This is a genomic window from Novosphingobium cyanobacteriorum, from assembly GCF_029436685.1.
Classification (GTDB): Bacteria; Pseudomonadota; Alphaproteobacteria; order Sphingomonadales; family Sphingomonadaceae; genus Novosphingobium; species Novosphingobium cyanobacteriorum.
Genome location: NZ_JAROCY010000001.1, coordinates 114,052 through 171,199, shown reverse-complemented (window position 1 = coordinate 171,199; position 57,148 = coordinate 114,052). Strand labels below are relative to the sequence as shown.

Sequence of the window (57,148 nt, the reverse complement as noted above, 5' to 3'; positions counted from 1 at the left end):
CATCGTTCTTCCAAATACGTGGCAATATCCGCGTGATTCACGCATAGCATAGACGGAGACCCGCGCAAAATGCGCGGACCTTGCAGACCCGCTGTGGTATTGTGCCGATCAGGCGGACAGTGATCGAACCGCCAAGCAGGAGAGTGGCGATGAGCGGACCGACCGGCACGAATGACCTGTTCGAAAACCCCCTTGGGCTAGACGGGTTCGAATTCATCGAATTCTCCGCGCTGGAAGCCGGCACGCTGGAGCCGGTCTTCGCGCGGATGGGCTTCACCCACATCGCCAACCACCGGTCCAAGGCGGTGCAGCTGTGGCGCCAGGGCGGGATCAACCTGATCGCCAATTATGAACCGCGCAGCCCCGCCGCCTATTTCGCCGCCGAACACGGCCCATCGGCCTGCGGCATGGGCTGGCGCGTGCGCAACGCGGCCCACGCCTATGCCGCAGCGATCGAGCGCGGCGCGGAACCGGTCGAGGTCACCACCGGCCCGATGGAACTGCGCCTGCCGGCCATTCGCGGCATCGGCGGCTCGATCATCTACCTGATCGACCGCTATGAAGGCGCGCCGCAGGGCGACCTTTCGATCTATGACATCGATTTCGAATATCTGCCCGGCGTGGACCGCCGCCCGGTGGGCGCCGGCTTCCACACCATCGATCACCTTACCCACAACGTCTATGGCGGGCGCATGGCGCACTGGGCGGCGTTCTATGAACGCGTCTTCGGCTTTCGCGAGATCCGTTATTTCGACATCAAGGGCGAATACACCGGCCTGACCAGCCGCGCGATGACCGCGCCAGACGGAAAGATCCGCATTCCTCTGAACGAGGAGGCGAAAGCGGGCGGCGGACAGATCGAGGAATTCCTGCGCGCCTACAATGGCGAGGGGATCCAGCACATCGCCTTTGCCTGTGACGACCTGATCGCCGGGTGGGACACGCTGAAGGCCAGCGGCACTCCTTTCATGTCCGCCCCGCCCGCCACCTATTACGAAATGCTCGACGAGCGGCTGCCCGGCCATGGCGAACCGGTGGACGAGCTGCAGCGGCGCGGCATCCTGCTCGACGGATCGACCCAGGAGGGCGACCCGCGCCTGCTGCTGCAGATCTTCTCGGAAACGCAGATCGGCCCGGTGTTCTTCGAATTCATCCAGCGCAAGAAGGACGAAGGCTTCGGCGAAGGGAACTTCACCGCGCTGTTCCAGTCGATGGAGCGCGACCAGATGCGCCGCGGCGTGCTGAAGGTTGAGGAGAACGCGCAATGACCGCCACGCCCGAACTCAAGCGCATCCACCACGTGGCCTATCGCTGCCGTGACGCGAAGGAGACGGTGGAATGGTACGCCCGCGTGCTCGGCATGCGCTACACCACCGCCTTTGCCGAGGACAAGGTGCCCTCCACCGGGGAGGACGATCCCTATATGCACGTGTTCCTCGATTGCGGCGGGGGCAATGTGCTGGCCTTCTTCGAACTGCCCGGCCAGCCGGAAATGGGCCGCGACCCGAACACCCCGGCATGGGTGCAGCATATCGCCTTCGAAGTGGCCGACGAAGCCGCGCTGATGACGGCCAAGGCGCATCTGCAATCACAGGGCATCGAGGTGCTGGGGCCGACGTATCACGGCATCTTCCGCTCGATCTATTTCTTCGATCCCAACGGCCATCGGCTTGAACTGGCCTGCAACATCGGCACGCCGGAACAGCACGCCGAACTCGCCGATCTCGCGCCCACCATGCTGGAAGAATGGAGCCGCACCAAGCGCGCGCCGCAGCACGCGGCATGGCTGCACCAGGATCCGGACAAGCAGGCATGATGGCCGAGATGATGCTGGACCACACCCACGATCCCGCCGCACACTGTTGGGTACCGGGCGCAGACGCGCACCCCGATTTCCCTGTGCAGAACCTGCCGCTGGGCGTCTATTCCATTGGTGGGGGCAGCCCCCGCATCGGCGTGGCCATCGGTGACATGGTCCTGGATGCGCAAGGCTTGCCCGATCTGCCGGGAGATGTGCAGGATGCGCTGCGGCAGCCCACGCTGAACCGCCTGTTCGCCCTGCCCCCGGCGGAACGCACACGGTTGCGCCATGCGCTGTTCGCCTATCTCACCGGCGAGCCGGCAAAGCATGCGCCGCTCCACGCCGTGGCGGATTGCACGCTGCATCTGCCCTTCACCGTGGGCGATTACACCGATTTCTATGTTGGCATCCACCACGCCACCAACATCGGCGCGCTGTTCCGGCCGGACAATCCGTTGCTGCCGAACTATCGCCATGTGCCCATTGGTTACCACGGCCGGGCCAGTTCGGTGCGCGTCTCCGGCACGCCGGTGGTCCGCCCCAATGGCCAGACCAAGGCGCCCGACGCCGCTGCGCCCGGCTTCGGCCCCTGCCGACGGCTGGACTACGAACTGGAGCTTGGCGTGTGGATCGCGGGCGACAATGAGCTGGGCCAGCCTGTGCCCATCGCGCAGGCGTGGGACCGCATCGGCGGCCTGTGCGTGCTGAACGATTGGTCCGCGCGCGACATACAGGCGTGGGAATACCAGCCGCTCGGCCCTTTCCTCGCCAAGAACTTCTGCACCTCGGTCTCGCCCTGGGTGGTCACGGCCGAAGCGCTGGCCCCATTCCGCACAGCCCCGCGCCTGCGTTCGGCCACGGACCCGAAACTCCTGCCCTATCTGGCCAACGAAGCCGATGCGGCCTTTGGCGCGCTCTCGCTGCAGACGGAAGTCGCCCTGCAAAGTGCCGCCATGCGCGCGGCGAACCTGCCACCCGTCGTGCTCAGCCGTGGTGACAGTGCCGATGCCATGTACTGGACGCTTGCGCAGCTCGTCACCCACCACGCCAGCAACGGCTGCGATCTCCGCGCCGGAGACCTGCTTGGCACCGGCACGCTTTCAGGTCCGGCGCGCGAAAGCTTTGGCAGCCTGATGGAGCTGAGCGAAGGTGGCAAGCGACCGGTGCCACTGCCCGGCGGCGAAGAACGCACCTTTCTGGAAGATGGAGACACACTGACCATCACCGTCCGCGCTGAACGCGAGGGCGCCCGGACCATCGGTCTCGGCACCTGCACCGGCACCATCGCTCCGGCGCGTTGATTGCCGCACGCCTTAGACACGTGCCCGTGAGGAAGAAGCCCATGATCGAACTCTACGGATACTGGCGTTCAGGCACGTCATACCGCACGCGCATTGCCCTCAACCTCAAGGGGCTGGACTACCGCCAGCACCCGCTGGACCTGCGCAAGGGCGAGCACAAATCGCCAGACTTCATCCGCCTCCAGCCGCAGGGCCTTGTCCCCGCGCTTGCGGTGGAAGGCCAAGTGCTGTTCCAATCGCCTGCCATCATCGAATGGCTGGAAGAACGCTATCCCGATCCGCCACTTCTCCCGACAGATGCCGGGGATCGGGCACAGGTGCGCGCGATGGCGGCGATTGTCGGCTGCGATATCCACCCGCTTAACAACCTGCGCGTGCTGAAGGCGCTGCGCCGCGATTTCGCTGCAGACCAGGCCGCCATAGATGCGTGGGCTGCCAGGTGGATCGCCGAGGGTTTCGCCGCGCTGGAACCGCTCGTTGCCCGGCACGGTGCGGGCTTCGCCTGGGGTGACCGGCCGGGGCTCGTCGATGTCTATCTGGTGCCGCAGGCCTATTCCGCCGAACGCTTTGGGGTCACGCTCGATTCCTGGCCAGCCATTTCCCGCGCCGTGGCTTCAGCCCGCGCGCACCCTGCGTTCGCGGCGGCCGATCCCGCACGGCAGCCCGACGCAGACTGACGCTACGCGCCACCGCCCGACCCGGCCTTTCTGGTCGCGCCCGCTTCGCCCGCAAGTGCGGTCAGCAGGTCTTCCTGCCGGAACGGCTTGCGCAGGGTTACCGCATCGGGCCCCACGGCGCGGCCAATCGCTTCGGTATCGGCATAGCCGCTGGCGAACACGATCGGCAGCGCCGGCTGCACCTTGCGCATCCGTTCAGCCACCTCGGCACCGTTCATACCCGGCATGGCATAATCCAGCAGCACCACATCGGGCGTCATGCCGTCCATCACCATCAGCGCCTCGGCGCCCGATGCGGCCCAGCGCACAACGTGGCCTTCGTCCTCCAGCATGTTCACCACCATCTCGCGATGGTGCTCGTCATCGTCCACCACCAGCACGGTCATAGTCCGGGCGGGAGCATCGGGGGCTTGTGGCGGCTGCGCCTCGTCCATCCGCTCGTTCTCGCGCGTGCAGGGCAGCAGGACGCGCACCACTGTGCCTGCGCCCGGCCTGCTTTCGATCCGCACGCTACCGCCACCGCGCCGTGCGCTGGCATAGATCTGAGCAAGGCCCAGGCCGGTGCCCTTGCCCAACGGCTTGGTGGTGAAGAAAGGTTCCATCGCCCGGCGCAGCGTTTCCTCGTCCATCCCTACGCCAGTATCGCGGACCACGATCTCCACGTAGTCACCCGGCGCCAGTTCCGCATCATCGCCAATCGTGCAAAGCCGGGTGCCGATGGTCAACATGCCGCCATCGGGCATGGCATCGCGCGCATTGATGGCCAGGTTCAGCACCATCATTTCCACCTGCGTGGGGTCAGACAGCACGGCCACAGGATTGGGATTGAGCGCCAGGTACAGCTCGATCATGGGGCCCAGGGTGCGCTTCAGCAGTTCGGCCAGCCGTTCGATCACGTCGCAGACCACAACGGGTCGCAAGTGGATGGCCTGGGCGCGGGAGAACGACAGCAGTTGCCCGGTCAACTGGCCGCCGCGCTCGGCCGCCTGCAATCCCGCCTTCACGAAGTGGCGCACACGTTCAGGGTCTTCGGCCTTGCGCCCGATCAGTTCGAATGCGCCGGTCACCGCGCCCAGCAGGTTGTTGAAATCATGCGCCAGCCCGGCCGCGAGCTGTCCCACCGCTTCCATCTTCTGGCTTTGCAGCAGGGCGTCCTGCGTGGCGCGCAGTTCGGCGGTGCGCGAGTGCACCCGTGATTCCAGCTCGGCATTAAGTTCGCGCAACTGCCGCTCGGCAAGGTCGCGCTCGATCACCAGTCGGGTGCGTTCGGCCAATTCCTCAAGGAAAGCGACATCTTCGGCATGCCAGGTACGCGGATCCCGGTCATTCAGGTAGATGATCGAACGCAACTGCCCCTCGCGGACGAAGGGCACGACCAGGATTGCACGGGTGTCGACATGCCGCGCAGTTTCGCGGGTCAGATCCTCGTCGCTCAGATCAGCGGCAAGCAGATCATTCACCACCACGGTATGACCTTCGCGCAGCCGCTGCACGATCTTCTCGCCAAACGCGCTCGCAGGATACCGTCCAAGCAGCGGTGGCACCGTGCCATCCGTCCAGCAGATGTCATAATCGAAGACGCTCGCCTGTTCGTCCAGCTGGCCATAGCCGGTGCGCACCACGTTGAAGTGTTCGCCCATAAGACGCGCCACCTGCTCCAGCGCTTCCGGATGCCGCGCATCGCGCAGCACGTCGGCGATGCGCAGACGCAGCGCCACGCGAGATTCCCGCCGCGCCGATGCCCGGAACATCGCGTCAATCCGGGCCGCGCCAAGCGTGAGCGCAAGGATTATCAGCGTGATCAGGCCGACCGCCACCGCAAGGTAGGTCTGGCGGATGGCTGGCGAAGACCCCTGCGCCATCACCTCTGCATCCAGCTGGAACTCGGCTGCACGCATTCCGGAAAAATGCATTCCGGCAATCGCTGCGCCCATGACGATCGCAGCAGCCACCTGACGACCGGTTCCGCTGACCCGGCCGGATAGATGCAGCGCCAAGGTTGCCGCAGCGATCGCGATCACCACCGAAGCGGCGACCCATTGCGGCGCATAATGAATATGGGCAGGCATACGCATCGCCGCCATGCCGATGTAATGCATCGCGACGATCCCCAGGCCCATCAACAAGCCGGCGATGGCCAGCCGCGAAAAGCTGCTGCGCGCTTGGTCGAGCAAGGCGAGCCCGGCACCCGTAAACCCGACAGCCACTGCCAGGGAAAGCAGGGTGAGCACAGGATCATAACCGGTCGCCATGCCGGGCATGCGCAGCGCAAGCATGGCAACGAAGTGCATGGCCCAGATGCTTGTGCCGAGTGCCACCGCCGCTGCGGCCGTCCAGAACTCGCGCGCGCCCGCGGCCGAGCCGGGTATATGGCGCGAAAGCCTCAGTCCGGTGAACGATCCGAACACCGCGACAAGGATCGATACAGCGACAAGGAAGGGGTTGTATTCGGCGCCCCCGGCCATTCTTCGTTGCTCCCCCGCCCGGGGACTTGCGGGCCTTGCCCCACAAACGCCCCACCCCCTTGCAGGTTCCCGCACATTTTCTGAAATAGCGACGGTGCGGCCTCCGGCCACGTTCAGGCTATTCCAAAAGCATGGTGGCGGATTGACGGCAAAGGCATGGTTGCAGGACTTGCCAAGCGCGACGCCGGGTCTACAGTGATCACAGATTGCAATGGTATGGATTGGCGATGACCCGACTGCTGCTGCTTGAAGGCAATACCGCACCACGCCGCGCCCGGGCGCGCGAACTGGGCGTGCGGAGTTCGAGTGAAATCTATGCGCAGGCGATAGCGGCGCATTACCCCGACATCGAGCTCGACGTACTGAACGGCGCAGACGAAGGCGAGACCATGCCCGAAGGCCGCAGCTGGGCCGACTATGCGGGGCTGGTGATCACCGGATCGGCGCTGCACGCCTATGACGCGGAATTCGCGGTCACCAACCAGATTGCGCTGGTGGCGCAGGCGGCGGATGCAGGGCTGCCAATCTTCGGATCGTGCTGGGGCCTGCAGATCGCCGCGGTGGCAGCGGGTGGTGAGGTTTCATACAATCCGCGCGGTCGCGAAGTGGGCTTTGCGCGAAAGGTGCTGGTGAACGATGCGGGGCGCGGACACCCGATGTTCGCGGGCAAACCGCCGGTGTTCGACGCGCCCTGCATCCACTATGACGAGGTGACGCGACTGCCCGAGGGGGCCACTCTCCTGGCGTCGAATGCCCACAGCACCGTGCAGGCAGCTGTGATCCCGCTGGGGCGCAGCGAGGTGTGGGCGGTGCAGTACCATCCCGAATTCGACCTCGGGCACCTCGCCACGCTCTATACGCTTTATGCCGAAGACATGGTCGCACAGGGCTTCTTTGCCGACATGGCGGATCTGGCTGCCTTCCGCGACAAAATGGCGGCGCTGGGCCAGGATCCCGGCAACGCCGGGCTGGCGTGGCAGCTGGGCGTGGACGCGGACATCACCGACGATGCGGCGCGGCGGGCCGAGATTCTGGCATGGATCGAGCACAAGGTGCTGGGTAATCAGGCAACGAGCACCGAGACGGCGTCATCAATTGCCTTGTGAAGAGATCGGCCGCCAACCCGGAGGGATGGCGGCCGATCTCTTGATCAAACGGTGCCTGAAGGTCAGATGCCGGGAAAATCGACTTCGGTGCCGGCTACGTTGTTGATCAGATTGGTAAAGAAGTTCTCCGCCACAGTGGCGACGATCTCCACGATTTGTGCTTCTGAGAAACCGGCAGCGCGCACCGCGTCGATCTCTGCCTGGGCAACCTTGCCGCGGGCCTCGGCCACGGTACGGGCGAAGTGCGCCGCGGCTGCGGCCCTGGCATCGGCGGAGCTGCCCTTGCGGGCCAGGTCGATCTCCTCACGGCTCAACTTGGCGAAGTTGAAGCCGGTGAAGGTGTGCGCGGCGTCGCAGTACTCGCAGCCATTCACCGCCGCCACCGCAAGCGCGATACGTTCGCGCGTCTTTGCGTCGAGCGCCTTGCCAAGGACCTGGCTGAGGGCAGAATGTGCGTCCAGCGCGGAAGGGCTGTTGGACAGGACGCGGAAGAAATTGGGCACGCGGCCCAGCTTTGCCGCAATAGCTGAAAGCGTTGTCTGAGAGGCTTCGGGAGCGTCTTCGGGTGCGGGCGTGGCGATGCGGGACATTGTCAGTTCCTTTCAAGACATGGGACGGGCTGGAGGGAGAACCCGGTCGGTTCATGCGCCGACCGGGATGGGGTTCTCGACCAGGCTCTGGTTGAAAGCTTCGAACAGTGCATGTTCCCCGGCGCCGGGGTTGTCGCGCATCGGGCGGATGGCATCGACGATCACTTCGGGCGCATCGGTTGCCAGCGCCACGAGCGTCTGTTCGATGAAGTCTGGCAGCGGCATCGCGCGCGGATCACCGCTCTTGTAGATCAGGTCGGTATCGACCCATGGCGGCGCGATCTCCTGTACCCGCACGCTGGTGTCACGCAGTTGGAACCGCTGTGACAGCGCATAGGAGTGCAGCGCCGCCTTGGTTGCCGAGTAGATCGCATTGGTGGCGATCGGCACATAGGCGAGCACGCTGCTGGTATAGAGCACGGTGGCTGCCGGGCGGGTCTTGAGGTGTTCGATCAGCGCGGCCGTGACGCGGATCGGCCCCAGCAGGTTGGTGGCGATCAGGTCCTGCGCCAGTGCATCGTCGACAGGACCGGATACGTCGTCAAAAGGCATGAACCCCGCGTTGTTGAACACGACGTTGAGGTCAGAGTGACGTTCGATCAGTTCGCGGGCGGCGGCCTGAATGCTTTCAAGGCTGGTCACGTCCAGCGTGATCGAGTCCATGCCTGGATTGGCTGCGGTCACTTCCTGAAGCAGCGCGGTGCGGCGGCCGGAGATGATGACCTTGTTGCCGAGCCTGTGCAGCGCTTCGGCCAGGCCACGGCCGATGCCGCTGGTGCCGCCGGTGATGAAGATGGTGTTGCCGGAAAGTTTCATGGGATTGGTCCTTCGATCTGGTGAGGTTGAGGATGGAGGGATCAGGCTGCGGCGTGGAACCGCGGGGCGGAACGGGTGGCGGAAAGCTGAGGCCCCAGCGCCGCGCGGGCGGCCTCGAAGGCGTTCCACAGTGCGATGTCGCGCAAAGCGGGGATCGTGCTGGTTTCACCTTGGTCAAGCCCGGCGAGCGCGGAATCGACCATATCTTCGGCGTCCATCACGATCTCGGTCGGCAGGTGTTCCACCGGCAGGCCGCCCAGCGCCCAGAAGTCGGTACGGGTGGCTCCCGGCAGGACCGCCTGGGCGCGGATGCCCTTGTCGGCCAGTTCGTGGTTGAGCGAGGTGGTGAAAGCCTGGACGAAGGCCTTGGTGCCGCCGTAGACGCCATTGAGCAGTTCCGGCGCCACGGCGACGATCGAGGCGATGTTGATCACCGTGCCCCCGCCGCGCGCCACAAACGCGGGCACGGCGGCATAAGTAAGCCGCATCAGCGCGGTGACGTTCAGCTGCACCATCGCGTCCATCCGCTCCACGTCGCTTTCGAGCAGGGTGGTGTGGGTCCCGATACCGGCGTTGTTGACCAGCGCGGTGATGCTGGCGTCTTCGCGCAGTACCTTTTCGACACGCGCCAGATCGGCGGCGTTGCCCAGATCTGCGGCGAAAGCTTCAACGGCGCGGCCAGTCTTGTTCGAGATCTGCGCGGCCAGCGCCTGAAGCTTGTCCTTGTTGCGGGCGACGAGGATCAGGTCATAGCCGCGGGCGGCGAGACGATCGGCGTAGATCGCGCCGATGCCGGTCGATGCACCGGTGATCAGAGCGGTGCCGAGGGAGACGTTGTTGGTGGTCATGGTCGTAGTCCTTGTGCTGCTGAGAGCATCAATCGCTCTCGACACGGCCTTTATGGACGGGCTGGACCTTGGCCGAAATGACGTATAAAATACGTTTTAAGGACATGCTCGATCGGAGGTTGCCTTGCCCCACGTTTCCATGGTTCTCACCCCGGGCTTCCAGTTCCTTGCGCTGGGCGTCCAGGCTGCTTTCGAGCTGGCCAACGTGGTGCAAGGTGAGGCGTACTACACGCTATCGATCACCTCACCCCAAGGAGGAGAGGTACAGTCTTCAAGCGGCTTTTCAGTGCCGACCCAGCCCCTGGCAGAGGTCGGACAGGTCGATACGCTGCTCCTCCTCGCCGGGCTGGAGCCTCCGCCGGTACAGGACGCTGCAACACTGGAGCACCTGCGCGAGATGGCGAAGAGCGCGCGGCGCGTTGCGGGACTGTGCACCGGCGCGTTCCTGCTGGGGCAGGCGGGTCTGCTCGACGGGCGCCGGGCGACCACGCACTGGGCCTATGCGCGCCAGATGCGCGACGCGTTTCCCAATGTGCAGGTGGAGGAAGACCGCATCTTCATCAACGAAGGCCCGGTGTGGACGTCAGCCGGCCTGACCGCAGGGCTCGACCTCGCAGTGGCGCTGGTAGAGAAGGACCTGGGGCGCGAGGTTGCGGGCTCAGTGGCGCGGCGGCTGGTCATGCACCATCGGCGCGCAGGCGGGCAGACCCAGCATTCCGAACTGCTCGAACTTGCCCCCAGCAGCGATCGTATCCAGAAGGCGCTGATCCATGCCCGGGCCAATCTGGCGCACCCATTGACCGTGGAGGAGCTGGCCGAAGTCGCCGCTCTTTCCCCGCGCCAGTTCAGCCGTGCGTTTCGCGCCGAAACCGGGCAGACGCCCGCGAAAGCGGTGGAACAGATCCGCTTGGAAGCGGCGCGGCTGATGATCGAGGAAACGCGGCACGGACTGGACCAGGTGGCCCGCGAAACCGGCTTCGTGGATCTTCGGCGGATGCGCGAGGCGTTCATGCGCCAATATGGCCAGCCCCCGCAGACGATCCGTCGACTGGCGCGGGCAGCGTAGTTCAGCCCCGCCGCTTTACCTGGCAGCGATTCCGTCGGGCAGGTAGGCGAAGCGGGCGGGCACCTTCAGGCGGATTTCGGTGCCGAAGCCTTCGGCGCTTTCAATGCGCAGCTTGCCTTTCATCGCCCGTGCGCGCTCGTATATGCCGAGCAGGCCGTAGTGACCCGGCCGGCCCTTTGGCGAAACGAAGTCCGGACTGATCCCCACGCCATTGTCGCGCACGAAGACGGTAAACCTGAGCGGACCGAAGACCACGCCGACATCCACCCGTGTCGCGCCCGAATGGCACGCGGCATTGTTCAGCGCCTCGCAAATGACCGCGAGAACTTCATCAACCAGTTCTGGCAGTAGGCGGTGGGGTCGGCCACGGACCACCAGGGGGCCGATCAGCCCGGCAGGATAGATCTCGTCGGCTGTCAGTCGTTGCACTTCCCGCACGAAGTCGCGCTCGTCCGCACGCCGCAGGCCGCTCACGCGTTCACGGCCCTCCACCAGCATTTCCTCCGCCCGGTCCAGCGCTGGGACCAGGACCGCCTGCGCCCGCGGATCGTCGGCAAAGCGATCGGCCACGGACTGAAAGCGCATGATCAGGCCCTGCACGCCCTGGATCATGGTATCGTGCAGTTCGCGGGCGATCCGCTCCCGCTCATGCGTGCGGGCAAGCATCCGCTGCTGGATCTGGCCGCTCACCTGGCTAAGACGCAGGCTGAATCCGGCATAAAGCAGGCCCAGAAGCACCAGCGCCGCCGTGACGCGAAACCACCATGTCTGGTGGAATGCGCGTGCGATCTGAAAACGAAGTCGCGCGGGCCTGGCGCTCCATGCGCCATCCTCGTTCGCAGCGAGCACTTCGAACGTGTAGTCGCCCGGACCGAGATCGGAAAACACCGCGCGCCTGACATTCCTGACCGTGGTCCAGCCGCCGTCCGCGCCGTTCAGCCGAAAGCGGAAAGTCACGCGCTGCGGCACGGAGAGGCTCGGCGCGGTGAAGCCGATTTCCACGCGCGTTGTCCCCGCGGGCAGTTGCAGGCCGTCTGCCGCGTTCAGGGTGCGCGCCCCTGCCTGGATCGTCCTGACCTGCACGGACGGCGGCATGCGATTGACCGAGAGCGAACCCGGATCGATCGAGAGGACGTTGCGGCGTGTGGCGAACCAGACCCGTCCATCGCCACCGACGACGATCTGGTCGCCCCCGCCCTTCTGGACGAAGCTGTTGAGGCCGTCTCGAAAATCGAAAAGGCGAGTGGGAACGGGCGCCCCCGGATGCGCAAGGGCCCGGGCAAGATCGGCGGTGCGCAGGCGGACAACCCCTTCGTCCCCCACGGCCCAGGTATAGCCGGAAGGCCCTTCGGCAAGGCCGTTGAGCGACGCCGCCCACGGGTAGCGCGCCTTGTCCAGCAGCGGCCGGCCGGGCAGGAACGGGGCGGCCAGGCCGGCCGCTCCGCTGACCAGCACGGTCCCCTGCCCCATCAGCATGCCTTCGATGCCTTCGCTCGGCGCGGAACGTTCGTCGATACCCACGAAAGGCACAGGTCCGGAAGGGACGCCGTTGCGAAAATGGATGACCGGGCGACCATCCGGCAGGATGGCGACATTGCCGGGCACCCCGATGCCGGGCCCCAGCCCCGGCCAGGTGGTCCATCGGCCGTTGGCAAACACGAACAGCCCCTTGTCCAGTGCCGGCAGCCAAAGCCGCCCCATCGCGTCTTCGGCACAGGCCTGCGCCGTGAACGGCGTAGGCTTGGGCGATGCAGCCCGTTGCCCTCTCGCCAGCCTGATGACCTGGTTGCCGGTGACGACCCAGACGCCGCCGGACGCGCTGCGGCACAGGGCGTCCACAGGGCTGTCGGTGCGCAAGGCCAGCAAGGGCTCCGCGCCACCGGCAATGCGATAGACGCCGCTCGCTTCGGCGGCAAAGACGGTGCCGTCGGCAGCAAGTGCAAGGCGGTAGGAGCTGGATGAATTGACAGGAATGCCCGGCGGGGCGGTGATGGGAACCCGGCGCAGCATGTTGAGCCCCAGCTCCGTGCCGACCCAGACGTTCCCCTCGCGATCGCGGAAGATGGCGCGGGTCTGGTCGGACAGCAGGCCGAGTGTCATGTCGAGCCGCGCCACGCGGATTTTGCGCGGGTTTCCCAGCGGATTGATCACCCGCACCACGCCGTCGCTCCAGGTCGCCTCCCACAGGTCGCCGTGGCGATCGAAAAGGGTGCGGGTGCCGCCCGCCGGTTCAGGGTGCCGGTGAAGCGGGCCGCGCATGATCGCGCCCGAACCTGCCACTGCGACCCGCCGTATACCCAGCCTGTCCGACAGCCAGATGCCGCCATCCGGATCTTCGGCAAGGCTCGATCGCGGCGGCACGGCCAGCCCGGTCGGTTCGAACCTTTCCGCGCCCGGCCTGCGCCGGTAGATCGCGTGTTCGAGCACGACCCACAGCGTACCATCACGCGCGACCAGCAGGTTCCACACCGGCTGGTCCGGCAGGCCGGAAGCCGCATCGAATTCCTGCCACCGTCCGCCGGAGTATCGCGCCAACGATCGCACGCTGCGCCCGCCGCGCGCCACCCAGATGGCACCGTCGCGATCCTCGGCAATGTCGTTCACTTCGCGCGAAGGGTTGGGCATGGCTGATGGGCGAAGCGCCCCCTCGCGGTAGACCAGCAGCCCCTGCCCCCGCGCCAGTCCGACCCAGACTTTGCCGCTGCGCGCAGCCAATACCTGTGCCACCACCAGCCGCCGCCTGCTCTCCACCTTTTCGAACGTAACCCCATCGAAGCGGAACAGGCCGTCCACGCCACCGATCCACAGCATGCCGTCGGCCGATTGGGTGATTGAGTTGATCCGGCTGGGCGCCCCCTCTTCCAGCGACCAGTGGGTTATGCGGAAGCCCCGCAGGGCATCCGCCGCTGGTCGATCCGATGCAGCCCGAGCGTTGAACTGGACCAGCAGCAGCAATCCCGCGGCCAACGCGCCGGCTATGCGCGATCGCCACCGCCGCGTCGGAACATCAGAGTTCAATGATGCCCCGCCGCGCCGCAGTGGTCACCGCATGCGTGCGGTCGCTGACGTTGAGCTTTGAGAAAATGCTCTTGATGTTGGACTTGACCGTTTCCTCGGCCACGCCAAGCCGCCATGCCACCTGCTTGTTGGAATGGCCCCCGGCGATCATCTGCAGGATCTCGACTTCGCGCGCATTCAGCGAATCCTGGATGGCGTGCAGTGCGATTTCCTGCGCCACATCGGGGTGAAGGTGGCGCTGCCCCCGGTGGACGGTGCGGATCGCGCTCAACAGTTCGCGGCGAAGGCTGCTCTTGAGCAGGAAACCGGCCGCCCCCGCGCGCATTGCTTCCAGCGCCTTGGCATCCCCCGAATAGGTGGTGAGCACGATGATCCGCGCTTCGGGCGCCTCTGCCCGGATGGCACCTATGGCCTCCACCCCGCCCATCTCCGGCATGCGCAGGTCCATCAGCACGATGTCAGGCCGCAAATCACGATAGAGCCGCACCGCTTCCAGCCCGGTGGCCGCTTCGCCGGCGATGACCATGTCGTCCTGCAGCGCGATCACCGACCCCACCCCTTCGCGCAGGATGGGGTGATCATCGGCGATGAGAATGCGGATCGGATCGGCCGTGGCGGCAGGCATGCAGGGATTCCGGGCTGTGCCGCCTGCAAACGCCCATCACCTGCAGCCGACCCGTTCCGATTATCACGCCGCGACGGGGCTTGGTAGCCACTCAAAAGCGGGGCCGATATCCCCCCGAGCGGGTGTTCCGCCCGGCTCGTCAGGGGCGCACTCTTGGTCCGGTTCGAAAGGGAACACCATGACCGACCGATCGCTTCCCGCCGGCCTCGGGCTGGACCGCCGCCATTTCATCGCCGCCGCCTCCCTCACCGGAGCCGCAATCGCCACCGTTCCCGGCAGCGCCCTTGGCGCGGCCGCCGCGCCATCAGGAGACCACGCCATGGGCACCGTAACCACCAAGGACGGCACGCAGATCTTCTTCAAGGACTGGGGTCCGAAGGATGCCCAACCCATCGTGTTCCATCACGGTTGGCCGCTGACGGCAGACGACTGGGACAACCAGATGATGTTCTTCCTTCAGCACGGCTTTCGCGTGATCGCGCATGACCGGCGCGGGCATGGCCGCTCCACCCAGACCGACACCGGCAACGAGATGGATACCTACGCGGCGGACGTCGCTTCGCTGGCCGACCATCTCGACCTGCGCAATGCTGTTCACATCGGGCATTCCACGGGCGGTGGGGAAGTTGCGCACTATGTTGCCCGGGCACGCCCCGGTCGAGTGGCAAAGGCAGTGCTGATCGGCGCGGTTCCACCGATCATGCTGAAGACTGCGGCCAATCCCGGCGGTCTGCCGATGGAAGTCTTCGACGGTTTTCGCGCAGCGCTGGTCGCCAATCGTGCGCAGTTCTTCCGCGATGTGCCTTCCGGGCCGTTCTACGGCTTCAACCGGCCCGGCGCCAAGGTCAGCCAGGGGTTGATCGACAACTGGTGGCGACAGGGCATGATGGGCGGCGCCAAGGCCCATTATGATTGCATCAAGGCCTTTTCAGAGACCGACTTCACCGACGATCTGCAGAAAATCGACGTTCCGGTGCTGATCATGCACGGCGAGGACGACCAGATCGTGCCCATCGCGGACTCCGCGCTGCTTGCCATCAAGCTTGTGAAGAAGGGCACACTAAAGACCTATCCAGGCCTGCCGCACGGCATGGCCTCCACCCACGCCGACGTGATCAACGCCGATCTCCTCGCGTTCATCAAGGGCTGATCCAATGACCTACACCAGCCGCATCGACCTGTCCGAACACGTCCGCAAGAATGCGAGCACGCTGCTGCAGGCGCGCCTGTCCGACGCGCTGGACCTTGAGGCGCAGGCCAAGCAGGCCCATTGGAACGTGAAGGGCCCGCACTTCCTGCAACTGCATCAGCTGTTCGACAGCGTGCATGACGAGATCGAGCAGTTCGTGGACCTGCTGGCCGAACGCATCACCACGCTCGGCCATGTGGCCGACGGACGGGTAACCACCACCGCCGCAGCCTCCTCGCTCTATGGCTATCCACTGGAAGCCAGCGGGGGGGAGGCGCACCTGAAAGCGCTGGCCGGCAGCCTGGGCGAATTCGGCAAGCTTGTCCGCACCGCCATCGGCGAGGCCGAGGAAATCGGCGATGCCGACACCGCCGACCTCTTTACCCAGATCTCGCGCGAGACCGACAAGCAGCTTTGGTTCGTCGAAGCCCACCTGCAGTCCCACTGATCCACACGCTCAAATCACGGAGCCAGTCCGATGTCCTTCCGCTCACAGAAACTGATCAACGCCGACGACACGCTGTTCATTTTCATTGACCATCAGCCGCAGATGGCGTTTGGCGTGACCACGATCGATCGCCAGACCTTGAAGAACAACACCGTGGCGCTGGCCAAGGCGGCCAAGCTGTTCAACGTGCCGATCATCCTTACCGCGGTGGAAACAGAGTCCTTCTCCGGCTACATCTGGCCCGAACTGCTGGACGTGGTGCAGCAGAAGCCGATCGAGCGCACCTCGATGAACTCGTGGGATTCCGACGAGCTGGTTGCCCAGGTGAAGGCCAGCGGTAAGAAGAAGCTGGTCATCGCCGCGCTGTGGACCGAGGCCTGCCTGCTCTATCCCACGCTCTGTGCGATCGAGGAAGGGTTCGAGATCTACATCGTCACCGATGCCTCGGGCGGCACTTCGCAGGAAGCGCATGACGCAGCCGTGCGGCGCATGGAACAGGCCGGCGCGCATTCACTCACCACGATCAACGCCCTGCTTGAACTGCAACGCGATTGGGCCCACCGCGATACCTACAACGGCGTGATGGACATCGTGCGCGAACACTTCGGCGCCTATGGCATGGGCGTGGATTACGCCTACACCATGGTTCACAAGGCGCTGCAGCGCGGCTCCTTCCCCCATGAAGCGCCCCATCCCGAAGGTCATTGATCTCCCGCGCCCCCTCTCCCAGCGGGAGCCTCCTGCCCATGAAGCCCTATCTTGCCAGCCTCGGTGTCGGCCTGCTGGTCGGCGCCATCTACAGCCTCCTCGGAACGCGATCGCCCGCCCCCCCGACGATCGCACTGCTGGGCCTGCTCGGCATGCTGCTGGGCGAACAGGCTGTTCCGCTGGCGAAGCAGGTGCTTCATGGGCGGGAGGTGGCGGCCTTCTGGAAAGGCAACTGCGCCGAGCGGGTCACCGGCCTGCCGGCAAAACCGGATGACACGCCCGGACCCGACGGCCCCCAATGAGCGCGACGCGACGCGAGACGCTTGCCGGCGCCATAGCCGCTTCGGCCCTGTCGCTCCTTCCCGGTCTGGGCCTTGCCCGCAGCAATGGAAAGCCTGCCCCCATGTCCAACGACCTGATCATCGTGAACGCCCTTGTCACCACGCTTGATCGGGAAAACCCCCGGGCAGAGGCGGTGGCCATTCGCGACGGGCACTTCCTGGCTGTCGGGTCCGAGGCTGAGGTGCGCGCCGCCGCTCCCGAAGCCACCGTGATCGACGGCCACGGGCGAAGGCTTATCCCCGGCCTTATCGACAGCCATATGCACATCATCCGGGGCGGGCTGAATTTCAACATGGAGCTGCGCTGGGACGGGGTGCCGACCCTGGCCGATGCGATGGCCATGCTGAAGGCGCAGGTTGACCGGACCCCGGCGCCGCAATGGGTGCGCGTGGTGGGCGGCTTCACCGAGCACCAGTTCGCCGAAAAGCGCCTGCCCACGTTGGCGGAACTGAATGCCGTGGCGCCCGATACGCCGGTGTTCATCCTTCACCTGTATGACCGCGCGCTGCTCAATGCCGCGGCGCTGCGCGTGGTGGGCTATGGCAAGGATACGCCGGACCCGCCGGGTGGGGAGATCGTGCGCGATGCGGCCGGCAATCCCACCGGCCTGCTGCTGGCCCAGCCCAACGCGACGATCCTCTATTCCACGCTGGCCAAGGGGCCGAAGCTGCCCGAGGACTACCAGATCAATTCGACCCGCCACTTCATGCGCGAGGTCAATTCGTTGGGCGTGACCAGCGTGATCGATGCCGGGGGCGGTTTCCAGAACTATCCCGACGACTACCGCGTGATCGAAAAACTGCACGCCGAAGGCCAGCTCACGGTCCGCATCGCCTACAACCTGTTCACGCAGAAGCCGAAGGAGGAACTCGCCGACTTCGCCGGGTGGGTGAAGCAGGTTTCACCCGGCCAGGGCGACGACAGCTATCGCCACAACGGCGCGGGCGAGATGCTGGTCTATACCGCGGCGGACTTCGAGGATTTCCGGGTTGCGCGGCCAGACATGCCGCCATCGATGGAGGGGGACCTCGAACCGGTGATCCGCCTGCTGGCGGAGAACCGCTGGCCCTGGCGATTGCACGCCACCTATGACGAGACCATCGGCAGGGCGCTTGACGTCTATGAAAAGGTCAATCGCGATGTCCCGCTGGCGGGCATCAACTGGTTCTTCGACCATGCCGAAACGATCAGCGAGCGTAACATCGACCGCATCGCCGCGCTGGGCGGTGGGATCGCGGTGCAGCACCGCATGGCCTACCAGGGTGAATACTTCGTTGAACGCTATGGCCGCCGCGCGGCTGAGCGAACCCCGCCGATCGCGCGGATGATCGCCGCCGGCCTGCCCGTTGGCGCGGGCACGGACGCGACGCGCGTGGCGAGCTACAACCCTTGGGTCTCGCTGTCATGGCTCTTAACCGGGCGAACCGTGGGCGGCCTCTCGCTCTATCCCGGCGCCAACCGGGTCAGCCGGGAAAAGGCGCTGGCGATGTGGACGCACGAGAACACGTGGTTCTCCAGCGAGGTCGGCAAAAAGGGGCAGGTCAAGGCAGGCCAATTGGCCGATTGTGCGCTGCTTTCGGCGGATTACTTCGCCGTGCCCGAACTCGACATTCCGCACATCCGCTCGGTCCTGACCCTGCTGGGCGGCAAGGTGGTTCATGGCGAAGGAGATTTCGCCACACTCGCCCCGGCCCTGCCTGCCCCCATGCCGGACTGGTCCCCCGTGCGTACGTTCGGCGGTTATCACCGCCAGCCGGAAACGGCAGCAAAGATGGCCGGCGCCTGCGGATGCGGCACCGCCTGCACGGTGCACGGGCACGATCATGCGGCGGCGCTGGGTGCCAGCGTTCCGGCTGCCGACGTCCAGAGCTTCTGGGGCGCGCTTGGCTGCGGCTGCTGGGCGGTGTGATGGCGATGCGCGATGGCGAACCCAGGCTGATCCATGCGATCCTCGATTGGCCACCGACATGGTTTGTCGCACGGCTGCTGCTGGTAGGCGCCTATCTGATCGGCGGCATCGCCAAGCTGACGGACTGGGGCTGCGCGGTCGCCGAACAGGCACACTTCGGCATGAACCCGCCTGCGCTTTGGGCCGGCCTGACCATCGCGGTCGAGGTCATCGGGCCGCTGCTGATCCTTGTCGGCCGGTTCGTGTGGCTGGGCGCAGGCATGCTCGGGGTCTTCACCCTGCTCGCGGCCTTCGTCGCGAACGCGTTCTGGACCATGCAGGGACAGGACCGGTTCATGGCCACCAATGCCTTCTTCGAACATGTCGGGCTGGTCGGCGGCTTCATTCTCGCGGCGCTGGTTGCCGAGCATGCCAGGCGCGAAGGGCGGATGTAGCGTATGGAAAGCAAGCCAGCGGTCCCGCTCAAGACCCCTGCCCCGCTGTTCCGGCTCCTGCTGTTGCTGTCCGCCACCACCGGCATGCTTGATGCCGCCAGCATCCTGTGCCTGGGCAAGGTGTTTACTGCGAACATGACCGGCAACGTGGTCTTCCTCGCCTTCTCTGCAGCAGGCGCTCCGGGCTTCTCTCCGCTGCCTTATCTCACGGCGCTGGGCGCATTCATCGTCGGCGCGACCATTGCCGGGCGGATCTGGCGAATGCCCGGGTCGCACATGCTGCGCCACTGGCTGATCGTGGCGGCGGTGATCGAAACAGTCCTGCTGCTGCTGGCCGGGATCACCGCGATCGGGTTGCAGGGCTATGGCTCAGCGTTCGACTGGCGGTCATGTTCGATCCTGGCACTGACTTCGGGCGCGATGGGATTTCGCAACGCGATCGTCCGGCAATTGAAGGTGCCTGACCTTACGACCACGGTACTCACGCTCACAATCACCGGGCTCGCCTCGGATTCCCCGTTGGCGGCAGGCTCAGCCCCAAACCTTCCGGCGCGATTGGGCGCCGTGGGGATGATTTTCGGTGGTGCAGTTATCGGCGCCTTGCTTGTACTGCACACTGGCTTGGCCACCACACTGCTGGTCACGGCAGGACTGGTCCTTTGCGGCACGCTGGTATTCGCGCGTCATCCGCAGATGGCTGAGATGCAGCGATGAGGCGGGTCTGCGCCGCACTTGCCTCCATCGGGCTTGCGCTGGCGCTGCGGACACCTGCTTTCGCCCAGCAGGTTGCCCGCACAAACCTGCGCTATGATGAGGACTGGTCCCGGAGCACGCCGGTCGAAGGCATCAACTCGCTCAAGAACGTGATCCTGAATGGCTCGGGCACGGTCCGCGCCACCTTTGGCTTGGAATTGCGGGCCCGATACGAAGGCTTCGACAACACAGATTGGGCGCAGAAACCGGACGACGGCTACCTGTGGCTGCGCGCCATGCCCTATGCCGACATCCACGCCGGGCCGGTGCGCGCATTTGTTCAGCCGATTGCCGGCTATGCGCGCGGGGTGGCCGGCGGGCCTGGCCCGGCAGACAGGACCGGGCTGGACCTGATGCAGGGCTTTGCCGAATTGCGCGTGCCGCTGCGCGGATCGACCCTGATGACGCTGCGTGGCGGGCGTCAACTGATTGCCCTGGGATCGGAACGGCTGGTCGGCCTGCGTTATGGCCCCAACATTCCACAGGCATTCGATGGCGCCCGCGTCCTCGCCGAAACGGGCCGCTTCCATCTTGATCTGTTCGCGTTGCGGCCCGTGCAGGTCGGTCCGGGCAATTTCGATGACACCCCATCCGATGTGCGGCGGCTTTCCGGTGCCTACCTCACCACCCGGCTGGGTGGCGGCGCCAGCGCAGACCTTTACTGGCTGCATTATCGCAATGATCGGGCCACTTTCGGCGGCGTGACCGGTGCGGAACGGCGCGAAACCTATGGCCTGCGCCTGTTCGGCAAGCGTGGCCGCCTGGCGTGGAACTGGGAGACGATGATCCAGCGTGGCCAGTTTGCCGGCTCGGCCATTCGCGCGTGGTCACAGGCGACCGAGACCTCGCTGTCCTTTCCAGAGCTGCGATACAGGCCAAGGCTGCGACTGCGCGCCAATATCGCCAGTGGCGATGCGCGGCGCGGCGATGGCAGGCTCGGCACCTTCAACGCCATGTTTCCAAAGGGCAAGTACTTCGGCGAACTGTCCCCGATCGGCCCCCGCAACATCGTCAACCTGCATCCCAGTTTGGATCTCGATCTTGGCCACAAGGTCAGTCTCGACATTTCCGGCATCGCGTTCTGGCGCCAGACGACCGGCGATGGCATCTATGATGTTCCAGGCCAGCTGATCCGCGCGCCCGGAAGCAGCAGGGCCCATCACATCGGCAAGCAAGTGGAAATGGTGGTGGGCTGGCAGGCCACGCCCGTCCTGTCCTGCGCTGCATCGCTCTCGCTTTTCGTGCCGGGCGCATTCCTGCGCGAGACCGGGCCTTCCCGACCGATCAGGATGGCCGGCCTGGAAACGATGCTGAAATTCTGACCGGGCCCGCCTTCAAGGTCGTGGCCCAGGCCATAAACTCATGAAGGGCACCATCGAGGTTTGAGGCAAGTCGGCCAGGTGCAAGGAAGGAGGGCGCTGGAACATGTCGATATTTCACGCCCGACTGACGCGGCAGATGGCCGTTTTGATCAAATCCCGAAGGGACGTCAGAATGGCTTCCATCTCGGGCCGAAACGCCCTTGCAGGGTCGACCAGCCCCTGCGGCAGACCTTTCGGCCCGATATGTTCGCCATTCTGACGCCTCGATGGTGCCCTTTATGAGTTTGCGGCCTAGAACTTCGCGCCGAAACCGGCGGTGACCTGCGGCCCCGGATAATAAACCGAGAAGGCCGCGTTTGAGTATCCCAGCGTGGTCCGGATCGGGGCGTTGGTGGCGTTGAGCATGGTCAACGTCAGTCTGAAGCGATCCTGCCAGCCGGGAATGCGATAGATCAGCGACAGGTCCAGCTGGCCGCGCGGATCGGCGTACTGTGCCAAATCGAGCCCGTTGAGCGGTCCGTTCACAGCCACGGTGCGCCCCACCCTGTCATAGCGCGCACTGGCGGATACCGCACCGCGTTCATAGAACAGTTCGACCGCCCCGGACCAACGCGGCACGCCGGGCGCCACAAGCCCGGATTGCGAACTTTGTGCAAAGTGGCTCGCCGAAACGGTAATCCCTGCGCCCTTGGCCAGATGGTCGAGCGGCTGGGTCCACAGCATGTCTATCCCGCGCAGGGACAGGCTTTGCAGGTTTATCGGGCGGGTCAGCGAGATGGGCAGGTCCGCCACCGGAATGCCCGTCTGGAAGGATCGGTCGTTCAGCACGTTCTGCTGGGTGGAGGACAGCGCGCCAAACGGGATGCCCAGCGATGCAAAGCGCACGCGCGTCGATTGCACCACCGTGAAGCCATCGATGCTGCGTGAAAGGGCGGACAGGCTGAACAGGCCGACACCGCCCGTATACCATTCGATGCCAGCGTCGAAGTTGGTCGATGTGTAGGGCCGAAGCTGCGGGTTGCCCGCGGCCGCAATCTGGGCGGAGGAATCGGTGAACACCGTGCTTGGCAGCAGTAGCGCCGGATCGGGCCGGCTGAGAGTGCGGGCGAACGCTAGCCGCAGGTTCACGCGGTCGTTCATCCTCGCCACCACATTGCCCGATGGCAGCCAGTTGGCATAGCTGCGGCGCGAACCGATCGTCACCACCTCACCATTAAGCAGCGCGACACCCACGACATCCTGCCGCGTATCCACGCGGCGCAGTCCGATGTTCGCCCGCACGTCGCGCCCAAGCAGCCGGACGGAGCCGCTCGCCTGCACATAGGCCGCCAGCACCCGCTCGCCGATGTCGCCCGGCGGGTTGCCGCCAACCTGCGTGGTTGCCAGCGGCGCCGCATCCGAGAACGCCTGATACCCCGTATCGCGCTTCAGGGCGGCAAAGTCGGGAGCAATGAACTGCGTGTAGCCAACGCCGCCGGAGGACAGGTGCCCGAAATCGACGATCGGCGCGCGGGACAGATAGCCGGCAATTGCCGAATTCGGCACGCTGCCTTCAATGCCGGTGCAACCCGCGCCACAGACGGCAAGCTGGTAGGCGGCGCTGTTGTCGTACGATCGGATCTGACGCCGGCCGAGATCATAGGCGGCACCCGCCGCCAGGGACAGCTTCCGGTCGCCAGCAATCACGTCCACACGCGCGCTGTCGGTCCGGGTCTGCCGCGTGATGTTCTGGATGTTGAGGCGCGACCACTGCCAGCCGAGCCCGGGATCGCCAAGGTCGCGGTTGGCGGTGATCAGCGGCTGCACAGCCTTGCCCGTGTTGTCAAACAGGACGTCGATGCCCGATTGCATGGGGGTCTGGAACAGGAACGTGGGTTGTTCACGCCTGAAAGTGCTGCGGCTTGTCCGGGCATTCGCTTCGATCCTGAAATCGGGCGCAGCCTGCCACGTGACCTCGCCACCGACCATATGGAAGCGGGCGTGCTGGTCATACAGCGTTTCTTCGGCAAGAAAGGCAGAGTTCGCGAACAGGCCCGATGTGATGACGTTGTTGCGATCGATGGTGAGGCCGATCGGCACCATCCCGCCGGTGGACTGCGCCGTCTTTCCGGGCCCTGAATTGCGAACGTACCATTGCATGCCAAGGTGTTCGTAACTGCGTGATCCACTGGCCAGCAGGCCATCGAACGCGATCCGCAGCCGGTCGACCGGTTGCCATTCCAGCGCCGCCATCGCCGCCGTCCGCCTCCGCGTGCCCGACAGGGCGAGCTGGCGGGCGAGACGCGGCAGCAGCCCGGCGCTGATCTGGGGCAGCGACAGGCCCGAGGTGGCGGCCAGGTCCACCGGATCGCCAGGTCGCAGTCCATGGCCGGTGCTGGCCGGAACCACCGATGCATAGCTGAAGCCGTTGCCCGTATCCCCCGGCAATGCGCAGCCCGGGCCGCAATCCGGCACGTTGGCATCGGTCCAGCCAATGCTCTCGAAACCATCAACCCGCTGTCGCGTGCGCTGCGCGGCAAGCCCCACCAAGAGGCCGAACCGCTTGCCCGACCAGTTCGCGATCAGCGCCCCGCGCGGGGAAACCGTCCGGTTCGATCGGGCGTATTGCGCCTGGCCGCTGGCGGTTACCTGAAAACCGGGCCGGTCCGAAGGCCGCAGGGTGCGCAGGTCAACCGTGCCGTTCACCCCACCTTCGGGCATCGCCGCTTCCGCCGCGCGGGCGACGTCCACCCGCGCGAAGAATTCCGCTGGCAGCAGATCGAAATCGACCCCGCGACCACGCGATCCGCCATTGGTGCCACCGTCCGATGCAACCTGCAGCTGTGCGCCGTTCAGCAGCACCCGCGCGAATTCCGGTCCCAGCCCCCGGACCGAAACCTGTACCCCTTCCCCGGTCATATCCCGCACCAGCCGCACGCCTGGCAGACGATCGAGAGCCTCGGCCACGTTCGCTCCGGATGTCCGGGCCAGATCTTCCAGCGTCAGGGTATCCACCGCAACGGTCGCTTCGTGCCTGCGTTGCAAGGCATCCAGCAACGAACTGCGCAGACCGGTAACCACAATGGCCTCGCCCGGCCCTGCCTGGTCCGCGCGCAACCCATCGGCAGAAAAGGTTTGCGCCGATGCCTGGTGAGTCAGCGCAAGCGACGATGACGCCAACGCCAGCGCCCGGGCTGCCACGGCCAGCGGGCGAGAACTCACGACGGGCACGGTGCCGACTCCCTTTGGTGCAACGCGCTATAGGCGCACTCTCGTCGCACCGCGCCTCCTTTCTTTGGCGGATTGCGGCGGCATGCGGGCTGTCGCTGATCGACAGACGGCTTGAACAGGCCCGGCACCGGGCAACAAAATGTTACGATCGGGAACGCAACCTGCAAAGCAGGCCATCTAGGTAGGCTGGGCAAAGTTCAGACCAGAGCAAACCGATGCCGACCCTTTCGATCGTTGCCCCAGCCTTGGCCCCTGCGCCTGCGGTCATGCCCGCCACCTTCTGCGCGAATGCCGTCCGCGCAGTGGCTTGCAACGCTGATCCCGGCAACACCCGCCGCTCGCGACCCACAAACACCAAAGGCGAAGAGGCACAAGCGCAACTTGCCGCGCCGAAGGAGCAAACGTGATGCATGGAATCGTTGCCCTCATAGCCAGCACTGCCGCAATCGCGATTGCCGCCCCGGCCCTTGCCCTTGAAGAACTGCCGCGCGGCCTTGCCCGGCTTGGACCTGAAACAGTCGCACGCGCTGTGCGGATGACCGACGATCCGGCCCAGCGCATTACGGTGATGTCTACTGCGGATGCCTGGTCTCAAGGTCATGCGCTGCAGGGCGCCTATGCCACCGACGTCCACCTCAAAGCCGTGGTTGACCGCGTGACGCGCAAGGCGCGGTGGCAGGTCTGGCATGAACTTGAGTACCAGGGCGCGGAACGGCGGTTTTCCGGCGTCACATATCTGCTGGGGGCCAACAAGATTGAAACCCCGCTCACCAGCGTGGAACAGTGGACCGATTATTCGGTCGACGGCGATGGCTTCGGTCGCGATGCACGCCGTGCGCGGGTGGTGTTCGAACTTCCCGAGGATGTCGTCAGGCTGATTGCCGCCGGCTATCGCGCGGGCAGCCGCGAACCGTGGCGCCTTCAGTTCCGCGAGGCCGGCGGGGGGGATGTCAGCGCAGGCCTGGCTCCTGCCGAGGTGGCCGGCCTCGTGCTGGCCTTTGAACGCTGGCAGGCCCGCGGGTCCTGATCGGCTGCCGCGCTTCAGCCGGGAACCGCCGCGTTATGGACAAACCCCAAGCGATAGTGCCACTGACAGAGCCTATGCCGGCTGCATCGATTCTGTTGGTTGAAGATGACGGGCCCCTGCGCCTGTTGACTGCGCGTGCCCTGCGCGAACATGGCTATGCCGTGCGCACCGCCGCCACAGGCGCGGAAATGTGGGTTGCGCTGGAAAGCGAGCCGGCAGACCTGCTGGTGCTCGACATCATGCTGCCTGGTACCAGCGGGATCGAACTGTTCCGCCAGCTTCGCCGCAAAAGCGACGTACCCGTGATTTTCGCGAGCGCTCGCGGTAGTGAAGAAGACCGCGTGCTCGGGCTTGAACTGGGCGCTGACGATTATCTCGCCAAGCCGTTCAGCACCCGCGAACTCGCGGCACGGGTCAGCGCCGTGCTGCGCCGTCACGGCCGCGCAGAGGATGGCTCGGCAAGCCCCGGCACCAAGCGCAGCAGCACGATCCGCTTCGAAGGCTGGAGCCTGTCACTCAACCGGCGCGAGCTTCATTCACCCAGCGGCGCCATTGTCGACCTGACCGGTGCCGAGTTTGATCTGCTGGCCACCTTCCTCAGCAACCCGCAGCGCGTTCTTGGCCGCGAACGGCTGATAGAGCTGTCGCGCACGCGCCTGGCCGACAGTTCCGATCGCAGCATCGACGTGCTGGTCAGCCGCCTGCGCCGCAAGTTGACCGATGGCGGCAGCAGCGCTCCCATCGTCACCGTGCGTGGCGCCGGTTACATGTTCAAGGCCGAGGTCGTTTCGGATTGAAGCTGCGCCTGGGACCGACCGACTGGCGTCCGTTTCGCAGGTTCGGGCTGACCGAACGCCTTCTGGCGATCCTGCTCGTCGTCGTCACCATCGATTTCGTGGTCAACTCCGTGCTGTTTGACCAGGCCGGTGCATTCGCCCTGCGCCGCGATGACGCCACTCGCATTGCCGACAACGTCACGCTGGTCGGCCGCGCGCTCGATCGCACGCCGCCCGACAGACGCAGGGAGACCGCGCAGGCGCTCAGCACCGCGCGCTTCATTCTCGATTGGGCGCCCACCGCGCCCCTGCCCGTCACCGCAACGGCCAAGGGCAATGCGCTCTATGACCAGGTGGTGGGAATTGCCCCCGATCTTGCCCGTCACAACCTGCGCATGGAAACGCAGGCCCGTCGATCGCCGCAGCTCATCGACGGGTCGATCCAGCTCACTGATGGTTCGTGGGTCCGCTTCCGCACCCATGGCAGTGCAGCCTGGCAGTTCGACATGGCGCGCCTGTTGCTGCCCTCCGTGCTGCTCGGCGTGCTGGCATGGCTGCTGTTCCGGGTCACCTTGCGCCCGATCCGCGATCTGGTCCGTGCCACCCGGCGTGTTGGTTCCGCCCCGCCTGAGGAATTGCAGGAACGCGGACCGGACGAACTGCGTGACCTGATCCGCGCATTCAACCAGATGCAGCAGCGCATTTACCGTTCGCTGCAGGCCCGAACGCAGTCGATGCTGGCGATCGGCCACGATCTCCGCACGCCCCTTTCCCGCCTGCAGCTGCGCATAGAAAACGCTGATCTGGACGAACCGACAAGGTCGGCCCTGATGCGCGACACCGATGAGATGAACCATCTCCTCCGCTCTCTGCAAGCCTATGTCGATAGCGGTGCGGAAACGATCCCGCGTGAACGAATCGATCTGGCAGTCATGGCAACTACGCTTGTCGACACCGTGGCCGATGAAGGCGCCGACGCCACTTATGACGGGCCTGAACACCTTGAGGTCGTGGTGCGTCCGGTGGCCATTCGCCGCTCCATCTCCAACCTTATCGAGAACGCGCTTCGCTATGCCGGAAATGCCCGCGTCCGTGTGTGGGAAGAAGCCGGTGACGCCATCGTCGAAGTGGAGGACGATGGCCCGGGCATCCCTGAATCTCGCATGGGCGATGTGCTCCAGCCTTTCGTGCGGCTTGACAACGCACGCGGGCGCAGCACTTCGGGCATGGGCCTGGGCTTGCCGATTGTGCGCCGCGCCATCAAACTGGAAGGCGGCGTGCTTACCCTGGTCAACAGGCCGGAGGGCGGACTGCGCGTTACCATCCGGCTCCACGGCGCGACCGGTTGCCGCTGATACCGATTGAGCAACACTTTTAAACACTGCTGACAGATTCAGGCAAAGTCAGTCGTTTAAGCAGAAGATCGTTCGTGGCCAGCGTGCCGCGTTCGATCCTGATGGAGCCCCTTCTGCCGGACGTCCCCCAACATGGTCCGGCATCGGGGCCGGGCGAGCCCAAGGCTCGCCCGGCCCCGCTTTTTATGCACTTTTTGTGCATTGCAGCACTTTTTCGTGTTGGACCTACTTGCCAAAATTGATTGTTTCGCTATTCGGGGGTCTCCATCTTGATGAAGGCACCGCTTAGACGAGAGGCCGCACGCGATGGACGCAGGTGGAACGGAACCCAATCAGGGAGGACGTTCCAAAATGAAAAAGATCATGGCCGCCGCCGCACTCGCCTCTGCCGTGCTGGCTTCGACCCAGGCCCACGCGCAGGAAGAAGCGCCCGGCCCCGTCACCGTCTCGGGCAGCGTTGCGCTCGTTTCCGAATATCGTTTCCGCGGTGTTTCCCAGTCCGACCGCGCCATGGCGGTCCAGGGCGGCATCACCATCGCCCATGAAAGCGGCCTCTATGTCGGCACCTGGGGTTCGAACCTTGCCGGTTGGGGCACCTTCGGCGGCGCGAACATGGAGCTGGACCTGATCGCCGGCTTCAAGAAGACCTTCGGCAGCGCCACCGTCGATGTCGGCGCCACCTGGTACATGTACCCGAACGGCTTCGACAACACTGACTTCGTCGAACCCTACGTCAAGGTTTCGGGAACCACCGGCCCTCTCTCGCTGACTGCAGGCGTCGCCTATGCGCCGAAGCAGGAAGCGCTGGGTGCGTGGTACGCCGATGGTGCCGCCGCCGCATCGGGCGTCTACACCAACCCTGGCGACAAGAACGACAACCTCTACCTGTGGGGCGATGCCGCCGCCGGCATTCCCAACACCGGCCTGACGGTGAAGGCGCACATCGGCTATTCGAAGGGCAACGACGGCCTCGGCCCGTTCGCAACCTCGGTTGCCCCCACCGGCGAATACTGGGACTGGATGCTGGGCGCGGACTACGCGATCCCCACCACCCCGCTGACCCTCGGCGTGGCCTATGTCGATACCGACATCACCACCGCCAAGGCCGCTTACCTCCAGCCCAGCTTCTCGCGCGGGCAGGACGGTGTCGGTTCGATCGCCGGCTCGGCTGTGGTCGTTTCGCTGACCGCCGCGTTCTGATCGTTCCAGACGTCAAGACGCATGAAACGCCCCCCTGTCGCAAGGCAGGGGGGCTTTCTTTTGCTCGCGGCCCCAGCGCCGCGCACTCACCTGACCACTGAAATTCCCAAGACGAACCTGGCGCGCAAGGCGAACCTCGGCTTCGCGATCTAGCCTCGCAATCTGGCCGCTCAGTCGAGCCCCAGCTGCGTCCGGTCCACCAGCGAGGCCACCAGTTCCGCGTGCGATGCAGACAGCCGATATTCGGCATCCACCTGCCGCAACCGCGCATCGGCGGCAGATTCCTCGCGCAGGTTCACCAGGATGAAATCGCTGGCGCCCAGGTTGAAGCGCCGCCGCTCCGCATCGGCCATGCGGTTGGCAAGGCTCGCTTCGTCGGCTGCCAGGCTCGCCAGTCGGCCTGATCCGTCGACCTGCGTCTTCAGGTTGGCGATCTCGACCGACAGCTGCTGTTCCAGCAGGCGACGGCGATGCTCCAGCGCATCCGTCTCTGCCGCTGCCTCGGCGATCTTGCCTCGCGCCTGTCGCTGCTCCAGCGGCAGGCTGAAGCGCAGGCCGACGATGGCTTCTGTCGGTCGCCTGACAAAGGCCATCGGGCCACCCTCGCCAAAGTCCTTCGATCCTTCCACCCGCACATCCAGCCGGGGGCGCAGCTCGTTCTCGGCCAGTGCAGAGCGGGTTGATGCCTGCGACAGCCGCGTGACCAGCACCTGCATGTCAGGCCGCGCCGCGATCGCATCCTTTTCGCTGACGCTGCCCTGCGCCATCAGCCTTGGCAGGGTATCGGGCAGCTGGTCCACTGTCGGCACCAGCGGATCGCCATTCTGGTTGCGCAGGAACAGCGAAAGCGCATTGGCCTGCACCGCCAGGTCCTGCTCCGCCCGCGCCAGCAGCGATTGACGGCGCACGATGTTCTGCCGGTTCTCAACCGCCAGGATCGCCGGTCGTGCGCCCGCGTTTACCAGCTTCTCGATGGACTCCTGCCGTTCCGAGGCCAGCTGCAGCAGGTCGCGATAGATCTTCAGCCGCTGCCCCGCCGCCACCCATTGCTGATAGGCCTCGATCGCGCGCCGCTGCACGCCCACCGCCACCATCTCGCGCTCCAGCGTGGCCACGTCGGTATCCAGCCCGGCAATCGCCAGACGCCCGCGGCGTTCGTCGATCAGCCGGTCGCGCAGCAGCGAAAACACGGCCCCTACCCGCACCTCGCCCAGCCGGTTGGTCACCGATTTGCCCTCGTATCCGGGGAATGGCCCGAACGAGAGGCGATAGCCGCCGTAATAGCTGCCGCCGTTGTTGCTCAATGGCCGCGTCGCCTTGGCATCGATGGTGCCGCCATCATAGTACCCAAGCGCCCGCCACTGCGCATCGCCTTCAAACACCAGGTCATACAGCCCCTGTGCCGTCAGCAGGCGCGCGTCCGCCTGCCGCTCGCGCGCCACCGCTTCCAGGATCTGCGGCGCATGCGATGCGGAAGATGCCAGCACCTGCCGCAGGGTCAGCTCCTCGGCTTGGGCAGCAGAGGCGGCCTGCAGCATCAGCAGGCCGATCAGGAAGCGCTTCACTTGCCCTCCTCCTCATAGCCTTCCTTGGCCGAGTCCTTGCTCTTGCTCTTGTCGCCCTTGTCGCTCAGCGCCTTGCCCAGCCCCTTGCGCGGGCCGGGGCGTTCGCGCGGGGTCATCTCCAGCGGGAAATCGTTCAGCTGGCGCCACAGTTCATAGCCGACGCTCACCGTTTCCATCTGGATCCAGCCGCGCACCTTCGAACCCAACCGCACGAAGTTGGTATCCGGCCACGGCGCAGCGCCCGGCAGCGGCTCCACCAGCACGCGGAACAGCCCGTTGTCGAGCGCAGACGGGTCGATCGAGCGCACCCGCCCGTCGAACATGCCCTGCGCCACCGAAGGCCAGCCGCTGAACTGGATTGCCGGCCATCCTTCGAAGTTCAGCCGCACCCGCTGCCCGCGCCGCACCATCGCCACGTCCCGGCCGTCGATCTGCAGCTCCACCACGCGATCGGTCTGCTCGGGCGCCAGCGTCGCCAGCCAGTCGCCCGCACTCACCAGCGACCCGCCGACATTGGCGTTGATCGCCTGTATGCGCCCTTCGCGCGGCGCGCGCACCACCTGCATGGATTGCCGGTTCAGCGCGATGTCCACCCGGCTCAGCTTGGCCTTGGCCTCGGCCAGCTTGGCGGCGTGCTCGGCCACCTTGATCTGCGCGCTTTCATAGTCGCGCCGTGATGCCAGCCCCTCGCCATAGAGCGAGCCGGTACGCCCCACGTCGAGCCGCGCCACCGCCATCGCCTGCGCCACGGAATCGATCTGCGCCAGCACCTGTGCGCGCTCGGCCGCCATGCGCACCAGCACGTCGGGATCGTTGTCCACGATGCGGGCGATCGGATCGCCTTCCTTCACCGTCTGCCCGTCGTTGACGTACCACTTCTCCACCCGGCCGGGCAGCAGCGCGGTCACCTGCTGCACCCGATCATGCGGGTCCAGCGCGGTCACCACTCCCCGCCCCGGTGCGGTCTGCACCCACGGCACGAACAGCAGGAACGCAACCACCGCCGGGATGGTCAGCGTGATCATCCACGCCAGCGTGCGCATCACTCCCGGCGGGCGCATCGCCGCCAGCGTGCTGAAGCGTTCGGAATAGTGCGAGGCGCGGATCATGGGCGGATCTCCTTCGCCTGGCCGCCCATCGCCACGTGCCGGATGTCGTCGATCGTCCTCCCGCGGATCTGTTCGCGGGTGCCAAGCCACAGCCAGCCGTCGCGCTCCAGCCCTTCCGGCCGCCCGGTGAACTGCAGCACCGTCGTCCCCGCCTCGCGCATCTTGTCCAGCACCAGCTCCAGTCTGTCGGGCGGCAGCAGGTCATACAGTGGCGACAGCACCAGGATCTTCGGCTGCGAAAGCACCGCCCCCGCCAGCTTCAGCGCCATCGTCTCGCCCACGGCCAGCGGCCAGCCGAGCGGCGAGAGCATCGTGTCCATGCCCTGCGGCAGCTGCCCCACCCGGTCGGCCAGCGCCACCAGGTCCAGCGCATCCATCATCTCGTCATGCCGGTCCCCGCTCGACAGCGCCAGGTAATCGCGCACCGAAAGGTCCACGATCGTGGGCCGGTCCAGCACCACCACATCCGATCGCAGGCGCAGCATGTCATAGGTGCCGATATCCGCCCCGCCCACTGTCACAAGGCCACGGCTGGGCACGTCGAGCCGCTTGAGCAGCACCGAAACCAGCCGCTCCACGCCCGGTGCCGCCAGGATGCCCAGCTGCTCCCCGCTGGCGATGGCGAAATCAAGCCGCCGCTCGCCATGCTCCACCGCGCGAAAGCCGATGGCGCCATTGGGCAGGCCCGGCGCATCAGCCTTGGGCATGGTTTCCTGCGGCACGTCCCAGAACAGCGAAACTTCCTCCAGCCCGCCGACCAGGTCATAGAACACCTCCATATAGGTGCCGAGCTGCGCGATGCCGTAGAACACGCCTGAAAGGATCAGCTCCGCCGCCACCAGCTGGCCGATCGAAAGTTCACCCGCAATGATCAGCATCCCGCCGATGGTCAGCAGCCCCGCGCTGGCGCAGGCATACAGCAGCAGGAAGCAGATCGTCTGGGTAAAGCTGTAGCGGAAGTGCGTGCGGTGCTTGGCCACATAGTCGGCGGTCAGCGCCTCCGACCTGTCGATGGCAAAGTGCATATGCCGGCTGGACTTGTAGAAACCGTTGGAACTGCCCACCCCGTCCAGCCAGTGCGCGGCGGCGTGCTTGGAATGGCTGAGCGCGATGGCCGAGGCGAAGCCGCCGCGCGCCCACACGATGCAGACCAGCGCGATCAGCGACACCAGCACCACGTTGAACGCCAGCACGAAGGGGTGGTAGAAGCTCGTCACCACCAGCCCCACCACGCCCTGCAACACGATGGCGAAGCCACCCAGCAGCAGGCTCGTCAGCGCCTTCTGGATCGTGGCCATGTCGAAAAAGCGGTTGAACAGGTCACCCCGCCGCGCATCGTGGAAAAACGGATTGCGCGCATGCACGGCCCGCAGCGTGATTTCCGCCATCATCCGCGCAAAGAAACGGCGTTCGAACAGCGCCATGACATGCACGCGCAGCGCGCTCAGCAGGCCCGCCAGCAGCAGCAGGGTAAACAGGATCGCCGAAAGCGTGAACAGCGGCGCGGGCATGGCGATGTTCGCCACCGCGTTGATCAGCAGTTGCACCGAGATCGGCGTGGCGAGCGACAGCAGCGAGATTGCCGCGCCATAGACCAGCGCCATGCGCAGATACGGTCCATCAGGGCCGAGGATCAGGCTGATCCACCGCGCCACCTGCCGCATTCCCACGCCTTGCCCAATCGTTGACCCGCTTTCCGGCCCGGCCATTCGCCTTCCTTTTTGCAGTTGCGAAAGGCGTAGATAGACTGCGCCGATCTCACCGCAAGGTCACGCAGGACCCAGCAAGAAAAAGAAACATTCGGGACAAGAACCCGACAACGGTTTCCCCGGATTCCGACCCTCCTGCCTTGCTGGGCGTCGAAGATCGAATCTCGTTCCGTCACCCCATCGCCCAGCGGACAAGGTAGGGCAGGCCCAGCACGGCGCTAAGCCCCGCCGTACCCCAGCGAGCCAACCTGCGATCCTGGTGGTTCCACAATCCCAGCGCACCGGAAGCGCCGATCGCCCCCGCGCCGGGCACCCACAGCCCTACCAGGCCGGTCAGGCCAAACAGGCCCATCAGCCGCACCCCTGCGCCTGGCCTCGCCGGATCGGGCCTGTTGCGCAGGCCGGCAAGCCCCGCGAAGCCGATCAGCCCCAGCAGCCCGATCAGCGGTGCAGCGCTGTCCAGCATGTCGTTCATTGCTTTTTCTCTCCCGTTGCGCCCGCGGTTGGCCGCAGGTCCCTGTTGCAAAGGCCAATTTCACCGCCCCGCCCCGCAGCCTACCCAGTCTCGCAATTCCAAGCGAAAGGACAAGATGATGGAGCGGGTAACCCTGTTCGGCTGGCTGGATTTCGAAGGAAAGGATGTGACCGCAATCCTGCGCGGCGCCACCCACCTGATCGCCCCCACCTATGAAGAGCCCGGCTGCATCCATTATGTCTGGACCGCGGACCCGGTGCAGCAAGGGCGCATGTGGGTGTTCGAGGAATGGGAATCGGTGCAGTCCCTCACCGATCACCTTGCCGGCCCGCTCTATCGCCAGATGGCGGACTATCTCTTCGCCTCGGGCATGACCGGGGCCGAGGTCGACAAGTACCGCGTCGTCCAGAAGCAGGGCGTCTATGATGGCGAAGGCACCCCGCGCGCGGATTTCTTCTGAGCGCCGGGCGTCCGACTGGCCTCTCGACGGAAAAGCGCCGGAGGTTTCCCCCCGGCGCGTTCCCTGCTGCGGCCCACCGGTCATGGGCCGCCCCCTGTTCAGATCAGAACTTGAAGCCAGCGGCGATGCCGTAGCGGCGCGGTTCCAGCGTGAAGATGTTGGTGAACAGGCCCGATGACTGGTCGGTCACATAGAGGCCGGTCGTGGCGTTGTTGTTCCAGATGTTCTGGATGAACCCGCGCAGGTACCAGCGGCTGTCCTTGCCGTTCACCTGGATCTGCGCGTTGCCCACCAGATAGGCCGGGATGCGGTTGATGGCGCCGTTGAAGATCGTGCCATAGCTTTCGCCAGTAAAGTTCAGGTCAAAGCGGGGCGTGATCGAGACGTCACCGGCGTGCAGCGTGTATTCCGCGCCGGCTGACCACTTGATGGTGGGTGCCTGCGGCAGCTCGTTGCCGCGCACGTTCTTGGCGACGCCACTGGTCACATCGATCCCGCCGAACAGGCCACCGATATTCGCAGCCTGGCCCGCCAGCACATTACAGATCGAGAAGGCACCCGTTGTGTTCGTGCTCGGAATCGCTGTCGTACCTCGCAGGCCAATTGCACCGTTTACGGTGTTCACAAAGGTGTTGGCCGCAGCCGCACTGCCAACTTTGCTGGTGACGGCGCAGTTGGAACCCAGCGTGATGTCCTTGATGATCACCGTGTCGTCACGGCCTGCCGAAACGTCGCGCGGATCGATGAAGAACTGGTCGCCCTTTACCTTGGTTTTCAGGTAGCTGGCGTTGATGTTCACACGGAAATCGCGGGTCGGAGAAATGATTGCCTCGGCCTCGATGCCATAGATGTCGGCATCGATGTTGTCGTTGACCGAGGTGCGCGAGATGATGCGGCTGAGCTGCAGGTCCTTGTACTTGTAGTAGAAGGCCGAAAGGTTCAGCTGCATCGCGCCGAAGCGGTTCTTCGATCCGATTTCAAATGCGTCCACCTACTCTGAGCGGAAGGTGTTGTTCACATCCCCCACCGAGAGCGGCGGGTTGATGCCGCCCGACTTGTAGCCGCGCGAATAGGACAGGTAGACCAGGTTGTCGGACGAGATCTGGTAGTCCAGCACCGCTCGTCCGGTCATCTTGCTGAAGGTAACCTTGTTCTCCTGCCACGGCTCGATCGCGATTGTGGACTTGTCAAAGTCGGCTGTCGCCCAGTTCAGGGCCTGGGTGATGTCGCTTACACCGAACGGCGCAAAGATGGCGTTGCCACCGGTGAATTCGGTTGAACGTCCATCGCTGAACAGCAGCGTGCGCGCCTGCAGCGTCTTGGAGTCGTGGTTGTAGCGCCCGCCCAGCGTCAGCTTCAGCTTGTCGCTGAACTTGAAATAGGCTTCGCCGAAGATGCCATAGCTGTTCAGTGTCGCCTTGCGCGAATCCGAATGATAGAAGGGCGAGGGACGGAACACAGGGATGCCGCCGGTCGCGCCCGAAGCCGCGGCCGCCGCGCCGAGGATGCCCGAGGCGTAATCGAGGCCGAAGGCATTGACGAAATAGTCGTTGTTCTTGGTCTCGCCGCGCACATAGTTGGCACCAAGCAGGAAGTTGAACATCCCGTCGAAGCTGCTGTCGATGTGCCCTTCGGCTGCCCACTGCGTGTACTTCAGCCCGGATTCGTCGAAATCGAGCGAAGTCGGCGCGCACAGCGCCTTGCCTTGGCCGTAGATGCCCACGTCGTTGTAATCGACATCGGACTGGCAGATGTTGCCGGTCGGGCCGTTGGGGATCAGCCGGTCGGCGATGGGCTTGAAGAACGTGCCAAGGCCCGGCGCATTGGCAAACGCCGCCAGCGCAAAGAGCCCAGGATTGCCGACATAGCTGTTTTCAACCGCAAGGTTGTAATCGGTCCGGCTGCGCACTTCGTTGCGGGTATAGCCGCCGGTGAAGCTGAAGTTCAGCTGGTCGCCCAGCTTCTGCTGCACTTTCAGCTGATAGACCTCCTCCTTGGCGAAGTAAGTCGGCAGGTAGTCGATGTTGACGGTGCGGGGATCAGTCGGATTGACCACGCCGGTGAACTTGTCCGGGCCATAAAGGCTGCCAAGCCCCAACGCTGCGAAAGCCGGGCTGACAGCGATGCCCATGAACTCGTTGGAGCTGATCAAGCCGGCCAATGTCGCATTGCCGTTGGTGGTTTCATTGGCAAGCCGGTCGGGCAAGCAGCCCAGGATGCCGGTAGGGTCGCGATGGCAAAGCTGCTTCTGGATGCGGCTGCGATCATCATCTTCGCGGAAGTAGTACGCTGAAAGGTCTATCGTGGTGTTCGGGCCCGGCTCCCAGCGCAGTGATCCGCGGATCGCAAACATGTCACGGCCGTCGATGCGGCTGTCGGTGTTGATGTTGTAGGTATATCCGTCGCGCTTGTTGTACAGGCCTGCCACGCGCAGGCCCAGCGTCTCACCGATTGGCACGTTGATCATGCCGCGAATGCGATACGAATTGTAGTTGCCGTATTCGGCTTCACCCGATGCGGAAAAACCGCTCAGGTCGGGCTTGGCGGTGATCACGTTGACCACGCCCGAGGTCGCGTTGCGGCCAAACAGCGTGCCCTGCGGGCCGCGCAGCACTTCCAGCCGTTCAAGATCGAAGAACTCGGTTTCGAACAGGCGGCTCGAAACCATCGGCATGTCGTTCAGGTGGATGCCGGTGGCGGTGTCGCAAGATGCGCCCACGCACAGGTCGCCGATGCCGCGGATGGTGAAGCTGGAACTGGTGAAGTTCGTCTTGGTGAACGTCACGTTCGGCAGCGAGAGCTGGAGATCGCTCGAATTGTTGATCTGCTGCTTCTTGAGCATTTCCGACGAGAACGCCGACACCGCAATCGGCACGTCCTGCAGGCGCTGAGACTGGCGCTGCGCGGTCACGATGATTTCCTGGATGCCGTCGGGTTCGCCGGCCGCATCCTGCGCAAAGGCCGGGTTTGCGATGGCGGCAACGCACACGCCAGCGAGCAGGGAAAGCTTGCCCCTCATAGTACAGACCTCTCTCTCCAGCGGAGCCCGTCGTTCTCGCGGGCTTCCGAAACGCAGGACATATCCGGCGAAGTTAGTTGTCAACCGGTTATTTAAAATCTGCCGTTTACGTAGCGGAAACTGGTTACAGCTGTGACCTTCAAGCTACGATCGAACGCGAACGCCCGAATCAGGTTGGCAGGGTTTGACGTTACGATGTGAATCTCGTATCCCAATATCACATCGCAATGTGAAAGACGCGAATCATGTCCAGTGACCTCATCGACCGTATCCGTCGACTCGTTACCGAAGGCGGCATGTCCCGCTCAGGGCTTGCCCGTGCTGCGGGGCTCCACGCCAACACCCTGCGTGACGTGACGCTGGACAGCTGGAACCCTACAGCAGACACCCTGGCCAAGCTTGAGCGCGTGCTGACCGAAGGTGACGACGCGCCGGCCCTCGTGCCGATCGAGGAGATCATCGAGGAAGCCCGCAACGGCCGGATGTTCATCCTGGTGGATGACGAGGACCGCGAGAACGAGGGCGATCTCGTCATCCCCGCGCAGATGGCCACGCCCGATGCGATCAACTTCATGGCCACCCATGGCCGCGGGCTGATCTGCCTCACCCTGCCCCGCACCCGCTGCGAACAGCTGGGGCTGGAACTGATGAGCCGCAACAACGGCACCCGGCACGAAACCGCCTTCACCGTTTCGATCGAAGCGCGCGAGGGCGTGACCACCGGCATATCCGCTGCCGACCGCGCCCGCACCGTCTCGGTCGCCATCGATGCCTCCAAGACCCGTGACGACATCGTCACCCCTGGCCACGTCTTCCCGCTGATCGCCCGCGATGGCGGCGTGCTCGTCCGCGCGGGGCATACCGAGGCCGCAGTCGATATCTCCCGCCTTGCCGGTCTCAACCCCTCGGGCGTGATCTGCGAGATCATGAAGGACGATGGCACCATGGCGCGGATGGATGACCTTGTCCCCTTCGCCCGCCGCCACGGGTTGAAGATGGGCACGATCCGCGACCTGATCGAATACCGCCGCCGGAACGACCACCTGGTGGAGTGCATCAGCCACGCCCCCTTCGAATCCGATTACGGCGGGGACTGGACCATTCGCACCTATCGCAACAAGGTTGATGGCTCCATCCACCTCGTCCTGCAGAAGGGTGCCGTCGAAGCCGACAAGCCGACACTTGTCCGCATGCACGGCATGTCGATCTTTTCGGACGTGCTTGGCCAGCCCGGTCCGCGCAAGCGCATCCTGCAGCGCGCGATGGGGGAGATCGGCAAGACCGGTTCCGGCCTGATCGTGCTGCTTATGCCTGATGCGCCCGACCAGCTGATCAAGGAAACCTCCGGAGCGGGTGGTGACAGCATGGACCTGCGCAGCTACGGCATCGGCGCGCAGATCCTGGCCGACATGGGCGTGCACGACATGATCCTGCTGACCAATGCCCACCGCAACGTGGTCGCCATCGAAGGCTACGGCATCAACATCGTCGGCGAACAGCCGATCTCCGTGGAGTAACTGTACCGTGGCCAAGTTCCTGATCGTCGAAGCCCGTTTCTACGACCATCTCAACGACATGCTGGTCGCCGGCGCCAAGGCCGCGATCAAGGCCGCCGGGCACCAGGCGGAAGTGCTCACCGTGCCCGGCGCGCTGGAGATCCCGGGCGCCATCGCCCTGGCTGACCAGTCGGGCGACTACGACGGCTATGTCGCCATCGGTGTGGTGATCCGCGGCGAGACCTATCACTTCGAGATCGTGGCGGGCGAAAGCGCGCGCGGAGTGATGGCGCTGACCATGGACGGCCTGGCGATTGGCAACGGCATCCTGACCGTGGAGAACGAGGCGCAGGCGCTGGTCCGTGCCGACCCGGCGCAGAAGGACAAGGGCGGCGAAGCGGCCAAGGCGGCGCTGGCCCTCCTCGCGCTGCGCGAGAAGTACGCCTAACCGGCGTCGAAGAACTCGTTCAGGCCCCACGGCGCGTAGGGCCCGATCACCAGCTGTTCGAACACCCCGGCGCCGGTCTCCCCGGCGCTGGTGGTGACCCGGCACACGATCTGCACGTGCAGGTTGTCCAGCGTCTGCGCCATCGGCTCCACCGCATCCAGCACGATATCCTCGCGCTCCACGGCCAGCGGCCCGTGATACAGACCGTGCCCCCACTTCGGACTGGTGTAGCCCAGCCCCTTCATCTGGAAGCGCACCAGCGGCTCGAACCGCAACTCCAGCGGGCCGTCGGCGCCCTGCACCGTAAGCGCACCGCGGGACGGCCAGCGCGTGCCGGGCTGCATGGTGCTGTCCATCGTCGCGGCGGGCGTCTCGAAGAAACCGTCGTGCCCCGCCCCATCCGGCGCGATCACCGCGCGGGTGTTCCACGGCGCGCCGTGCCGGTCGGCATTGATGTGGAAGAACAGGCTGCGGGCGGGCAGGTTGACCGGCGTCCATTGCCAGAAGAACTGCGGCGTCACCCCGTGGCCGTGTGGCTGCGCGTCGCTCGTCCCGACAGGACGCACGCCCCAGCTGCGGTCGCGCGTACCCGCCGTCCCCGCCGCCAGCGCCTCGCGCACACCGTCCACCTCGATCCAGCCTTCGTAGTGCCCATTCTGGGTCAGCCGGGTATAGTCCATGAATGTGCGCGGGCCGATGCGGTGGATGAAGCGCGGCTCCTCGATGGGAAAGGCGCGGCCGGTAAAGCGAATCTCCGCAGCGATACCCTCCCCCTCAACCCGCACCGCCAGCTGCCGCAGCGGCTCCACCACCTCGATCGAGATCGGGCCGACGCTCAGGTCCATCCGCTCCATGTTCAGCTCGCGCGAGGCGTGGACGCAGTGCTGCACCCCGTTGCGGATCACGCAGAAGTGTGCGTCCGCCACGTTGAGGTGCGGGTACACGCCAAAGGCCGCGGCGAAGAAGCCCGAGCCATCGGGGGCATAGCCGTTGAAGAAGTAGCGGTCGTAGAAGTTGCGGTCGGTGCCGGCATAGGCCACCGGCTCGCTCGTCTGGTGCAGTGGAAAGTCGTCGCCCCTGGTCAGCATCGTCCAGTCTCCAGAAAGGCGCTGAGCGCGCCGATGCCGTCATGCTCGGCGGCCAGTTCGCAGGCGCCGCGCGCCATCGACAGGAAGTTGGCGTCGCCGCGCTCGGTCCGCACCACGAAGGCGCTGGAAAATACCGCGGTGGACACGCCATGCAGCGCGCCGATGCGATAGCGGTTCCACAGCCCCGCCCGCGTCGTCGGCGCCCCACGCCGGGTCATCTCTGCGGCATAGAGGTCCAGCAGTTCCGCCTCGTGCGGGCGGCGCAGCGCGCTGCCGATGCCGCAGCCCATGAAGTAGCCCAGATCGTTCATCGCACAACCGGGGGAGCAGGTCTGCCAGTCCACCACCGCGATTGGCTCCACCCCACTGCGGATGTCGAACAGCATGTTGTCCAGCCGGAAGTCGCCGTGGGTCAGGCCCTGGTCTGGCAGTTCTCGGTGGAAGAAGCCCTCGGCCAGCGCGTCCAGTCGGTCAGCCACTGCCATCAGCTCGGGCGCGAGCAGCCCGTCGTAGCGTTCGCGGAACACGGCGTGGGCCTGGTGGTAGAGCGTGACAATGTGGGCCAGCAGCTCGGGCGGCAGGCGCAGCGCGGGCTCGCTGACCACCGCCGGCAGGTTGCGGGTGGGCGCGTGGATCGCCGCCGCCTGCACCACTGCCGCCCGCGCATCGGCGAGCGAGCAACCTTCCAGCTGGTTGCCTCCGCGCGCAGGGCCGAGATCTTCGAACAGCAGCACGAATTCCGCGCCCGCCGCGTCGATCTCCGCAGCGAAGACGCAGGGTACGCGCACGTCGAGCAGCGGAGCGACATGGCGGTAGAAGTGCACCTCCTTGGCATAGAGGCGCATGGTCGCGGCGGTGTGGCGGCTGGTGGGATCGGTCGAGGCGAACTTGCCCGCCAGTGTCACCGGGGCCGCGCAGGGCCGATCGTATGCCAGCGTGAACCGCGCCGTTTCTCCCACTTGGCCGGTGCCGATGGGTTGCCAGCCCAGCCCGGTGATTCGCGCCTCGCCCAGCAGCCCCGCGGCGCGCAGATGGCCTTCGATCCAGCCGGGAGTGACCTCTCCGGGGTTGCGTGGAAATGCGTCCATATTTCTCTCCCGCAGCTAGGCTGGCAGAGAGCGGGCACGTTGTGAAGCGATATTTAACCGACCGCTTAAGGCGCCCCGATGGAACCGGCGGCGAAACCGCGCCGTTCCATCCCGGCCGCGACAACGACAACAGGAGACCGGTATGGACGGCCCGCTGGAATGGTTCGGCGCGATCGGTGCGATCGTGGCCGCGGCGATGATCGCGGCGGACCTCGGCCGGCGCTGGACCGGCTGGGGCTTCGTGCTGTTCATGGCCGTGTCGATCGCCTGGATCGTCTCGGGCCTCACTAACCAGACCATGCCCATCGCCGTCCAGAACGCCCTGCTGCTGGCGGTGAACGCCTGGGGCGCGTGGCAATACCTGCTGAGCCCCACCAAGAAGCGCGAGATCGAAAAGGCTGAGGAAATCGCCGAGGAAGCGAAGGAGAACATGAAGGCCGAGGACCGCGCGATTGGCTGATGACCCGTTGGGAAGCGGCGGGGCGAGGTTGACACAGTTGACACTGTCCAATGGGTGAAATCGGGTGGCGGCGCTGAAGGGCCGAATTCGTCGGGAATCGCCGCCGGCCCATCGCGCAGAAAATGCCGCGATACCCGTGACTTGCGCCATGACGCTTGACCATTTCAAAGAACATATGAGGAACATAACTTCGTCGCGCAGTGTAGGAAAGCGGAATTTTTTAATAACGGACGTGTCTGTTATCAAAGGCTTCGCGGCGGTGTCTCGTCCGGAGCGTTGGATGAGAGTTCTCTCGCAGGGACGCAGGGACGAAGGTGAGCGCCGGGGAGAGACGAATTGGGGCGGCCGTCCGTGCCAACGCGTCAATCCCACTGAACGTTGGTGGGCTCTGTGCTCAGCGACACCTCAACGAGCCGGCGAACCTCAGTTGCTGAAGGAAAGAGGCTATCCACCGGGCGATCAGGAAAATGTGAGGCTGGTCGGACTCCGTGTTGGCTGGTCCTGCAGGTTGCCTTGAACCCTTTCAGCCATTCAGGCTGAGAGCAGCGAGCGATACAAGGAATGCAAAGGTCTGCCGCACTTGGTTTTCCCCTCCGCACATTCGGAACCGGCTGTAACCGACACGAACATGAGCTGTCAGCCCCATGTCGGATTGGTGTGGCGACAAATCGGTGATCCGGAGAGATGCTGTGCAAGGCCATAGCAGTTAGCGGAAGCGCGCGGTGTCTCGAATTCGCTCGACACGAGCGGGGTCTTTGCAGTCTCCTTTCTCTCGGCAGACTCTGCGAGAAATTGTACCATTGGCTTCGCATTTCAGCGCCAACCGAGGGCGAGACCTGACCGACTGGAGATTCAACCGCCTTCGGTCGTCATTGCAAGCCGCCGAACGTGGGTGCGGCATGCAGGGGCAGCTTGTGCCCGCTCTGGATTGCTTCGTCGGCTTTGCCTTCTCGCAACGACGAGGTTGGGTTTTTGGTGTCTCGATACGCGCCCTCGCCCCATCCAGGTGCGCATGAGGGGCGGGTTTCAGGATACGAAAAGGGGCGCTGTTACGCACCCCCTCCGTCAGCCTGCGGCTGCCACCTCCCCCAGCGGGGGAGGATCGTGGTCGGCCTTACCCGGCCAAACGCCCGAACGCGCCCGCGCCGGCGTAGGCGGCGTTGCGGCCGAGTTCTTCTTCGATGCGGATCAGTTGGTTGTACTTGGCCAACCGGTCCGAACGGGCGAGCGAGCCGGTCTTGATCTGGCCGCAGTTGGTGGCGACGGCGAGATCGGCGATGGTGGCGTCCTCGGTTTCGCCCGAGCGGTGGCTCATCACCGCGGTGTAGCCGTTGCGCTGGGCGATGGAGACGGCTTCGAGCGTTTCGGTAAGCGTGCCGATCTGGTTGACCTTGACCAGCAGCGAGTTGGCGAGGCCCTTGCCGATGCCCATGGTCAGGCGCTTGGGGTTGGTGACGAAGAGATCGTCACCCACCAGCTGCACCTTCTTGCCGACCTTGGCGGTGAGCGCGGCCCAGCCTTCGAAATCGTCTTCGCTCATGCCGTCCTCGATCGACTTGATCGGATAGGCATCACACAGCGCGGCGAGATAATCGGCCATGGCTTCGGGCGAGAGCGAGAGGCCTTCGCCGCTGATTTCGTACTTGCCGTTCTTGAAGAATTCGGTGGCGGCGCAGTCCAGCGCCAGCACGATATCGGTGCCCGGCTTGAACCCGGCTTTTTCGATCGAGGCCATGACGAAATCGAGCGCATCGCGGGTGCTGGCGATATTGGGGGCAAAGCCGCCTTCGTCACCCACGCCGGTGGCGAGGCCCTTTTCATGCAGGCCCTTCTTCAGGGTGTGGAACACTTCCGCGCCCCAGCGCACGGCTTCGGCCAGCGAGGGCGCGCCGACCGGCATGATCATGAATTCCTGGAAGTCGATCGGGTTGTCGGCATGTTCGCCGCCGTTGATGATGTTCATCATCGGCACCGGCAGGACATGCGCGGAAACGCCGCCGACATAGCTGTAAAGCGGCAGGCCGCGCGCATCGGCCGCAGCCTTGGCACAGGCGAGGCTGGTGCCGAGGATGGCGTTGGCGCCAAGGCGGCCCTTGTTCTCGGTGCCATCGAGTTCGATCATGGCAAGATCGAGGTCGCGCTGATCTTCGGCGTCCATGCCGGTGAGCAGTTCGGCAATATCGCTGTTCACGGCGGTGACGGCCTTGGTCACGCCCTTGCCCAGGTAGCGCGTCTTGTCTCCATCGCGCAGTTCGACCGCTTCATGCGCGCCGGTGGACGCGCCCGAGGGCACGGCAGCGCGGCCGAACGAGCCGTCTTCGAGCAGCACGTCCACTTCGACAGTGGGGTTGCCACGGCTGTCGAGGATTTCGCGCGCGTGGATATCGATGATCGCGGTCATGGCTTGCTCCCTGAAGAGCCGGAATACGGCGCACCGTGGCGCACGTCCGGCGGAATTAGGCTCTGGACATCGTTGGTTTGCCGCGCTCCTATCGGCTGGAACCCGCGCAGGCAAGCCGCGTTAACCCCGAAACCGCAACCGGGTGCATTGCGAATACGCATGTGCAACACCAAGTGCCTTGGGCTAAGCTCGCACAGCGCGCGCCGGCCCGCAGAATCGCATCAGAAGGAATGTCTCCATGGCTGACATCGACACCACCACGAAGGCCCCGACGGCTCCGGACGTCCCAGCCATCCCGCTGAGCGATGGCGCCGCCGAAAGCACCGCATCGGCAAACCTTAGCGAGGCCAAGGGCCGCTTTGGCAAGGCGATCGAAGAGGCCAAGGCCGGCGTTGAAGCGCTGAAGGGTGAGGCGCTGGACCGCACTGCCGCGGCGAAGGAAAAGGCCGCCGGCGCCGCCAGCGACTGGACCGAGCAGGCCAACGCCTTTGCCGTGCAGGCCAAGGAAAAGGGCCTGGAACTTGCCAAGCAGGGCAAGAGCAAGGCCAGCGACGCGCTGGGCCTGCTGGGCAACACGATTTCCACCAGCGCAACGACGATCGACGAGAAGCTGGGCGTGCAATACGGCGATTATGCCCGCAGCGCGGCGCGCAGCGTGCAGGAAGCCGCGGCGAGCCTGGAATCCAAGGACTTTGCCGAGCTGGGCGAGGACGTGAAGAGCTTTGTGCGCAAGAGCCCGGCAACCGCCATCGGCATTGCCGCGGTGGCGGGCTACATGTTCGCGCGGCTGTTCCGCGGCTCGTCCAACGACGCCTGATCGGCGCGGCGTGAGCGAAACCGAAACCAAGACGGGCGATGCAGGCGCATCGCTGAGCGAAGGACTGCGCGCGCTTCTGGAAGACGGGCAGACGCTGGTCGAGGCGGAGCTGAGCTTTCAGAAGCAGCGCGCCGCCTATGGCTGGAACCGGGCCAAGGGCATCGCGCTGCTGCTGCTGGCGGCGCTGTTCTGCGCGTTCTTCGTGCTGGTGGCGCTGGTGGTGGGTCTGCTTTTCGCGCTGTCAACGCTGGTGGGCCCGTGGTGGGCGACCGCGATCATGACCCTGGCCCTGACCGCGGTGGCGGGCGGATGCTTCTTCGCCGCGGTGGGCCGGTTCCGCAAGGCGCGGGCGGTGATCATGGGAGACAAGCCATGAGCGCGCGCGACGAGCAGGCGCTGATCGAGGCGCGCGCGCTGCGGACCGAGGCCTGGGCGCTGGTGAAGCAGGATATGGCGCGGCTGAAAGGCGGGCTGGAAGCCAAGCCGATCGGCCAGCGCATCAAGGACCGGGCGACCGAGCAGGCCTTTGACGTGGTGGACGAGGCCGTGGCCGTGGCCAGCGACAACAAGGCGGTGATCGGAATCACCGTGGCGGCGCTGGTCGGCTGGCTGTTCAGGGGCCCGTTATGGAATGTGGTGCAGCCATGGCTGCCGGCGGGCGAGCCGGAGACATGGTCCGACAGGCTGGCCGACTGGCTGCCGTTCAAAGGAGATTGATGTGAGCGAGGAAACCAACGCACGCCTGCGCGAGAAGATCGAGCAGGCGAAGAACCGCGGCGCGGACATCGCCACCGATACGGCGCGCAAGGCGGGCGATTTCGTGAAGGAGAACCCGATGGCGGCAGTGGCCGGCGGCCTGGTGCTGGGCGCGCTGGTGGCGGGCGTTCTATCACGGCGCAAGCGATCGACGCGCGACGTGATCGCCGAGGGTCCTTCGCGGCTGGGCAAGCTGGCGATGGTGGGCGCGGAACTGGCCATGGCCTATGCCGCAAAGGCAGCCGAAGCAGGCAAGGACGGCGTGGGCAAGATCGAGGAGATTGGCGGCACCGTGGGCGGAAAGCTGAGCGAAGGCGGGGCCGAGGCGAAGAAGCGCGCGGCGGACATGGCCGACATCGCGCTGGCCGGTGCAAAGGCCGCTGGCGAGGCGGCGATGAAGCGCGCTGGTGAAATCGCCTCGAAAATTCGGCATTAACGGGCAACAAAGGCTGGCATAGGCCTTTGGTCGGTCTTGCCAGCCACTCGCCTTTTTGTCAGTGGCACACACGATTCCTCCCCCAAAGGATATGCGTGAATGCAGAAGCTCCACCTTGTGATGGGCGGCCGGGTGAAAGACCCGCAGGGCCTCGAATTCGTCGATCTGAAGGCCATCGACATGGTCGGCGTATTTCCGGACTATGCCAGTGCGGAAGACGCCTGGCGTGGCGCGGCGCAGCGGACGGTTGACGATGCCGAGATGCGTTATGTGATCGTGCACCTGCACCGGCTTCTGGAACCCAAGCTGCCGGAAGCCTGAACAGCAAAAAGGCCCCGGGTGACCGGGGCCTTTTTCGTTGGGGCGATGAACTCGCGGTTCAGATGAACTCGATCTTCTCGACCACGTAGAACTTGTCGCCCGACGGAACGGTGACCTCGATCTCGTCATCCACCTTGCGGCCGATCAGCGCGCGGCCAAGCGGCGAGTTGTAGCTGATGCGGCCGCGCTTGGCGTCTGCTTCGGCCTGGCCGACGATCTGGTAGCGCACCGGCTTGTCATCATCATCGAGCAGGGTGACGGTGGCGCCGAACACGATGCGATCGCCCGACAGCGTGGTCGGGTCGATGATGTGGGCGCGGCTGATCTTGTCCTCGAGATCGGCGATCGTTGCCTCGACCTGCCCCTGGCGCTCCTTGGCGGAGTGATATTCGGCATTTTCCGAAAGATCGCCATGCGCACGCGCTTCCTCGATGGCGTCGACGATCTTCGGGCGCTCTTCGCGCAGCGCTTTCAGCTCGCTGAAAAGCTTCTCGTAGCCTTCCTGGAGCATCGGCAGCTTTTCGACACTGGCCATCCGTATTCCTCTTCGTTTTCAATCCCTTGGCTACTCAGCCGAGGGAAAACCGTTCCCCTCCGGTCCGCTACGTACGGACCGGGATTTCACTTGCGCCTGTGGGAGGGGGACCCGTGGAAGCTCAGTTATAATAATCCTGCAGGGAACGGACCGCAAGTTCGGTGGTGCGCAATGCCTCGATTGCCTCGGCCGAGGCGATGGAGGCCGCCGCGGTGGTGAAATAGGGCACCTTGGCATTGAGCGCGGAGGCGCGGATCGAGGCGGAGTCCTTGTGGCTCTGCCAGCCTTCGGTGGTGTTGAAGATCAGGGCGATATCGCCGTCGATGATGCGATCGACGATATGCGGGCGCCCTTCGGCCACCTTGTTCACCTGTTCCACGGCCACGCCCTGCTCCGCCAGGTAGCGCGCGGTGCCGCCGGTGGCGACGATCCTGAAGCCGAGCGCGGCAAGCTTCTGCACGCCGGGCAGGATCACCGGCTTGTCGCTGTCCTTCACCGAGACGAACAGCGTGCCGCCCTGCGGCAGACGCGTGCCCGCGCCGAGCTGCGACTTGGCAAAGGCGATGGCGAAGTTGCTGTCCACGCCCATGACTTCGCCGGTGGACTTCATTTCGGGCGAGAGCACCGGGTCCACGCCGGGGAAGCGGGCGAAGGGGAACACGGCTTCCTTCACCGCCATATAGTCGATCTCGCGCTTGATCGCGGGGAGATCGGCCAGCTTTTCCCCCGCCATGACGCGCGCGGCGAACTTGGCAATGGGCTGGCCGATGGCCTTGGCGACGAAGGGCACGGTGCGGCTGGCGCGCGGGTTCACCTCGATGAGATAGACCTGGCCGTCCTTCACCGCGAACTGGATGTTCATCAGCCCGCGCACGTTGAGGCCCTTGGCCAGCAGCACCGCCTGGCGCTCCATCTCGGCGATGATCTCGGGCGGCAGGCTGTAGGGCGGCAGGGTGCAGGCGCTGTCACCCGAATGGATGCCGGCTTCCTCGATGTGCTGCATCACGCCCGCGACGGTGACCTGGTCGCCATCGGCCAGCGCGTCGACGTCGCATTCGATCGCGTCGCGCAGGTACTGGTCGATCAGCACCGGGCTGTCACCCGAGACCTGCACCGCGGTGGCGATGTAGTCATCGAGCTGGGCCTGGCTGTCGACGATCTCCATGGCGCGGCCGCCGAGCACGTAGCTGGGGCGGATCAGCACGGGGTAGCCGATGCGGCTGGCCACGGCGACGGCTTCGTCCCGGCTGCGCGCAAGGCCGTTGGCGGGCTGCAGCAGGCCGAGCTTCTCGACCAGCGCGGCGAAGCGTTCGCGGTCTTCGGCAAGGTCGATCGAATCCGGGCTGGTGCCGAGGATGGGGATGCCCGCGTCCTGCAGCGCCTGCGCCAGCTTCAGCGGGGTCTGCCCGCCGAACTGGACGATCACGCCCATCAGCTGCCCCTTCGACTGTTCGACGGCGAGGATTTCCAGCACGTCTTCCGCGGTCAGCGGTTCGAAGTAGAGGCGGTCCGAGGTGTCGTAGTCGGTGGAGACGGTTTCCGGGTTGCAGTTGACCATGATGGTCTCGTACCCGGCCTCTTCCAGCGCGAAGCAGGCGTGGCAGCAGCAATAGTCGAACTCGATGCCCTGGCCGATGCGGTTCGGGCCGCCGCCAAGGATCACCACCTTCTTGCGGTCGCTGGGCGCGGCCTCGTTCTCCGGCTCGCCGAACAGGGCGCCTTCATAGGTGGAATACATGTAGGGCGTGACCGCCTCGAACTCGGCGGCGCAGCTGTCGATGCGCTTGAACACCGGGCGCACGCCCAGCTTGTGGCGCAGCGCGCGCACTTCATCCTCGCTGGTGGCGCCGGCCATGGCCGAGAGCACATCGTGCAGCAGGCCGGAGCGCTTGGCCTGGGTTTCACCCATGCCGCCGGCAACGCCGACCGAGCGCACCGCCAGCGTGGCGAGACGCTTGTCGGAAAACCCCATGGCCTTCAGCCGGCGCAGGCCAGCAGCATCGACCGGCAGGCCGTTCTCGGTGATCTTCGCCTCTTCGGCGATGATCTCGGCAATATGGCGCAGGAACCACGGTTCGTACTTGGTGACGGCGTGGACATCCTCGACCGTGAAGCCTTCGCGGAAGGCCTGGCCGATGGCGAGGATGCGTTCCGGCGTGGCGCGGCTGAGCGCCGCGTTGATCTCGTCACGGCTGGCGCCTTCCAGCTCGACCACGCGGTTGAAGCCGTCGAGCCCGGTTTCAAGCCCGCGCAGCGCCTTCTGCATCGATTCCTTGAAGTTGCGGCCGATGGCCATGACTTCACCGACCGACTTCATCGCGGTGCCGAGGTTCGGCTCGGCCCCCTTGAACTTTTCAAAGGCGAAGCGGGGGATCTTGGTGACGACGTAGTCGATGGTCGGTTCGAACGCGGCCGGGGTGGCGCCGGTGATGTCGTTGACGATCTCGTCCAGCGTGTAGCCCACGGCAAGCTTGGCCGCGACCTTGGCAATGGGGAAGCCGGTGGCCTTCGACGCCAGCGCCGAGGAGCGCGAGACGCGCGGGTTCATTTCGATGACGATCAGGCGGCCGTCCTTGGGATTGACCGCGAACTGCACGTTCGACCCGCCGGTTTCCACGCCGATCTCGCGCAGCACCGCGATGCTGGCGTTGCGCATGATCTGGTATTCCTTGTCCGTCAGAGTCAGCGCCGGCGCGACGGTGATGGAATCCCCGGTGTGGACGCCCATCGGATCCACGTTCTCGATCGAGCAGATGATGATGGCATTGTCGTTGCGATCACGCACGACCTCCATCTCGTATTCCTTCCAGCCGAGGAGCGATTCCTCGATCAGGACTTCGGTGGTCGGGCTGGCCTCAAGCCCGCCGCGCACGATCTTGACGAACTCTTCCTTGTTGTAGGCAATGCCGCCGCCGGTGCCGCCCATGGTGAAGCTGGGGCGGATGATCGAAGGCAGGCCGGTGGTTTCCAGCACGGCCAGCGCCTCTTCCACCGTGTGCGCCACGCCGGAGCGGGCGGATTCCAGCCCGATCTTGTCCATCGCCTCGCGAAAGCGCTGGCGATCCTCGGCCTTGTCGATGGCATCGGCATTGGCGCCGATCATCTGCACGCCGTACTTTTCCAGCGTGCCATCGTTGAACAGCGCCAGCGCGGTGTTCAGCGCGGTCTGCCCGCCCATCGTCGGCAGCAGCGCATCGGGGCGCTCCTTCTCGATGATCTTGGCGACGATCTCGGGCGTGATCGGCTCGACATAGGTGGCGTGCGCCATGTCGGGATCGGTCATGATCGTGGCGGGGTTGGAGTTGACGAGGACGATGCGATAGCCCTCCTCCTTCAACGCCTTGACCGCCTGCGTGCCCGAATAATCGAACTCGCAGGCCTGGCCGATGATGATCGGCCCGGCGCCGATGATCAGGATCGAGGAGATGTCAGTGCGTTTGGGCATTATGCGGACTTCGCTATAAAAGCCCTCCCCCTTGAGGGGGAGGGTTGGGTGGGGGTGTACGACGTATGAGCGATAGACGCCTGACGCCGCTGGCGCGCAAATTGCGCAAAGATCCTACGGAAGCGGAAAAACGAATGTGGTCGCGGCTTCGAGGCGAACAGCTTGGCGTCAGATTCACGCGCCAGTTCCCGATTGGAAAAGCGATCGTGGATTTCGCGTGCCGCAGCCTGAAACTTGTCGTCGAACTTGATGGTGGGCAGCACGCTGACAGCAGCACCGACGCTGCCCGTACGCGAATGATCGAGGCGCACGGCTACCATATCGTCCGCTACTGGAACAATGATGTCCTTGCCAATACAGATGGCGTCCTCACCGCGCTGATGATCGAGACCGATCGCGCCCGAAACCGAACCTGAAAAGCCCAATGCTTCACTTGCCCCTCCCTCTTGAGGGGGAGGCTGGGTGGTGGTGCTCCCACGCCCGATAGCCGGACGCGAGGCTGCACCTCGCTCCCCCACCCCCGGCCCCTCCCCGCAGGGGAGGGGGGCACGAATACAATCGGGGTGGATCACCCCAACATCCCCACGAACTTCTCGAACAGGTAGAAGCTGTCCTGCGGACCGGGGCTCGCCTCTGGGTGGTACTGCACCCCGAACGCGCGCTTGCCCTTGACCGCGATGCCGCAGTTGCTGCCGTCGAACAGGGAGACGTGGGTTTCGACCACGTTGTCCCCCAGAGCGCCTGGAGCGTTGTCGACCGCGAAGCCGTGGTTCATCGAGGTGATCTCGACCACGCCATCTTCCAGCCGCTTGACCGGGTGGTTGGCGCCGCGGTGGCCCTGGTGCATCTTGGTGGTGCGCGCGCCGGCGGCGAGCGCGAGCATCTGGTGGCCGAGGCAGATGCCGAAGACCGGCATGTCCATCTCGAGCAGCTTCTGGATCACCGGCACGGCATAGGCGCCGGTGGCGGCAGGATCGCCCGGACCGTTGGAGAGGAACACGCCCGCGGGCTTGAGCGACAGGATCGTCTCGAGCGGGGTTTCCGCGGGCACGATGGTCACGTCCGCGCCGGCCTTCACCAGATTGCGGAAGATGTTGTCCTTGGCGCCAAAGTCCATGGCGACAACGTGCGGACGACCAGTGCCCTCGGGCTTGGTGTAGCCCTCGCCCAGCTTCCAGATCGAGCCTTCCCATGCGGCCTGCGCTTCACGCGTTACCTTGATGGCGAGGTCCATGCCTTCGAGGCCCGGCCAGGTGCGCGCCTGTTCGACCAGCGCGGGAATATCGAAGTGGCCATCGGGATCGTGCGCGATCACCGCGTTGGGTGCGCCCGAGAGGCGGATGCGGCGGGTGAGCGCGCGGGTATCCACCCCGGAAAGGCCGATCTTGCCCTTGCCCGCCAGCCAATGCTGCAGCGTGCCGGTGGCGCGGAAGTTGGCGGGATCGGTCACATCCTCGCGCACAACGCAGCCGACGGCGCCGGGCACGTCGATGCTTTCCACGTCCTCGTCATTCACGCCCACGTTGCCGATGTGGGGGAAGGTGAAGGTGACGATCTGCGCCGCATAGGACGGATCGGTCATCACTTCCTGGTACCCGGTCATCGCGGTGTTGAAGCAGACCTCGCCCACGGCCGAGCCGGTGGCGCCGAAGCCACGTCCCCACGCCACAGACCCATCCGCAAGCACGAGGACTCCCGTCGCGCCTTCGGGTTGAGGCGCGTGCGAAAGTGCGGGGTCGGCCATGATTGGGGGCGCTCCGTTAGCAAAGGTTCTGGCGATGTCGCTAAGGCTCGCCCGCTAGACCTGCTGCGCCGCAGCGTCAACCTAGCGAAGCCAGAAAGTTTCGCCTACATGACGAGGTTTCCGGCCCCAGCGCCGATGCATCCACAGGAATATGGACATGATCCGCGACACCATCAAGGCCGCGCAGGTTGCTGCAATGAAGGCGGGCGACAAGGGACGGCTGGCCGCCGTGCGCCTGATCCTCGCCAAGCTGAAGGACAAGGACATCGAACTGCGCACCGCAGCCACCGTGCCGGATGACGATACGGTAGTGGTCGACGTGCTGCAGAAGATGGCCAAGCAGCGCCGCGAATCGATCACGCTGTATGAACAGGGCGGGCGGCAGGAACTGGCCGATGTGGAGAAGGCCGAGCTGGCGGTGATTGAGGAATTCCTGCCGGCGCAGCTTTCGGAAGACGAAGTGAAGGCGATCATCGCCGGAATCATCGCCGAGACGGGCGCGGCGGGGATGAAGGACATGGGCAAGGTCGTCGCCGCGCTGAAGGTCAGCCACGGCAGCCAGCTGGACATGGGCAAGGCTTCTGCCTTGGTCAAAGCGGCCCTGGCCTGATTTTCCGCTATCTCCCCTCCCGCCTGCGGGAGGGGCCGGGGGGAGGGCTTGTTGGACAACGTCTGGTTCAAGCGGAATGACAAGGGCTATTCCCGGCCAACCGCGCGCTCGCGCCAACTGCGCCGCGATGCGACCGACGCGGAAAGAAAGCTGTGGAGCGTGTTGCGCGGCCGGCAACTGGATTGCGTGCGGTTCAATCGACAATTTCCAATCGGCCAATTCATTTGCGACTTCGTTTCGCGCGAGCGGCGCCTGGTGATAGAACTCGATGGCGGACAGCACGCGCAGGCAACCGAGTACGACGCGCGGCGAACGCGGTTTCTGGAAAGCGAAGGATATTGTGTGCTGCGCTTCTGGAACAATGAGGTGATGGACAATCTGGACGGGGTGGTGACGCGCATCAGGCTGGCACTGGCTAACATGCCCTCCCCCAGCCCCTCCCGCAGGCGGGAGGGGAGTCTATGGGTCCACCGGCTTCGCGGTGGAAGGATCTTATGAGCCTCTCGCCCCAATTCCTTGACGAGCTGCGCACGCGGATCTCGCTTTCGGGCCTGATCGGGCGCAGCGTGCGGGTGCAGAAGGCGGGGCGGGAGTTCAAGGCGTGCTGCCCGTTTCACAATGAGAAGACGCCCAGCTTCACCATCAACGACGACAAGGGCTTCTACCACTGCTTTGGCTGCGGCGCGCATGGCGATGCCATCCGCTGGATGACCGACCACCAGGGCCTGCCGTTCATGGAGGCGGTCAAGGAGCTGGCGCTGCTGGCAGGGATGGACGTCCCTGCCCCCGATCCGCGCCAGGCAAAGCGCGCCGAGCAGCAGAAATCGCTGCATGACGTGATGGCGGCCGCGCAGGCGTTCTTCGTGGAAAGCCTGAAGGCCGATCGCGGGGCGGAAGCGCGGCGCTACCTCGCCTCGCGCGGGTTTCCCGAACGGATCGTGCGGGAATTCGGCTTCGGCTATGCGCCGGATTCACGCACCGCGCTGAAAGAGGCGCTCTCCGCCTTTCCCGATGCGATGCTGATCGAGGCGGGCCTGCGCATCGTGGTGGAGGGCAAGGAGCCCTATGACCGGTTCCGCGACCGGCTGATGCTGCCGATCCTCGACCCGCGCGGGCGGGTGATCGCGTTTGGCGGGCGCATCCTTTCAGCACAGAAAACCGATGCGCCAAAATACCTGAACAGCCCGGACACCCCCCTCTTCGACAAGGGGCGCACCGTCTATAACCTGCACCGCGCCGCGCCGCCTGCACGCCAGAGCGGGCGCGTGGTGGTGGTGGAAGGATACATGGACGTGGTCGCGCTGGCGGCGGCGGGCATTGCCGAGGCGGTGGCGCCGCTGGGCACGGCGCTGACCGAGGACCAGATCGAGCGGCTGTGGCGCGTGGTGGAATGCCCGACGCTGTGCTTTGACGGCGACAGCGCGGGCCAGCGTGCGGCGATGCGCGCGATCACGCGTGCGCTGCCCCTGCTGCGGCCGGGTCATTCGCTGCGCATCGTCACCCTGCCGCAAGGCATGGACCCTGACGACGTGGTAAAGAGCCGCGGGCCGCAGGCGATGGAAGAGCTGCTTTCCGGCGCGCGCAGCATGGTGGAAGTGCTGTGGGAGATGGAGCGCGATGCCGCGCCGCTGGCCACGCCCGAGGACAAGGCCGGGCTGAAGCAGCGGCTGATGACGCATGTCGACACGATCCAGCACCCTGACATCAAGGCGCTCTATCGCCGCGACCTGCTCGAACGGTTCGACGCGCTGGCCTTTGCGCGCAGGGAGCGCGCGCCGTTCCAGCCGGGGCAGCGGCGGCAGGCGGGTGGCAAGGGCCAGCCGTGGAAGCCCGCCCCTGCCCCGCTGGGCGAAGTGGACAAGGCGCGGCTGCTGCGCATCGGCAGCGGTGACAAACTGCTCGCCGCCGTTCTGGCCGGTCTGGTCGCCCACCCGGGACACATCGCCCCCCATGCCGAATCGCTCGCCCGGCTGGCGCCACAGGATGATCGGCAGGCGGCACTGCTCGACATGCTGCTGAGTCTGAGCGACCGCGCCGAAGCGCTTGAAAGCACGCAGGTGCTTACCATATTGGCGGAACGTCGCCTGTCGGTGCCGACGGCGGAAGACTATGCCGGGATGCGATTCGGCTTCTTGAGCGGAAAGGGTGATTCGGCGGGCGACGAGCTGGCCGAGGCGATTTCCCTTCTGGTCGAGCTGCCGGCGGTGGAAGCGGCCCTTGCCGAAGCCACCCAGCGTCACGAAACCGAGTTTTCCGACGAAAGTTTTGCCGAACAGCAGCGATTGCTGCAACGAAGGCTGGCCTTGCTTGCCCGTTTGGGGCAAATGGGCCGTGCTCGTGCTGCGTTATAATTATACGATCAGCCGAACCGGCGCTTCATGATGGCCGGCTCTTAAAGGTGGTACCGGGTTTCAATGGCATCCAACGACAAGACCGATAGCGGCGACGCCCCGCTGATCGACCTCAACGACGCATCGATCAAGAAGCTGATCGCCCGGGCGAAGCGCCGCGGCATCATCACCTATGACGAGCTGAACGAGGCCCTGCCGCAGGACCAGATGTCTTCCGAGCAGATCGAGGACATCATGGCCGCGATCTCGGAAATGGGCGTCAACATCGTCGAGAGCGACGAGGACGCGGTCGATCCCGAGGAAAAGGCGCAGGACGACGACCTGGACGAGCAGGAGACCGTCGACGAACGCCCGGACATCGTCAAGCGCAAGGAAACCGTGGAACGCACCGATGACCCGGTGCGCATGTACCTGCGCGAAATGGGTGCGGTGGAACTGCTCAGCCGCGAGGGCGAAATCGCCATCGCCAAGCGTATCGAAGCAGGCCGCGACACCATGATCATGGGCCTGTGCGAAAGCCCGATCACCTTCCACGCGATCATCCAGTGGTCCGAGGCGCTGAACGCCGGCGAGATGCAGCTGCGCGAGATCCTCGATCTGGATGCGATGCTTTCCAAGGAGCCGCAGCCCGAAAACCTCTCGGAAGACGGCGAGGAAGCCGACGGCGAGATCAGCGAAGCCGTGGCCGGCCCCACCTTCAAGGAAGAAGACGACGTCGAGGAGGAGGAATCCGCCGACGACGAGGACGACGAACTGCGTGAACGCCGCGCGCGCCCGGTGGAGGAAGAGGAGGAGGACAACACTCTTTCGCTCGCCCAGATGGAAGCGACGCTGAAGCCCGCCGCGCTGGAAAAGTTCGCCGAGATCACCAACCTGTTCCGCCAGTTCGAAAAGGTTCAGGCCGAGCGGCTGGAATCGTTGGGCCTGGGCATCGATTTCCCGGCATCGAAGGAAACCGGTTACCAGAAGCTGCGCGAGGATCTGACTGCGCAGGTGGAATCGGTGCAGTTCCACGCGACCAAGATCGAATACCTGGTCGACAACCTCTATGCCTTCAACCGCCGGCTGACCACGCTGGGCGGGCAGATGCTGCGCCTGGCCGAGCGTCACAAGGTGCCGCGCAAGGACTTCCTTGACCAGTACATGGGCCGCGAGCTGGACGACGGCTGGCTGGAGAAGCTGGCCAGCCGCGACAAGAAGTGGGCCGCCTTCGCCGCCAACGAAGCCGATGCTGTCGAGCGCATCCGCAGCGAGATTTCCGACATCGCCAGCGCCACCGGCATGTCGCTGAGCGAATTCCGCCGCATCGTGAACATGGTGCAGAAGGGCGAGCGCGAGGCGCGCATCGCCAAGAAGGAAATGGTCGAGGCGAACCTGCGCCTGGTTATCTCGATCGCCAAGAAATACACCAACCGCGGCCTGCAGTTTCTTGACCTGATCCAGGAAGGCAACATCGGCCTGATGAAGGCGGTCGACAAGTTCGAGTACCGCCGCGGCTACAAGTTCTCGACTTATGCCACCTGGTGGATCCGGCAGGCGATCACCCGGTCCATCGCGGATCAGGCGCGCACCATCCGCATTCCCGTGCACATGATCGAAACGATCAACAAGCTGGTGCGCACCAGCCGCCAGTTCCTGCACGAACAGGGCCGTGAACCGACTCCCGAGGAAATGGCCGAGCGCCTTTCCATGCCGCTGGAGAAGGTGCGCAAGGTGATGAAGATCGCCAAGGAGCCGATCTCACTCGAAACGCCGATCGGCGACGAGGAAGACAGCCACCTGGGCGATTTCATCGAGGACAAGAACGCGATCATCCCCGTGGATGCGGC

At 65.1% G+C, this 57,148-nt stretch carries 49 protein-coding genes and 1 pseudogene (1 of these 50 cut by a window edge); 32 read left to right on the top strand and 18 right to left on the bottom strand.

Going from position 1 to position 57,148, the window contains the following annotated elements; genetic code table 11:
- The first annotated feature begins 149 nt into the window (after positions 1-149).
- Genes hppD through maiA form a run of 4 tightly spaced genes read left to right on the top strand, consistent with a single transcriptional unit; the run spans position 150 to position 3,779 of the window.
- A complete protein-coding gene (gene hppD / locus POM99_RS00805) occupies positions 150-1,268 on the top strand; it encodes a 4-hydroxyphenylpyruvate dioxygenase (protein ID WP_277274833.1) in 1,119 nt (372 codons plus the stop codon).
- On the top strand, positions 1,265-1,816 hold the full coding sequence (locus POM99_RS00800) for a VOC family protein (protein ID WP_277274832.1): 552 nt from the start codon (positions 1,265-1,267) through the stop codon (positions 1,814-1,816). Before hppD ends, POM99_RS00800 begins: the two co-directional genes overlap by 4 nt.
- Positions 1,783-3,102, top strand: coding sequence for a fumarylacetoacetase (gene fahA, locus POM99_RS00795; RefSeq protein WP_277274831.1), 1,320 nt, complete (start codon positions 1,783-1,785; stop codon positions 3,100-3,102). Before POM99_RS00800 ends, fahA begins: the two co-directional genes overlap by 34 nt.
- Positions 3,103-3,143: 41 nt before the next feature.
- Positions 3,144-3,779: a maleylacetoacetate isomerase gene (gene maiA, locus POM99_RS00790; protein WP_277274829.1), complete on the top strand. Its 636-nt coding sequence runs from the start codon at positions 3,144-3,146 to the stop codon at positions 3,777-3,779.
- Between the two features lie 2 nt (positions 3,780-3,781).
- On the opposite strand, the gene POM99_RS00785 is transcribed toward maiA, so the two are convergent.
- Positions 3,782-6,244 (bottom strand): MHYT domain-containing protein, encoded by a 2,463-nt coding sequence (locus POM99_RS00785; RefSeq protein WP_277274828.1) that lies wholly within the window; start codon positions 6,242-6,244, stop codon positions 3,782-3,784.
- 227 nt (positions 6,245-6,471) lie between these two features.
- Here POM99_RS00785 and POM99_RS00780 point away from each other — a divergent pair, with 227 nt between their 5' ends.
- Entirely contained in the window at positions 6,472-7,350 is an 879-nt protein-coding gene (locus POM99_RS00780) for a type 1 glutamine amidotransferase (protein ID WP_277274827.1), read from the top strand.
- Between the two features lie 62 nt (positions 7,351-7,412).
- Here the strand turns inward: POM99_RS00780 and POM99_RS00775 are convergent, their stop codons facing one another.
- From POM99_RS00775 to POM99_RS00765, 3 genes are read right to left on the bottom strand one after another with little or no spacing between them, the layout of a single operon-like run.
- Positions 7,413-7,940 carry a carboxymuconolactone decarboxylase family protein gene (locus POM99_RS00775; RefSeq protein ID WP_277274826.1) on the bottom strand — a complete coding sequence of 176 codons (528 nt, stop codon included), beginning with the start codon at positions 7,938-7,940 and terminating at the stop codon, positions 7,413-7,415.
- 51 nt (positions 7,941-7,991) lie between these two features.
- Positions 7,992-8,756: an SDR family oxidoreductase gene (locus tag POM99_RS00770; RefSeq protein ID WP_277274825.1), complete on the bottom strand. Its 765-nt coding sequence runs from the start codon at positions 8,754-8,756 to the stop codon at positions 7,992-7,994.
- Positions 8,757-8,797: 41 nt separating this feature from the next.
- Entirely contained in the window at positions 8,798-9,604 is an 807-nt protein-coding gene (locus POM99_RS00765; protein WP_277274824.1) for an SDR family NAD(P)-dependent oxidoreductase, read from the bottom strand.
- Between the two features lie 139 nt (positions 9,605-9,743).
- Here POM99_RS00765 and POM99_RS00760 point away from each other — a divergent pair, with 139 nt between their 5' ends.
- Positions 9,744-10,670 (top strand): GlxA family transcriptional regulator, encoded by a 927-nt coding sequence (locus POM99_RS00760; protein ID WP_277274823.1) that lies wholly within the window; start codon positions 9,744-9,746, stop codon positions 10,668-10,670.
- A 15-nt stretch (positions 10,671-10,685) separates the two neighbouring features.
- On the opposite strand, the gene POM99_RS00755 is transcribed toward POM99_RS00760, so the two are convergent.
- Both POM99_RS00755 and POM99_RS00750 read right to left on the bottom strand, forming a co-directional pair.
- Complete coding sequence (locus POM99_RS00755; protein ID WP_277274822.1) at positions 10,686-13,637, bottom strand: sensor histidine kinase; 2,952 nt, start codon at positions 13,635-13,637, stop codon at positions 10,686-10,688.
- Between the two features lie 40 nt (positions 13,638-13,677).
- A complete protein-coding gene (locus POM99_RS00750) occupies positions 13,678-14,313 on the bottom strand; it encodes a response regulator (protein WP_277274820.1) in 636 nt (211 codons plus the stop codon).
- Between the two features lie 319 nt (positions 14,314-14,632).
- Between POM99_RS00750 and POM99_RS00745 the strand changes: the two genes are divergently transcribed.
- The 8 genes from POM99_RS00745 to POM99_RS00710 all read left to right on the top strand — a co-directional run bounded on the left by POM99_RS00745 (position 14,633) and on the right by POM99_RS00710 (position 21,418).
- On the top strand, positions 14,633-15,463 hold the full coding sequence (locus tag POM99_RS00745; protein ID WP_277275070.1) for an alpha/beta fold hydrolase: 831 nt from the start codon (positions 14,633-14,635) through the stop codon (positions 15,461-15,463).
- Positions 15,464-15,467: 4 nt separating this feature from the next.
- The gene (gene dps, locus POM99_RS00740) at positions 15,468-15,950 is read left to right on the top strand and encodes a DNA starvation/stationary phase protection protein Dps (RefSeq protein ID WP_277274819.1); all 483 of its coding nucleotides are present in this window, start codon (positions 15,468-15,470) and stop codon (positions 15,948-15,950) included.
- A gap of 30 nt (positions 15,951-15,980) precedes the next feature.
- Positions 15,981-16,658 carry a hydrolase gene (locus POM99_RS00735; RefSeq protein ID WP_277274818.1) on the top strand — a complete coding sequence of 226 codons (678 nt, stop codon included), beginning with the start codon at positions 15,981-15,983 and terminating at the stop codon, positions 16,656-16,658.
- 38 nt (positions 16,659-16,696) lie between these two features.
- Positions 16,697-16,960, top strand: a complete 264-nt coding sequence (locus POM99_RS00730) for a DUF1427 family protein (RefSeq protein WP_277274817.1) — start codon at positions 16,697-16,699, stop codon at positions 16,958-16,960.
- Between the two features lie 101 nt (positions 16,961-17,061).
- Positions 17,062-18,909 carry an amidohydrolase gene (locus POM99_RS00725; RefSeq protein WP_277275069.1) on the top strand — a complete coding sequence of 616 codons (1,848 nt, stop codon included), beginning with the start codon at positions 17,062-17,064 and terminating at the stop codon, positions 18,907-18,909.
- On the top strand, positions 18,909-19,343 hold the full coding sequence (locus tag POM99_RS00720) for a DoxX family protein (protein ID WP_277274816.1): 435 nt from the start codon (positions 18,909-18,911) through the stop codon (positions 19,341-19,343). Before POM99_RS00725 ends, POM99_RS00720 begins: the two co-directional genes overlap by 1 nt.
- Before the next feature lie 3 nt (positions 19,344-19,346).
- Positions 19,347-20,057, top strand: a complete 711-nt coding sequence (locus tag POM99_RS00715) for a YoaK family protein (protein WP_277274815.1) — start codon at positions 19,347-19,349, stop codon at positions 20,055-20,057.
- Positions 20,054-21,418 carry an alginate export family protein gene (locus POM99_RS00710; protein WP_277274814.1) on the top strand — a complete coding sequence of 455 codons (1,365 nt, stop codon included), beginning with the start codon at positions 20,054-20,056 and terminating at the stop codon, positions 21,416-21,418. The genes POM99_RS00715 and POM99_RS00710 overlap by 4 nt, the downstream gene beginning before the upstream one ends.
- A 291-nt stretch (positions 21,419-21,709) precedes the next feature.
- On the opposite strand, the gene POM99_RS00705 is transcribed toward POM99_RS00710, so the two are convergent.
- Complete coding sequence (locus tag POM99_RS00705) at positions 21,710-24,628, bottom strand: TonB-dependent receptor (RefSeq protein WP_277274813.1); 2,919 nt, start codon at positions 24,626-24,628, stop codon at positions 21,710-21,712.
- Positions 24,629-25,034: 406 nt separating this feature from the next.
- Between POM99_RS00705 and POM99_RS00700 the strand changes: the two genes are divergently transcribed.
- The 4 genes from POM99_RS00700 to POM99_RS00685 all read left to right on the top strand — a co-directional run bounded on the left by POM99_RS00700 (position 25,035) and on the right by POM99_RS00685 (position 28,986).
- Entirely contained in the window at positions 25,035-25,655 is a 621-nt protein-coding gene (locus POM99_RS00700; protein WP_277274812.1) for a hypothetical protein, read from the top strand.
- A gap of 74 nt (positions 25,656-25,729) precedes the next feature.
- Entirely contained in the window at positions 25,730-26,452 is a 723-nt protein-coding gene (locus tag POM99_RS00695) for a response regulator transcription factor (RefSeq protein ID WP_277274811.1), read from the top strand.
- Positions 26,449-27,786, top strand: coding sequence for an ATP-binding protein (locus POM99_RS00690; protein WP_277274810.1), 1,338 nt, complete (start codon positions 26,449-26,451; stop codon positions 27,784-27,786). Before POM99_RS00695 ends, POM99_RS00690 begins: the two co-directional genes overlap by 4 nt.
- A 351-nt stretch (positions 27,787-28,137) precedes the next feature.
- Positions 28,138-28,986, top strand: coding sequence for a TorF family putative porin (locus POM99_RS00685; RefSeq protein WP_277274809.1), 849 nt, complete (start codon positions 28,138-28,140; stop codon positions 28,984-28,986).
- A gap of 170 nt (positions 28,987-29,156) precedes the next feature.
- Here POM99_RS00685 and POM99_RS00680 read toward each other — a convergent pair whose 3' ends face one another.
- The 4 genes from POM99_RS00680 to POM99_RS00665 form a co-directional block, all read right to left on the bottom strand.
- Positions 29,157-30,551, bottom strand: a complete 1,395-nt coding sequence (locus tag POM99_RS00680) for a TolC family protein (RefSeq protein ID WP_277274808.1) — start codon at positions 30,549-30,551, stop codon at positions 29,157-29,159.
- A complete protein-coding gene (locus POM99_RS00675; RefSeq protein WP_277274807.1) occupies positions 30,548-31,660 on the bottom strand; it encodes an HlyD family secretion protein in 1,113 nt (370 codons plus the stop codon). The genes POM99_RS00680 and POM99_RS00675 overlap by 4 nt, the downstream gene beginning before the upstream one ends.
- Positions 31,657-33,324: an ABC transporter transmembrane domain-containing protein gene (locus tag POM99_RS00670; RefSeq protein ID WP_277275068.1), complete on the bottom strand. Its 1,668-nt coding sequence runs from the start codon at positions 33,322-33,324 to the stop codon at positions 31,657-31,659. The genes POM99_RS00675 and POM99_RS00670 overlap by 4 nt, the downstream gene beginning before the upstream one ends.
- Positions 33,325-33,541: 217 nt before the next feature.
- Positions 33,542-33,844 carry a hypothetical protein gene (locus POM99_RS00665; protein WP_277274806.1) on the bottom strand — a complete coding sequence of 101 codons (303 nt, stop codon included), beginning with the start codon at positions 33,842-33,844 and terminating at the stop codon, positions 33,542-33,544.
- Positions 33,845-33,962: 118 nt separating this feature from the next.
- Here POM99_RS00665 and POM99_RS00660 point away from each other — a divergent pair, with 118 nt between their 5' ends.
- On the top strand, positions 33,963-34,304 hold the full coding sequence (locus POM99_RS00660; protein WP_277274805.1) for a putative quinol monooxygenase: 342 nt from the start codon (positions 33,963-33,965) through the stop codon (positions 34,302-34,304).
- 103 nt (positions 34,305-34,407) lie between these two features.
- Here POM99_RS00660 and POM99_RS00655 read toward each other — a convergent pair.
- Positions 34,408-37,323 (bottom strand): annotated as a pseudogene (locus POM99_RS00655) (TonB-dependent receptor).
- A 245-nt stretch (positions 37,324-37,568) separates the two neighbouring features.
- Here POM99_RS00655 and ribB point away from each other — a divergent pair.
- On the top strand, positions 37,569-38,840 hold the full coding sequence (gene ribB, locus POM99_RS00650) for a 3,4-dihydroxy-2-butanone-4-phosphate synthase (RefSeq protein WP_277274803.1): 1,272 nt from the start codon (positions 37,569-37,571) through the stop codon (positions 38,838-38,840).
- A gap of 7 nt (positions 38,841-38,847) precedes the next feature.
- Positions 38,848-39,267 (top strand): 6,7-dimethyl-8-ribityllumazine synthase, encoded by a 420-nt coding sequence (gene ribH, locus POM99_RS00645; RefSeq protein WP_277274802.1) that lies wholly within the window; start codon positions 38,848-38,850, stop codon positions 39,265-39,267.
- Here ribH and POM99_RS00640 read toward each other — a convergent pair.
- Positions 39,264-40,355: an Rv3169 family protein gene (locus POM99_RS00640; protein WP_277274801.1), complete on the bottom strand. Its 1,092-nt coding sequence runs from the start codon at positions 40,353-40,355 to the stop codon at positions 39,264-39,266. The genes ribH and POM99_RS00640 overlap by 4 nt on opposite strands.
- Complete coding sequence (locus tag POM99_RS00635; protein ID WP_277274800.1) at positions 40,349-41,443, bottom strand: phosphotransferase; 1,095 nt, start codon at positions 41,441-41,443, stop codon at positions 40,349-40,351. The genes POM99_RS00640 and POM99_RS00635 overlap by 7 nt, the downstream gene beginning before the upstream one ends.
- 142 nt (positions 41,444-41,585) lie before the next feature.
- Here POM99_RS00635 and POM99_RS00630 point away from each other — a divergent pair, with 142 nt between their 5' ends.
- Entirely contained in the window at positions 41,586-41,903 is a 318-nt protein-coding gene (locus tag POM99_RS00630; protein WP_277274799.1) for a hypothetical protein, read from the top strand.
- Between the two features lie 1,114 nt (positions 41,904-43,017).
- On the opposite strand, the gene eno is transcribed toward POM99_RS00630, so the two are convergent.
- Positions 43,018-44,304: a phosphopyruvate hydratase gene (gene eno, locus POM99_RS00625; protein WP_277274798.1), complete on the bottom strand. Its 1,287-nt coding sequence runs from the start codon at positions 44,302-44,304 to the stop codon at positions 43,018-43,020.
- 238 nt (positions 44,305-44,542) lie between these two features.
- Between eno and POM99_RS00620 the strand changes: the two genes are divergently transcribed.
- From POM99_RS00620 to POM99_RS00600, 5 genes are all read left to right on the top strand, one after another.
- On the top strand, positions 44,543-45,121 hold the full coding sequence (locus POM99_RS00620) for a hypothetical protein (protein WP_277274797.1): 579 nt from the start codon (positions 44,543-44,545) through the stop codon (positions 45,119-45,121).
- 10 nt (positions 45,122-45,131) lie between these two features.
- Entirely contained in the window at positions 45,132-45,497 is a 366-nt protein-coding gene (locus tag POM99_RS00615; RefSeq protein ID WP_277274796.1) for a phage holin family protein, read from the top strand.
- On the top strand, positions 45,494-45,838 hold the full coding sequence (locus POM99_RS00610; RefSeq protein ID WP_277274795.1) for a hypothetical protein: 345 nt from the start codon (positions 45,494-45,496) through the stop codon (positions 45,836-45,838). Before POM99_RS00615 ends, POM99_RS00610 begins: the two co-directional genes overlap by 4 nt.
- 1 nt (position 45,839) lies before the next feature.
- Positions 45,840-46,313, top strand: coding sequence for a hypothetical protein (locus tag POM99_RS00605; RefSeq protein WP_277274794.1), 474 nt, complete (start codon positions 45,840-45,842; stop codon positions 46,311-46,313).
- Between the two features lie 99 nt (positions 46,314-46,412).
- Positions 46,413-46,634: a DUF4170 domain-containing protein gene (locus tag POM99_RS00600; protein WP_277274793.1), complete on the top strand. Its 222-nt coding sequence runs from the start codon at positions 46,413-46,415 to the stop codon at positions 46,632-46,634.
- Positions 46,635-46,692: 58 nt separating this feature from the next.
- Here the strand turns inward: POM99_RS00600 and greA are convergent, their stop codons facing one another.
- The gene (gene greA / locus POM99_RS00595; RefSeq protein ID WP_277274792.1) at positions 46,693-47,169 is read right to left on the bottom strand and encodes a transcription elongation factor GreA; all 477 of its coding nucleotides are present in this window, start codon (positions 47,167-47,169) and stop codon (positions 46,693-46,695) included.
- A gap of 121 nt (positions 47,170-47,290) precedes the next feature.
- Positions 47,291-50,614, bottom strand: a complete 3,324-nt coding sequence (gene carB / locus POM99_RS00590; protein WP_277274791.1) for a carbamoyl-phosphate synthase large subunit — start codon at positions 50,612-50,614, stop codon at positions 47,291-47,293.
- A gap of 65 nt (positions 50,615-50,679) precedes the next feature.
- Between carB and POM99_RS00585 the strand changes: the two genes are divergently transcribed.
- Entirely contained in the window at positions 50,680-51,030 is a 351-nt protein-coding gene (locus tag POM99_RS00585; RefSeq protein WP_277274789.1) for an endonuclease domain-containing protein, read from the top strand.
- A 152-nt stretch (positions 51,031-51,182) separates the two neighbouring features.
- Here the strand turns inward: POM99_RS00585 and carA are convergent, their stop codons facing one another.
- Positions 51,183-52,358, bottom strand: a complete 1,176-nt coding sequence (gene carA, locus POM99_RS00580) for a glutamine-hydrolyzing carbamoyl-phosphate synthase small subunit (RefSeq protein WP_277274788.1) — start codon at positions 52,356-52,358, stop codon at positions 51,183-51,185.
- 157 nt (positions 52,359-52,515) lie between these two features.
- Here carA and POM99_RS00575 point away from each other — a divergent pair, with 157 nt between their 5' ends.
- The 4 genes from POM99_RS00575 to rpoD form a co-directional block, all read left to right on the top strand.
- The gene (locus POM99_RS00575; RefSeq protein ID WP_277274787.1) at positions 52,516-52,968 is read left to right on the top strand and encodes a GatB/YqeY domain-containing protein; all 453 of its coding nucleotides are present in this window, start codon (positions 52,516-52,518) and stop codon (positions 52,966-52,968) included.
- 51 nt (positions 52,969-53,019) lie between these two features.
- A complete protein-coding gene (locus POM99_RS00570) occupies positions 53,020-53,466 on the top strand; it encodes an endonuclease domain-containing protein (protein ID WP_277274786.1) in 447 nt (148 codons plus the stop codon).
- On the top strand, positions 53,463-55,319 hold the full coding sequence (gene dnaG / locus POM99_RS00565; protein WP_277274785.1) for a DNA primase: 1,857 nt from the start codon (positions 53,463-53,465) through the stop codon (positions 55,317-55,319). Before POM99_RS00570 ends, dnaG begins: the two co-directional genes overlap by 4 nt.
- Before the next feature lie 63 nt (positions 55,320-55,382).
- Positions 55,383-57,148, top strand: the 5' portion of a protein-coding gene (rpoD, locus tag POM99_RS00560; protein WP_277274784.1) for an RNA polymerase sigma factor RpoD. Its footprint extends 238 nt past the window's final position; the window shows 1,766 of its 2,004 coding nt (coding positions 1-1,766); its start codon is at positions 55,383-55,385; its stop codon lies beyond the right edge, outside the window.

What these genes read in the sequence shown, in the direction of transcription:
- fahA (WP_277274831.1), top strand. Translation starts at nt 1,783, where the DNA reads ATGGCTGCACCAGGATCCGGACAAGCAGGCATGATGGCCGAGATGATG.
- POM99_RS00575 (WP_277274787.1), top strand. Translation starts at nt 52,516, where the DNA reads ATGATCCGCGACACCATCAAGGCCGCGCAGGTTGCTGCAATGAAGGCG.
- POM99_RS00735 (WP_277274818.1), top strand. Translation starts at nt 15,981, where the DNA reads ATGTCCTTCCGCTCACAGAAACTGATCAACGCCGACGACACGCTGTTC.
- POM99_RS00745 (WP_277275070.1), top strand. Translation starts at nt 14,633, where the DNA reads ATGGGCACCGTAACCACCAAGGACGGCACGCAGATCTTCTTCAAGGAC.
- dps (WP_277274819.1), top strand. Translation starts at nt 15,468, where the DNA reads ATGACCTACACCAGCCGCATCGACCTGTCCGAACACGTCCGCAAGAAT.
- POM99_RS00610 (WP_277274795.1), top strand. Translation starts at nt 45,494, where the DNA reads ATGAGCGCGCGCGACGAGCAGGCGCTGATCGAGGCGCGCGCGCTGCGG.
- dnaG (WP_277274785.1), top strand. Translation starts at nt 53,463, where the DNA reads ATGAGCCTCTCGCCCCAATTCCTTGACGAGCTGCGCACGCGGATCTCG.
- POM99_RS00630 (WP_277274799.1), top strand. Translation starts at nt 41,586, where the DNA reads ATGGACGGCCCGCTGGAATGGTTCGGCGCGATCGGTGCGATCGTGGCC.
- POM99_RS00585 (WP_277274789.1), top strand. Translation starts at nt 50,680, where the DNA reads ATGAGCGATAGACGCCTGACGCCGCTGGCGCGCAAATTGCGCAAAGAT.
- POM99_RS00750 (WP_277274820.1), bottom strand. Translation starts at nt 14,313, where the DNA reads ATGCCTGCCGCCACGGCCGATCCGATCCGCATTCTCATCGCCGATGAT.
- POM99_RS00685 (WP_277274809.1), top strand. Translation starts at nt 28,138, where the DNA reads ATGAAAAAGATCATGGCCGCCGCCGCACTCGCCTCTGCCGTGCTGGCT.
- POM99_RS00760 (WP_277274823.1), top strand. Translation starts at nt 9,744, where the DNA reads ATGGTTCTCACCCCGGGCTTCCAGTTCCTTGCGCTGGGCGTCCAGGCT.
- POM99_RS00675 (WP_277274807.1), bottom strand. Translation starts at nt 31,660, where the DNA reads ATGATCCGCGCCTCGCACTATTCCGAACGCTTCAGCACGCTGGCGGCG.
- greA (WP_277274792.1), bottom strand. Translation starts at nt 47,169, where the DNA reads ATGGCCAGTGTCGAAAAGCTGCCGATGCTCCAGGAAGGCTACGAGAAG.
- POM99_RS00670 (WP_277275068.1), bottom strand. Translation starts at nt 33,324, where the DNA reads ATGCGGCAGGTGGCGCGGTGGATCAGCCTGATCCTCGGCCCTGATGGA.
- POM99_RS00780 (WP_277274827.1), top strand. Translation starts at nt 6,472, where the DNA reads ATGACCCGACTGCTGCTGCTTGAAGGCAATACCGCACCACGCCGCGCC.
- POM99_RS00620 (WP_277274797.1), top strand. Translation starts at nt 44,543, where the DNA reads ATGGCTGACATCGACACCACCACGAAGGCCCCGACGGCTCCGGACGTC.
- POM99_RS00635 (WP_277274800.1), bottom strand. Translation starts at nt 41,443, where the DNA reads ATGGACGCATTTCCACGCAACCCCGGAGAGGTCACTCCCGGCTGGATC.
- maiA (WP_277274829.1), top strand. Translation starts at nt 3,144, where the DNA reads ATGATCGAACTCTACGGATACTGGCGTTCAGGCACGTCATACCGCACG.
- carB (WP_277274791.1), bottom strand. Translation starts at nt 50,614, where the DNA reads ATGCCCAAACGCACTGACATCTCCTCGATCCTGATCATCGGCGCCGGG.
- POM99_RS00710 (WP_277274814.1), top strand. Translation starts at nt 20,054, where the DNA reads ATGAGGCGGGTCTGCGCCGCACTTGCCTCCATCGGGCTTGCGCTGGCG.
- carA (WP_277274788.1), bottom strand. Translation starts at nt 52,358, where the DNA reads ATGGCCGACCCCGCACTTTCGCACGCGCCTCAACCCGAAGGCGCGACG.
- POM99_RS00660 (WP_277274805.1), top strand. Translation starts at nt 33,963, where the DNA reads ATGGAGCGGGTAACCCTGTTCGGCTGGCTGGATTTCGAAGGAAAGGAT.
- POM99_RS00665 (WP_277274806.1), bottom strand. Translation starts at nt 33,844, where the DNA reads ATGAACGACATGCTGGACAGCGCTGCACCGCTGATCGGGCTGCTGGGG.
- hppD (WP_277274833.1), top strand. Translation starts at nt 150, where the DNA reads ATGAGCGGACCGACCGGCACGAATGACCTGTTCGAAAACCCCCTTGGG.
- POM99_RS00640 (WP_277274801.1), bottom strand. Translation starts at nt 40,355, where the DNA reads ATGCTGACCAGGGGCGACGACTTTCCACTGCACCAGACGAGCGAGCCG.
- POM99_RS00600 (WP_277274793.1), top strand. Translation starts at nt 46,413, where the DNA reads ATGCAGAAGCTCCACCTTGTGATGGGCGGCCGGGTGAAAGACCCGCAG.
- eno (WP_277274798.1), bottom strand. Translation starts at nt 44,304, where the DNA reads ATGACCGCGATCATCGATATCCACGCGCGCGAAATCCTCGACAGCCGT.
- POM99_RS00775 (WP_277274826.1), bottom strand. Translation starts at nt 7,940, where the DNA reads ATGTCCCGCATCGCCACGCCCGCACCCGAAGACGCTCCCGAAGCCTCT.
- POM99_RS00765 (WP_277274824.1), bottom strand. Translation starts at nt 9,604, where the DNA reads ATGACCACCAACAACGTCTCCCTCGGCACCGCTCTGATCACCGGTGCA.
- ribB (WP_277274803.1), top strand. Translation starts at nt 37,569, where the DNA reads ATGTCCAGTGACCTCATCGACCGTATCCGTCGACTCGTTACCGAAGGC.
- POM99_RS00720 (WP_277274816.1), top strand. Translation starts at nt 18,909, where the DNA reads ATGGCGATGCGCGATGGCGAACCCAGGCTGATCCATGCGATCCTCGAT.
- POM99_RS00715 (WP_277274815.1), top strand. Translation starts at nt 19,347, where the DNA reads ATGGAAAGCAAGCCAGCGGTCCCGCTCAAGACCCCTGCCCCGCTGTTC.
- POM99_RS00700 (WP_277274812.1), top strand. Translation starts at nt 25,035, where the DNA reads ATGCATGGAATCGTTGCCCTCATAGCCAGCACTGCCGCAATCGCGATT.
- POM99_RS00730 (WP_277274817.1), top strand. Translation starts at nt 16,697, where the DNA reads ATGAAGCCCTATCTTGCCAGCCTCGGTGTCGGCCTGCTGGTCGGCGCC.
- POM99_RS00800 (WP_277274832.1), top strand. Translation starts at nt 1,265, where the DNA reads ATGACCGCCACGCCCGAACTCAAGCGCATCCACCACGTGGCCTATCGC.
- POM99_RS00695 (WP_277274811.1), top strand. Translation starts at nt 25,730, where the DNA reads ATGCCGGCTGCATCGATTCTGTTGGTTGAAGATGACGGGCCCCTGCGC.
- POM99_RS00785 (WP_277274828.1), bottom strand. Translation starts at nt 6,244, where the DNA reads ATGGCCGGGGGCGCCGAATACAACCCCTTCCTTGTCGCTGTATCGATC.
- POM99_RS00725 (WP_277275069.1), top strand. Translation starts at nt 17,062, where the DNA reads ATGTCCAACGACCTGATCATCGTGAACGCCCTTGTCACCACGCTTGAT.
- POM99_RS00770 (WP_277274825.1), bottom strand. Translation starts at nt 8,756, where the DNA reads ATGAAACTTTCCGGCAACACCATCTTCATCACCGGCGGCACCAGCGGC.